This window comes from Pantoea sp. PNA 03-3 (assembly GCF_003201175.1).
GTDB classification, from domain to species: domain Bacteria; phylum Pseudomonadota; class Gammaproteobacteria; order Enterobacterales; family Enterobacteriaceae; genus Pantoea; species Pantoea stewartii.
Genome location: NZ_QICO01000015.1, coordinates 1 through 55,179, shown reverse-complemented (window position 1 = coordinate 55,179; position 55,179 = coordinate 1). Strand labels below are relative to the sequence as shown.

At 52.1% G+C, this 55,179-nt stretch carries 62 protein-coding genes, 1 tRNA gene and 1 pseudogene; 33 read left to right on the top strand and 31 right to left on the bottom strand.

The genetic code is table 11. The annotated features are described in order from the left end of the window. The first annotated feature begins 243 nt into the window (after window positions 1-243). From C7433_RS23995 to C7433_RS22985, 9 genes are all read left to right on the top strand, one after another. Window positions 244-561: a hypothetical protein gene (locus C7433_RS23995; RefSeq protein ID WP_233255836.1), complete on the top strand. Its 318-nt coding sequence runs from the start codon at window positions 244-246 to the stop codon at window positions 559-561. 1 nt (window position 562) lies between these two features. After that, a complete protein-coding gene (locus C7433_RS23025; protein WP_050504995.1) occupies window positions 563-1,054 on the top strand; it encodes a hypothetical protein in 492 nt (163 codons plus the stop codon). Window positions 1,055-1,238: 184 nt separating this feature from the next. Then, complete coding sequence (locus C7433_RS23020) at window positions 1,239-1,514, top strand: hypothetical protein (protein ID WP_233255835.1); 276 nt, start codon at window positions 1,239-1,241, stop codon at window positions 1,512-1,514. A 164-nt stretch (window positions 1,515-1,678) separates the two neighbouring features. Further along, window positions 1,679-1,981, top strand: a complete 303-nt coding sequence (locus tag C7433_RS23015) for a hypothetical protein (RefSeq protein ID WP_110269041.1) — start codon at window positions 1,679-1,681, stop codon at window positions 1,979-1,981. Between the two features lie 136 nt (window positions 1,982-2,117). Further along, a complete protein-coding gene (locus tag C7433_RS23010) occupies window positions 2,118-2,606 on the top strand; it encodes an Hsp20 family protein (RefSeq protein ID WP_033742122.1) in 489 nt (162 codons plus the stop codon). A gap of 83 nt (window positions 2,607-2,689) precedes the next feature. Next, window positions 2,690-2,986 carry a hypothetical protein gene (locus C7433_RS23005; RefSeq protein ID WP_033742120.1) on the top strand — a complete coding sequence of 99 codons (297 nt, stop codon included), beginning with the start codon at window positions 2,690-2,692 and terminating at the stop codon, window positions 2,984-2,986. 248 nt (window positions 2,987-3,234) lie between these two features. Further along, complete coding sequence (locus C7433_RS23000) at window positions 3,235-4,038, top strand: ABC transporter ATP-binding protein (protein WP_110269040.1); 804 nt, start codon at window positions 3,235-3,237, stop codon at window positions 4,036-4,038. 49 nt (window positions 4,039-4,087) lie between these two features. Further along, window positions 4,088-5,002, top strand: a complete 915-nt coding sequence (locus tag C7433_RS22990; protein WP_110269039.1) for an ABC transporter substrate-binding protein — start codon at window positions 4,088-4,090, stop codon at window positions 5,000-5,002. Then, on the top strand, window positions 4,999-6,006 hold the full coding sequence (locus C7433_RS22985) for an iron ABC transporter permease (protein WP_110269038.1): 1,008 nt from the start codon (window positions 4,999-5,001) through the stop codon (window positions 6,004-6,006). Before C7433_RS22990 ends, C7433_RS22985 begins: the two co-directional genes overlap by 4 nt. A 237-nt stretch (window positions 6,007-6,243) precedes the next feature. On the opposite strand, the gene C7433_RS22980 is transcribed toward C7433_RS22985, so the two are convergent. Next, entirely contained in the window at window positions 6,244-7,482 is a 1,239-nt protein-coding gene (locus C7433_RS22980; protein WP_039338257.1) for an MFS transporter, read from the bottom strand. 671 nt (window positions 7,483-8,153) lie between these two features. Here C7433_RS22980 and hemH point away from each other — a divergent pair. From hemH to C7433_RS22930, 9 genes are all read left to right on the top strand, one after another. Next, entirely contained in the window at window positions 8,154-9,116 is a 963-nt protein-coding gene (gene hemH, locus C7433_RS22970; RefSeq protein WP_006119604.1) for a ferrochelatase, read from the top strand. 392 nt (window positions 9,117-9,508) lie between these two features. Then, the gene (locus tag C7433_RS22965) at window positions 9,509-9,889 is read left to right on the top strand and encodes a Tn7-like element transposition protein TnsE (RefSeq protein ID WP_199227881.1); all 381 of its coding nucleotides are present in this window, start codon (window positions 9,509-9,511) and stop codon (window positions 9,887-9,889) included. 204 nt (window positions 9,890-10,093) lie between these two features. Next, window positions 10,094-10,300 (top strand): helix-turn-helix domain-containing protein, encoded by a 207-nt coding sequence (locus C7433_RS22960; protein WP_050084567.1) that lies wholly within the window; start codon window positions 10,094-10,096, stop codon window positions 10,298-10,300. Next, window positions 10,266-10,928, top strand: a complete 663-nt coding sequence (locus C7433_RS22955) for a helix-turn-helix domain-containing protein (RefSeq protein WP_199227879.1) — start codon at window positions 10,266-10,268, stop codon at window positions 10,926-10,928. The genes C7433_RS22960 and C7433_RS22955 overlap by 35 nt, the downstream gene beginning before the upstream one ends. After that, window positions 10,925-13,051 carry a class I SAM-dependent DNA methyltransferase gene (locus C7433_RS22950; RefSeq protein WP_110269036.1) on the top strand — a complete coding sequence of 709 codons (2,127 nt, stop codon included), beginning with the start codon at window positions 10,925-10,927 and terminating at the stop codon, window positions 13,049-13,051. Before C7433_RS22955 ends, C7433_RS22950 begins: the two co-directional genes overlap by 4 nt. Next, a complete protein-coding gene (locus C7433_RS22945; protein WP_110269035.1) occupies window positions 13,048-14,331 on the top strand; it encodes a restriction endonuclease subunit S in 1,284 nt (427 codons plus the stop codon). The genes C7433_RS22950 and C7433_RS22945 overlap by 4 nt, the downstream gene beginning before the upstream one ends. Next, a complete protein-coding gene (locus tag C7433_RS22940) occupies window positions 14,328-15,746 on the top strand; it encodes an AAA family ATPase (RefSeq protein ID WP_110269034.1) in 1,419 nt (472 codons plus the stop codon). The genes C7433_RS22945 and C7433_RS22940 overlap by 4 nt, the downstream gene beginning before the upstream one ends. Further along, window positions 15,747-16,415: a retron system putative HNH endonuclease gene (locus tag C7433_RS22935; RefSeq protein ID WP_110269033.1), complete on the top strand. Its 669-nt coding sequence runs from the start codon at window positions 15,747-15,749 to the stop codon at window positions 16,413-16,415. Then, window positions 16,412-19,438: a type I restriction endonuclease subunit R gene (locus tag C7433_RS22930; RefSeq protein WP_110269032.1), complete on the top strand. Its 3,027-nt coding sequence runs from the start codon at window positions 16,412-16,414 to the stop codon at window positions 19,436-19,438. Before C7433_RS22935 ends, C7433_RS22930 begins: the two co-directional genes overlap by 4 nt. 379 nt (window positions 19,439-19,817) lie before the next feature. Here the strand turns inward: C7433_RS22930 and C7433_RS22925 are convergent. From C7433_RS22925 to C7433_RS22915, 3 genes are all read right to left on the bottom strand, one after another. Then, window positions 19,818-19,893: transfer RNA gene (locus C7433_RS22925), tRNA-Asn, on the bottom strand. Between the two features lie 112 nt (window positions 19,894-20,005). Continuing rightward, window positions 20,006-20,773: a DgsA anti-repressor MtfA gene (mtfA, locus tag C7433_RS22920; RefSeq protein WP_199227878.1), complete on the bottom strand. Its 768-nt coding sequence runs from the start codon at window positions 20,771-20,773 to the stop codon at window positions 20,006-20,008. A 165-nt stretch (window positions 20,774-20,938) separates the two neighbouring features. Further along, window positions 20,939-21,622, bottom strand: coding sequence for a hypothetical protein (locus C7433_RS22915; RefSeq protein WP_033742103.1), 684 nt, complete (start codon window positions 21,620-21,622; stop codon window positions 20,939-20,941). Window positions 21,623-22,232: 610 nt separating this feature from the next. Between C7433_RS22915 and C7433_RS22910 the strand changes: the two genes are divergently transcribed. Both C7433_RS22910 and C7433_RS22905 read left to right on the top strand, forming a co-directional pair. Next, the gene (locus tag C7433_RS22910; RefSeq protein WP_110269030.1) at window positions 22,233-22,937 is read left to right on the top strand and encodes a phosphohydrolase; all 705 of its coding nucleotides are present in this window, start codon (window positions 22,233-22,235) and stop codon (window positions 22,935-22,937) included. Between the two features lie 73 nt (window positions 22,938-23,010). Next, window positions 23,011-23,262, top strand: coding sequence for an Arc family DNA-binding protein (locus tag C7433_RS22905; RefSeq protein WP_006119599.1), 252 nt, complete (start codon window positions 23,011-23,013; stop codon window positions 23,260-23,262). Between the two features lie 69 nt (window positions 23,263-23,331). On the opposite strand, the gene C7433_RS22900 is transcribed toward C7433_RS22905, so the two are convergent. Both C7433_RS22900 and dcm read right to left on the bottom strand, forming a co-directional pair. Then, window positions 23,332-24,948, bottom strand: coding sequence for a methyl-accepting chemotaxis protein (locus C7433_RS22900; protein ID WP_033742097.1), 1,617 nt, complete (start codon window positions 24,946-24,948; stop codon window positions 23,332-23,334). 101 nt (window positions 24,949-25,049) lie between these two features. Beyond that, a complete protein-coding gene (gene dcm / locus C7433_RS22895) occupies window positions 25,050-26,438 on the bottom strand; it encodes a DNA (cytosine-5-)-methyltransferase (protein ID WP_110269029.1) in 1,389 nt (462 codons plus the stop codon). 233 nt (window positions 26,439-26,671) lie between these two features. Between dcm and C7433_RS22890 the strand changes: the two genes are divergently transcribed. The 5 genes from C7433_RS22890 to C7433_RS22875 all read left to right on the top strand — a co-directional run bounded on the left by C7433_RS22890 (window position 26,672) and on the right by C7433_RS22875 (window position 29,025). Further along, window positions 26,672-27,151, top strand: coding sequence for a very short patch repair endonuclease (locus tag C7433_RS22890; protein ID WP_006119596.1), 480 nt, complete (start codon window positions 26,672-26,674; stop codon window positions 27,149-27,151). A 65-nt stretch (window positions 27,152-27,216) separates the two neighbouring features. Further along, window positions 27,217-27,492: a hypothetical protein gene (locus C7433_RS22885; RefSeq protein ID WP_006119595.1), complete on the top strand. Its 276-nt coding sequence runs from the start codon at window positions 27,217-27,219 to the stop codon at window positions 27,490-27,492. A gap of 99 nt (window positions 27,493-27,591) precedes the next feature. Continuing rightward, window positions 27,592-28,494, top strand: a complete 903-nt coding sequence (locus C7433_RS22880) for a DUF808 domain-containing protein (protein ID WP_039338277.1) — start codon at window positions 27,592-27,594, stop codon at window positions 28,492-28,494. 44 nt (window positions 28,495-28,538) lie between these two features. Continuing rightward, window positions 28,539-28,670 (top strand): hypothetical protein, encoded by a 132-nt coding sequence (locus tag C7433_RS24055; protein WP_006119592.1) that lies wholly within the window; start codon window positions 28,539-28,541, stop codon window positions 28,668-28,670. A 172-nt stretch (window positions 28,671-28,842) separates the two neighbouring features. Then, window positions 28,843-29,025 (top strand): YodC family protein, encoded by a 183-nt coding sequence (locus C7433_RS22875; RefSeq protein ID WP_033742091.1) that lies wholly within the window; start codon window positions 28,843-28,845, stop codon window positions 29,023-29,025. 94 nt (window positions 29,026-29,119) lie between these two features. On the opposite strand, the gene C7433_RS22870 is transcribed toward C7433_RS22875, so the two are convergent. The 3 genes from C7433_RS22870 to C7433_RS22860 all read right to left on the bottom strand — a co-directional run bounded on the left by C7433_RS22870 (window position 29,120) and on the right by C7433_RS22860 (window position 31,762). Beyond that, on the bottom strand, window positions 29,120-30,340 hold the full coding sequence (locus C7433_RS22870) for a glycosyl transferase (protein ID WP_033742089.1): 1,221 nt from the start codon (window positions 30,338-30,340) through the stop codon (window positions 29,120-29,122). Window positions 30,341-30,380: 40 nt separating this feature from the next. Then, window positions 30,381-31,166 carry a mannosyl-3-phosphoglycerate phosphatase-related protein gene (locus tag C7433_RS22865; RefSeq protein ID WP_110269028.1) on the bottom strand — a complete coding sequence of 262 codons (786 nt, stop codon included), beginning with the start codon at window positions 31,164-31,166 and terminating at the stop codon, window positions 30,381-30,383. A gap of 365 nt (window positions 31,167-31,531) precedes the next feature. After that, the gene (locus C7433_RS22860; protein ID WP_033742085.1) at window positions 31,532-31,762 is read right to left on the bottom strand and encodes a DUF2525 domain-containing protein; all 231 of its coding nucleotides are present in this window, start codon (window positions 31,760-31,762) and stop codon (window positions 31,532-31,534) included. 304 nt (window positions 31,763-32,066) lie between these two features. Between C7433_RS22860 and C7433_RS22855 the strand changes: the two genes are divergently transcribed. Both C7433_RS22855 and dsrB read left to right on the top strand, forming a co-directional pair. Further along, window positions 32,067-32,225 carry a YqaE/Pmp3 family membrane protein gene (locus C7433_RS22855; protein ID WP_006119587.1) on the top strand — a complete coding sequence of 53 codons (159 nt, stop codon included), beginning with the start codon at window positions 32,067-32,069 and terminating at the stop codon, window positions 32,223-32,225. A 62-nt stretch (window positions 32,226-32,287) separates the two neighbouring features. Next, a complete protein-coding gene (dsrB, locus tag C7433_RS22850) occupies window positions 32,288-32,482 on the top strand; it encodes a protein DsrB (RefSeq protein WP_006119586.1) in 195 nt (64 codons plus the stop codon). Between the two features lie 106 nt (window positions 32,483-32,588). Here the strand turns inward: dsrB and C7433_RS22845 are convergent, their stop codons facing one another. The 15 genes from C7433_RS22845 to fliF form a co-directional block, all read right to left on the bottom strand. Then, window positions 32,589-34,295: a methyl-accepting chemotaxis protein gene (locus C7433_RS22845; RefSeq protein WP_110269027.1), complete on the bottom strand. Its 1,707-nt coding sequence runs from the start codon at window positions 34,293-34,295 to the stop codon at window positions 32,589-32,591. A gap of 136 nt (window positions 34,296-34,431) precedes the next feature. Beyond that, the gene (rcsA, locus tag C7433_RS22840) at window positions 34,432-35,067 is read right to left on the bottom strand and encodes a transcriptional regulator RcsA (RefSeq protein WP_006119584.1); all 636 of its coding nucleotides are present in this window, start codon (window positions 35,065-35,067) and stop codon (window positions 34,432-34,434) included. Between the two features lie 627 nt (window positions 35,068-35,694). Beyond that, window positions 35,695-36,480: a flagellar biosynthetic protein FliR gene (gene fliR / locus C7433_RS22835; RefSeq protein ID WP_110269026.1), complete on the bottom strand. Its 786-nt coding sequence runs from the start codon at window positions 36,478-36,480 to the stop codon at window positions 35,695-35,697. Next, window positions 36,480-36,749 (bottom strand): flagellar biosynthesis protein FliQ, encoded by a 270-nt coding sequence (gene fliQ / locus C7433_RS22830; RefSeq protein WP_033742083.1) that lies wholly within the window; start codon window positions 36,747-36,749, stop codon window positions 36,480-36,482. The genes fliR and fliQ overlap by 1 nt, the downstream gene beginning before the upstream one ends. Window positions 36,750-36,775: 26 nt before the next feature. Beyond that, window positions 36,776-37,507, bottom strand: a complete 732-nt coding sequence (gene fliP, locus C7433_RS22825) for a flagellar type III secretion system pore protein FliP (protein WP_033742230.1) — start codon at window positions 37,505-37,507, stop codon at window positions 36,776-36,778. Next, window positions 37,507-37,905, bottom strand: a complete 399-nt coding sequence (gene fliO / locus C7433_RS22820; protein ID WP_110269025.1) for a flagellar biosynthetic protein FliO — start codon at window positions 37,903-37,905, stop codon at window positions 37,507-37,509. The genes fliP and fliO overlap by 1 nt, the downstream gene beginning before the upstream one ends. Window position 37,906: 1 nt before the next feature. Next, complete coding sequence (fliN, locus tag C7433_RS22815; protein ID WP_006119577.1) at window positions 37,907-38,320, bottom strand: flagellar motor switch protein FliN; 414 nt, start codon at window positions 38,318-38,320, stop codon at window positions 37,907-37,909. After that, a complete protein-coding gene (fliM, locus tag C7433_RS22810; protein WP_006119575.1) occupies window positions 38,313-39,320 on the bottom strand; it encodes a flagellar motor switch protein FliM in 1,008 nt (335 codons plus the stop codon). The genes fliN and fliM overlap by 8 nt, the downstream gene beginning before the upstream one ends. 4 nt (window positions 39,321-39,324) lie before the next feature. After that, entirely contained in the window at window positions 39,325-39,810 is a 486-nt protein-coding gene (fliL, locus tag C7433_RS22805) for a flagellar basal body-associated protein FliL (protein ID WP_006119574.1), read from the bottom strand. A 129-nt stretch (window positions 39,811-39,939) separates the two neighbouring features. Continuing rightward, a complete protein-coding gene (locus C7433_RS22800; protein WP_110269024.1) occupies window positions 39,940-41,208 on the bottom strand; it encodes a flagellar hook-length control protein FliK in 1,269 nt (422 codons plus the stop codon). Then, window positions 41,205-41,648, bottom strand: a complete 444-nt coding sequence (gene fliJ, locus C7433_RS22795) for a flagellar export protein FliJ (RefSeq protein WP_033742078.1) — start codon at window positions 41,646-41,648, stop codon at window positions 41,205-41,207. Before fliJ ends, C7433_RS22800 begins: the two co-directional genes overlap by 4 nt. Window positions 41,649-41,676: 28 nt before the next feature. Continuing rightward, the gene (gene fliI, locus C7433_RS22790; RefSeq protein ID WP_033742076.1) at window positions 41,677-43,038 is read right to left on the bottom strand and encodes a flagellar protein export ATPase FliI; all 1,362 of its coding nucleotides are present in this window, start codon (window positions 43,036-43,038) and stop codon (window positions 41,677-41,679) included. Beyond that, the gene (fliH, locus tag C7433_RS22785; RefSeq protein WP_033742075.1) at window positions 43,038-43,733 is read right to left on the bottom strand and encodes a flagellar assembly protein FliH; all 696 of its coding nucleotides are present in this window, start codon (window positions 43,731-43,733) and stop codon (window positions 43,038-43,040) included. Before fliH ends, fliI begins: the two co-directional genes overlap by 1 nt. After that, the gene (gene fliG / locus C7433_RS22780) at window positions 43,726-44,718 is read right to left on the bottom strand and encodes a flagellar motor switch protein FliG (protein ID WP_006119564.1); all 993 of its coding nucleotides are present in this window, start codon (window positions 44,716-44,718) and stop codon (window positions 43,726-43,728) included. The genes fliH and fliG overlap by 8 nt, the downstream gene beginning before the upstream one ends. Then, window positions 44,715-46,433, bottom strand: coding sequence for a flagellar basal-body MS-ring/collar protein FliF (fliF, locus tag C7433_RS22775; protein ID WP_033742074.1), 1,719 nt, complete (start codon window positions 46,431-46,433; stop codon window positions 44,715-44,717). The genes fliG and fliF overlap by 4 nt, the downstream gene beginning before the upstream one ends. A gap of 233 nt (window positions 46,434-46,666) precedes the next feature. On the opposite strand from fliF, the gene fliE reads away from it, so the two are divergent. Next, on the top strand, window positions 46,667-46,978 hold the full coding sequence (fliE, locus tag C7433_RS22770) for a flagellar hook-basal body complex protein FliE (RefSeq protein WP_006119561.1): 312 nt from the start codon (window positions 46,667-46,669) through the stop codon (window positions 46,976-46,978). 758 nt (window positions 46,979-47,736) lie between these two features. Continuing rightward, window positions 47,737-48,027: a hypothetical protein gene (locus C7433_RS23795; RefSeq protein WP_172912775.1), complete on the top strand. Its 291-nt coding sequence runs from the start codon at window positions 47,737-47,739 to the stop codon at window positions 48,025-48,027. A gap of 254 nt (window positions 48,028-48,281) precedes the next feature. Here the strand turns inward: C7433_RS23795 and C7433_RS22760 are convergent, their stop codons facing one another. After that, entirely contained in the window at window positions 48,282-48,479 is a 198-nt protein-coding gene (locus tag C7433_RS22760; protein ID WP_006119494.1) for a hypothetical protein, read from the bottom strand. 249 nt (window positions 48,480-48,728) lie between these two features. On the opposite strand from C7433_RS22760, the gene C7433_RS22755 reads away from it, so the two are divergent. Then, on the top strand, window positions 48,729-48,995 hold the full coding sequence (locus C7433_RS22755) for a hypothetical protein (RefSeq protein WP_006119493.1): 267 nt from the start codon (window positions 48,729-48,731) through the stop codon (window positions 48,993-48,995). A 37-nt stretch (window positions 48,996-49,032) separates the two neighbouring features. On the opposite strand, the gene C7433_RS22750 is transcribed toward C7433_RS22755, so the two are convergent. Continuing rightward, window positions 49,033-49,272 (bottom strand): DinI-like family protein, encoded by a 240-nt coding sequence (locus tag C7433_RS22750; protein WP_033742070.1) that lies wholly within the window; start codon window positions 49,270-49,272, stop codon window positions 49,033-49,035. 175 nt (window positions 49,273-49,447) lie between these two features. Between C7433_RS22750 and iraP the strand changes: the two genes are divergently transcribed. Continuing rightward, window positions 49,448-49,744, top strand: coding sequence for an anti-adapter protein IraP (gene iraP, locus C7433_RS22745; protein WP_006119490.1), 297 nt, complete (start codon window positions 49,448-49,450; stop codon window positions 49,742-49,744). 130 nt (window positions 49,745-49,874) lie between these two features. Here iraP and C7433_RS22740 read toward each other — a convergent pair whose 3' ends face one another. Continuing rightward, the gene (locus tag C7433_RS22740; RefSeq protein ID WP_006119488.1) at window positions 49,875-50,198 is read right to left on the bottom strand and encodes a DUF6388 family protein; all 324 of its coding nucleotides are present in this window, start codon (window positions 50,196-50,198) and stop codon (window positions 49,875-49,877) included. A gap of 241 nt (window positions 50,199-50,439) precedes the next feature. Here C7433_RS22740 and yedD point away from each other — a divergent pair, with 241 nt between their 5' ends. Then, entirely contained in the window at window positions 50,440-50,898 is a 459-nt protein-coding gene (yedD, locus tag C7433_RS22735) for a lipoprotein YedD (protein WP_006119487.1), read from the top strand. An 82-nt stretch (window positions 50,899-50,980) separates the two neighbouring features. Here yedD and amyA read toward each other — a convergent pair whose 3' ends face one another. The 4 genes from amyA to fliD form a co-directional block, all read right to left on the bottom strand. After that, on the bottom strand, window positions 50,981-52,462 hold the full coding sequence (gene amyA / locus C7433_RS22730; protein ID WP_033742066.1) for an alpha-amylase: 1,482 nt from the start codon (window positions 52,460-52,462) through the stop codon (window positions 50,981-50,983). A 104-nt stretch (window positions 52,463-52,566) separates the two neighbouring features. Next, the gene (gene fliT / locus C7433_RS22725) at window positions 52,567-52,926 is read right to left on the bottom strand and encodes a flagellar protein FliT (protein ID WP_033742064.1); all 360 of its coding nucleotides are present in this window, start codon (window positions 52,924-52,926) and stop codon (window positions 52,567-52,569) included. Beyond that, window positions 52,926-53,336, bottom strand: coding sequence for a flagellar export chaperone FliS (gene fliS / locus C7433_RS22720; RefSeq protein WP_033742062.1), 411 nt, complete (start codon window positions 53,334-53,336; stop codon window positions 52,926-52,928). Before fliS ends, fliT begins: the two co-directional genes overlap by 1 nt. Before the next feature lie 14 nt (window positions 53,337-53,350). Next, on the bottom strand, window positions 53,351-54,748 hold the full coding sequence (gene fliD / locus C7433_RS22715) for a flagellar filament capping protein FliD (protein WP_033742060.1): 1,398 nt from the start codon (window positions 54,746-54,748) through the stop codon (window positions 53,351-53,353). Between the two features lie 252 nt (window positions 54,749-55,000). Here fliD and C7433_RS22710 point away from each other — a divergent pair. Further along, window positions 55,001-55,179 (top strand): annotated as a pseudogene (locus tag C7433_RS22710) (flagellin FliC); the annotation flags it as partial.

The following is a 55,179-nucleotide window of genomic DNA, read 5'->3' as shown; positions in this document are numbered from 1 at the left end:
GGTATGCCACTTCTCACGTCATGCATAACCGCGTAACCGAACTGAACGAGGGCCGCTGGCAGTAGGATATTCATACTTTACCAGTATGCGCCGAATGCGCTGGGATGGGTGGATCCGTGGGGGTTGAGGCGTACATGTAAGCCTAATAAACCAACTAAACATAATGCTCACAACCAAGGCGCGTTTGCAAGACAGTGGCAGGGGAGAGACGTATATAAAGGGCGTGATACTTGGACAAATACTATGTTGAAGGAAGGTGATATTGTCTATGGTGGTGTGCCCGGACAATCTGGCTTTTATTTCGACAAAACAACTCTGGATGCCGCAGGCGGGAGCAGAGAGTCACTTTGGAAAAGTTTACAGGTGTTACCACATCCAAAATTTGGCTATCGTGGTCAGATACAGGCTTACAGGGTAAAACGCGAAATAATTGTTGGAACTGGCAAGGCATTATCACAAGATCCAGCAAAATTCGGAAATGGTGGTGGAACACAATTTTTCCTTTCTAATTATAAGGCTGTTTTAGAGCCTGTTGGAAATCCATTTAGTATGGGGATATGAAATGAAAATTAATAAAGAAGACGGAAGTTTGAATTTTGAGAATGGATTGATTATTTCCTCTACTTCGACTAAGAAAAATTTGTTTGCAATGGGTGGTTTATTTTGGGAGGGATGGCCTGACAATGGTGATGATACCGTAAATTATCGAGCCGTTTTTAATACGAAAAACAATAGGCAAGGTGATATTTACCTGATCGTATTTTTATCTCATAAAGGTGATGAGAATGCCACAGTAGTAAGTTGGTGCTTTGCACCTGATAATCTATTGATGGGAGAGCAAAATAAACCAGAGGGTAAAGTTACACGAAAATTAAGAGAGTGGTTTAAAGTGCAATCTGGTTGTAATCTTCCAGTCTATGGCGCGTGGGGACACATTGATGCAGCTTATGACCCACATAACAGAACAGGTATGATTACTTGTAACTATCGTTCAGGCTTTGAAGATGCAAAGTCATGGAGTAATTATTGTGAATGGAATAAGTTAAAATTTTAATGTTGATAGTGAAGTATCTTTATATGGATTTTTTATGGTTTTTCAATAAATACCATTTGTAGTTATTTTCTATTAGCTAATCTTTTTATCCTGCTATATATAATAACTATTTGCGGTATGGTGGGTTTTATCATTAATTTTAAAGTTGGTTTTTTTTGGCAATTCAATCATTGACGGTATTTTAATGAGATTTTTACCATGGCTTGTCGGGCGTGATATCACTGAATTACTGCAACATGGTTTCGAAATAGATGAGGTAATCGCACTACAGGAAAACTCCATACTTGCCTGTTCCACTACAGAGCTTGAGCTTTATTTTAAACAGCCTGCTGAGTCTCTTCCCTGGCAAAATGCCTTTCCGATTGCAATAGTGCTGGAGCTGGAGTTGGCCGCCTTTGCATTTAATTTGCTGATATTTCTGCGTGCTTTACTCTGCTCAATCCACAAGTACATGCGTTGATTTTTTTATTCCCTCAATCGTCATTATTGGCGCGGTACTCACGGCCAGTTACCTGCTTGCCCGAGGCAAAACAACCGGTGTGGCGGGGCTAGCATACGTCTGTGGGACATTGCTTATATTGACCGTTTTCTATTGAGCTTTGCTCAAAGTCGCTGGCTGAATAAATGGCTACACTTACGCAGGATATCGGTTTCAAAATCATTGGGTTAATGAATTACCTGTCAGGTGCGTACGTCGCCTGTTCAAGCTCTGGAAAGCGATCTGGTGCCTGGTTTCGGCTGGGTACTTCAGTATTACGCAAGATTCGTATTATCGCTTCTGCCGCCTCGTCTGCACCGCCCATCATTATGCCGTTTATTACCGCTGAGTTGCATGCCATGGTGATGCTATTGATACACGTGTCCGGTACAAACACCACTTCAGATCGGCGCTCAGAAAATATCAACGAAAAAGGCAAAACCATGTAGCCACTCACGCCCAAAAAAATTTCATTTTCCTCGCTTGAAATCCCACTAAATGATCCTATAAATGTCTGTGAGCAGCGGGGGAGATCCCCACGCCGATGAGCTTTTGAATGAACCATTAATTCAGGAGGTTATCACTATGGCATTACGTAATTTTCCCGTATTTCCTTCTATCGCAGATTCTGCCTTTTCAGACCGGTTTAACCGTATCGACAGGCTGTTCAGCCAGTTGACCGGTGATGCGCCCGTGTCGGTTTCTCCCTCTTACGACCTGAAACAGGTTGATAACGAACACTACGAACTGACCGTCAGCGTGCCGGGCTGGAAAGAAAGCGAGCTTGAAATCGAAGTGGCAGGCGGTCGTCTGACCGTGACCGGACAGAAAGAGGAGGTCAGCGATAACGATACGGAAAAAGAAGGGCAGAACAGCGGTTGGCTGCACCGTGGTATCAGTCGTTCAGACTTCCGTCTGAGCTACAGCGTGCCGGAACATATGAAAGTGACCACCGCACGCCTGCAGGACGGTTTGCTGCGCGTCGGCCTGCACCATGAGATACCGGAAAGCGAGAAGCCTCGTCGCATTCCGATCGAACACCGTACGGCGGAAGCCATTGAACATCAGGCCTAATGGCAGGTTAACGAAAAAGCGGAGGGCGCTGACGGCGTTCTCCGCGCTTTGTCATCAAGGTGCCAGAGAATCAGGAGGCGGTAATGAAAGTCATCAGCGTGCCCGAAGATCGTGCTCTTTATCCCAAACTGGTTGGCGAAACCGTAATGGCGGCAAAGTTACAGTTAGGCCGCACCCGGTTGTCGGTGAATTACAACAAAGTGCCTGGCGGTATCATGCCGGTGCTGGTGGTGGATTTCTACAACGAAAAAGGCAAGCTTTACTCCCTGCGTTACAACCTGCCGCCCGATACACCAGAGCGCACTGAACGTCGATTGTCGCTGTTAATGCGGCTGATTGAGAAAGAGGCCAGTGAGGAAAAGCTGGCTGAGGCGGTATAAAACCGATAAGTGCAACCAAAACGAAGAGGAGGTGACGATGCTCAACACACTCATGCTACATACCTCGTTGGGTGCTGGCATGCTAGCGATGACGGCCAGCCTGTTTCACAATCGTTTTAAATAAGCCGTTTTCGTTTTCTCTCTTCAGGGTGCCGACATCGCGGCACCCTGTTTCATTAGTGCCCGCCGCTTGTCTTTCTGCGCCTCAATTGTTATGTTATAACATATCTATTTGTGGGGTGAAAAACATGCCGTCGTCCAGAGCGTTACCTCAATCCGATCCTGTTTTGCAGGTCAACATTGCGCAGTTGAACCGAACGGACGGCGAACCGCTCTTGCATCACATTCACTTCAGCGTCAGAGAGGGGGAGCGGCTGGTCATCATCGGGCCAAACGGCAGTGGCAAGACGTCATTACTGCGGGCAATGTGCCGTGAGTTATCGTCACTGCCACAGGCGATTCAGCTTAACGGCGCATGTCTGGCAACGTTTTCACGGCAACAGCTTGCCAACTGCATAGCCGTGATGGCGCAGAATGATATGCCCGATCTCAGGCTGTCGGTTGAAGAGTACGTTGCGTTGGGCCGTATTCCGCATCTACGCGCCTGCCCGGCAGGAGTAAATCAACGGATCGTCCAGGAGTCCATTGATGAAACCGGTCTTTCAGCACTAAAAACACGCCCGCTGGCTGCGCTGTCCGGGGGAGAACGACAACGTGCTGCACTGGCGCGCGTGCTGGCGCAAAAGCCGTTATTGATCTTACTGGATGAACCGACGAACCATCTTGATCCGCTGGCCCGCCAGCAGCTACTGGCACTCATTAAAAACAAAGGGATTACGGCAATAGCGGTACTGCATGACCTGTCCCTGATTGATACGTTTGCCGATCGTGTGCTTATCCTGTCGCAGGGCGAGCAAATTGTGTGTGATCACCCGTCGCGCGCGCTGACGTCGCGCTATCTCCAGCCCGTGTTCGGCTTAAACAGCTTTACCGTAAAACATCCTGCCAGCGGTAAGCGCTTACGTATTTTTGAGGTGCCCGACTGTGCATGATGCATTGAGTAAAATCGGTTTTGCCGCGTTTCTGGCCGTGACGCCAGCCATGTGGGCCAGCGCAAGTGATTTTCCTGTCACCATCGACAGTTGCGGCCAGCCCGTGACGTTCACCTCGCCGCCTGCGCGAGCCGTGATTAACGACCTCAATATGGCAGAAATGGCTTTTGCGCTGCATCTGCAGAACCGCATTGTCGGTCTCACCGGCATCAGTGGCTGGTACAAGATGACGCCGGCCTTTAAGCAGGCCATGGGATCCATCCCTGAGCTGGCACCGAAATATCCCTCACTGGAAACGTTGCTGGCCGCGAGCCCTGATTTCTTTTTTGCTGGCTGGAATTACGGGATGAAAGTGGGCGGTGACGTTACGCCTGCTTCACTGCGTCAGTACGGCATTAAAACCCTGGTGCTGAGTGAAAGCTGCGTCTTTACACATAAGGACAAGCAGAAAGCGACGATGGATCTGCTCTATAACGACGAGATTAAACTGGGCAAAATTTTTGGCAAGCGGGCCGAAGCCGAGGCGCTGGTGACGGACTGGAAGCAGCAACTGCAGGCCTTACCTCAGCGTCCGGCTGACACGCCGCCTCGAAAAGTCTTCGTTTACGACTCAGGCGAAGACAAACCGTTCACCAGCGGACAATATGCCATGCCGACCGCCATCATTGAGGCCGCCGGAGGTAAAAACGCGATGGAAGCGCTGGAGATGAGCTGGGGCACCACCTCCTGGGAGAGCGTGGCGGCCACGCAGCCGGATTTTATTATCTTGCTGGACTATCAGACCGGCAGTGGGGCAGAGGCACTGCGCCACTTCCTGGAAAATCATCCGCTTATGAAGCTGACGCCTGCGGTAAAACACCATCGCTACCTGAAGTTACAGTACGCTGAACTCACACCGGGGCCGGCCAATATTCAGGCCGTAGAGAAGCTGGCTCATGCGCTCTATTCGCCGGATGCGCCGTGAATCGATCGCCGTATCGTTATCCAGCAATAATGAGTGCGTCCTGCCTGCTGCTGGCGATCCTGATGCTGATCAGCACGGCGGAAGGCACCGTGTCATTGTCTTTAACGCAGGTGCTGTCCGCACTCGACATGGCAGACGCGCCCGTCTCTGAAATGGTAACCCGAATCGTGATCGACCTACGGTTACCGCGCACGCTGCTGGCCGTGATGACGGGGGCTGGCCTGGCCATGGTCGGGGCTTTATTGCAAACCACCACGCGTAACGCGCTGGCCGATCCCTTTTTGTTTGGTCTGTCCTCAGGGGCGTCCGCGGGTGCGGTGCTGGTCATTACCCGCTTTGGCGATCGGCTGGCGGCGTTGACCTTGCCCGTTGCCGCGTTCGCAGGCGGTCTGTTTTCAGCCGCCGCCGTCATGTTGCTTTTTCATTTCAAAAAGCAGCGCTCAGCAGAGCACTTGATTCTCTGCGGGCTGGCCGTGTCATTTCTGTTTGGTGCGGTGACCAGCTATTTGATTTTTTCAGGCGACCAGCGCGCGGCCAGCTCGGTGATGTTCTGGTCACTGGGCGGGCTGGGATTAGCCAGCTGGCTTAACCTGCCTTATGCACTGGTAAGTCTGGCACTACTGACAGGGTTTGTGGCGCTGCGCGGGCGGCAGTTGGATGGATTGCTGGCGGGCGAGCAAACCGCACTCTCGCTTGGTATTCACGTCAACCGGTTACGCATCGAGGTGTTTCTGTGCTGTGCGCTGGCAACCGCGTTGCTGGTGGCCCTGACCGGCGTCATTGGCTTTGTCGGACTAATGGTGCCGCACCTGTGTCGGCACGTAACGGGTGTGAAACACCGGTTGCTGATCCCACTGTGCGCGCTCTGGGGCGCCATTTTGTTGTGTGCTGGCGATATTGCCAGTCGGACGCTGCTGGCCCCGCAGGAGCTGCCCATTGGCATCATCACGGCCGGTATCGGCGGAGGATTTGTGATTGTGCAACTGATGCGAAACAGGACGTGAAGGTCAAACCGGCCACCTTATAGGGTAAATATAAAGTGGCCTTGTCCCGGAAGGGGCCTTATCACCCGCTGCATCACTGGCTACAGACAGGCAACGCATAACAGATCATGACGCGTTTATACCTTATGCGGTATCAACGTACTGTGCAGGTATGGCTTGTCATTCCTGGCCCGCTGCGCCTGACCTGGCGAAATTCGCCGTAGGTTCCCCGAGCCCATGCCACCTTCCCGCTCAACGTTATGCCACCGTCTCATTCTCAAGCTTCTGCCTTTTCCGCAGATTCGGAAAGAGCATCATCCAGAGCCCAACTACCACCAGTGTCCCGACGCCGCCAATGACGGCGGCAGGCACCGCGCCCATCCATGCCGCGAGCAGCCCGGATTCAAACTCACCCAACTGATTTGAGGTATTGATAAAGATAGCGTTAACCGCATTGACGCGGCCGCGCATCGTATCCGGTGTATCCAGCTGAACCAGTGCGCCACGGATCACCATGCTCACCATATCGAAACCACCCAGCGCGGCCAGCGCCAGCAGAGAAAGCCACAGTTTTGTTGAGAGCGCAAACAGCAGCGTCGCCAGGCCAAAACCGGCCACGGAACCAAACATAATCATGCCAACATGTTTTTCCAGCTTATGGCGGCTGAGCCAGACACCGACCAACAGGGCACCCACTGACGGCGCACCGCGTAACAGGCCAAGTCCCCATGGCCCGGTATGCAGAATATCCTGGGCGAAGACAGGGAGCAGGGCGGTTGCACCGCCCAGTAACACGGCGAACAGGTCGAGCGATATCACGCCCAGAACATCCTTGCGTTCGCGAATAAAGCGTACGCCCATAAACATGTTCGACAGCGTCATCGGCACACGTTCCTGAGGAGGACGCTCATAACGTAAGCAACTCACCAGTATCAGCGAGAATAAATAAAACAGGGCTGAAACCCCGTAAACCACCTCGGGGCCGGCTATATACAGCAGGCCACCCAGCGTTGGCCCGACAATCACCGCCGCCTGACCGCCAACAGAGCTTGCCGCCATGGCGCGCGCCAGAATCGGTGGCGGGACCAGCGCCGGCAACATAGAGGTAATGGCTGGCCATTCCAGTGCTTTCGCCAGCGAAATCAGAAAGACCAGCCCCCAGATTTCAAGTTTGTCTGCCCAGTGCAATAGCGTCAGCGCCACCAGGCCGAGCAGCGCGGCCCACTCAATCAGTTGGCCGATAACCACGATACGGCGGCGGTCGAACTGATCGGCCAGATGTCCCGCAGGCAACGCCAGAAGCACTGAGGGCAGGAACTGCATCAGGCCAATCATGCCTAACGCCATTGCGCTGTGGGTTATTGCATAGATTTGCCAGCTGACGGCCACGGAAAACATCTGAAAACCAAATGAAGAACAGGTTCGGGCGAGCCAAAACGCCACAAATGACCTGTGTTGCAGCAGCGAGTCTTCGCCTGTTGAAACGCCTGTACGCATCCTGATTCCTGTCCCGAAAAGCCTCGCGGCAAAAGTGATTGCCTCAGTCTGATTGATGACCGTGATGCGGTCTGGTTTTTTCTGACTAAAGCATGGCGATGTTACTGCCTGGCGGTCCGCGCGATATTCACGCCATGGACAGCGTCAGTCAGCACAGATAGAGCCCTAAATATTAGCATGCTCAATATTCAGTTTGATAAATCAAAATATCGACAAGATGTGATTTTAACCCGCTGAATAATGGGGAATTGCCGGATTACTTTTTATCATTCACCACAGAAAATGTACGAGCGGATCGGAAGGGACGCGACTTATCAGAGCTATTGGTCTTTCGTCGACGCAGCGATGATAATATATGACCCAATGTTTTTTGACCGTCAGGCAAAGCCGTGTCAAAAAGCAAATAAAGGCGGGCTTGCAGGGCATAACGCTTTTTACGGCGTAAAAGACGTTACCCGCCCGACTGTTTCATCCATGGTCCGGGCTCATAAGGCGGCGTAAGACGTCAGCAAAGACGTTGGCAGGCTGACTCGACGTCGTCGCAGAAGTCCCCGCCTTGCCTTCGTTTCGCCGTCACTGACGCAAAAGGCGCAGACGGAGGAGATGATGTCCTTGAGTGTGCTACAGTGTTCAGGCACTTTTTTTCCTTGGGTTTTCAGAGGTCCCAGCTAATGACGAATAAACAGGGTGTTTTAATTGTTAACCTTGGAACACCAAAAGAACCCACGACTGCTGCGGTTAAAACATTTTTATCGAAATTTTTGCACGACTACAGAGTGGTCGATTTACCCCGGATCCTGTGGTGCCCGATCCTGCATGGCGTAATTATCCCGCTACGCGCCAAACGCGTGGCTAAATTGTACTCCTCTATCTGGATGGACGAAGGTTCACCGCTGATGGTCTACAGCGTCCGTCAGGCGCGCGCACTGGAAGCGTTGACGGGCATGCCTGTTGAGCTGGGCATGAGTTATGGCGAGCCGAGCATCGGGGGCGCTATCGACAGGCTGCTGGCGAAAGGTGTCGATAAAATTATCGTTATTCCTTTGTATCCGCAGTTTTCCTCGTCCACCGTGTCATCCGTTTTCGACAGCGTGAGTCGTCACCTGCAGACGATGAAGAACCGCTACACACCGGCGATCAACTTCATCAACGACTATGCCGATCATCCTGCTTATATCGATGCGTTAAAAACGTCCGTGCTTGAATCGTTTGAGGCCAATGGCGTGCCGGATGCCTTACTGGTCTCCTATCACGGTATACCGGTCAGGTTTTCAAACGAAGGCGACAAATATCAGGAGCGTTGTGCGTTAACGACGAAATTACTCACCGACGCCCTGAACATGCCTTCGCTAAAAGTAGTGATGACCTTCCAGTCACGTTTCGGCAGGGAACCCTGGTTAACGCCTTATACCGATGAAACCATTAAAAATCTGCCTGCGGAAGGCGTGAAAAGCCTGCAGGTAATCAGTCCGGGCTTTGCGGCAGACTGTCTGGAAACGCTGGAAGAACTGGATGAGCAGAACAGGGAAATCTTTATGCATGCGGGCGGGACGTCCTTTACCTATATTCCTGCGCTCAATGATAAACCTGTTCATATTGAGATGCTGCGCCAGCTGGCGGAGGGCGCGAAATAGCGTGCTGCGGTCCGTCACTTGTTAAAGACCGGTAGCGACAAAGCCAGAATGCGTTCATTCTGGCTTTTTTTTTATTAACCTGCAGCATTTTATGATGGCAGATTGCTAAATTTGGCCGTAAAGCACGCGCGGAGAGAAGGCAGAGAAAGGCGATCGGCTGAAAAGCAAAAAGCCTGCTCGTAAGCAGGCTTTTTTAATTCTGGCTCCTCTGACTGGGATCGCCTTTGCCAGTAACTGGCTAATAAATAAGCTAAATCAGGATCGCTTTCCTGTCAAGACCACCAGAATGACCACCAACAGTTGCTGGTTACTAAAAGCCGGTTTAAATACTTCGCTTCATGGGTTGATCGTTCTACGACGTTCTCTGCAAAGGAAGGGTCGCTTGAACGAGCATAAAAAAGTCTGATCTATGCGAGATTGTTTCCAAAGATAGATGTGAATCGCCTCGGGCTATTAAAGCCGTCAGGACCCGTTATAAAGCAACGGAGGCTGTACTACTGGAAGTCGATACTTCTGATGGAATTAAGATGCTTTCAACCAAAGTGCTATTTGGCTCTGAACTGCAGGATTGGATTGACCAGTTCCTGCAGATCCGCAAGGGCGTTGTCGCAAAATCAATTAGCTGGCCAAATGAGTTATTAGATTGCCTGTTTGGTGAGCTTAACCACATTGGCATCAACCATCCGAAGCATCAGGGGGCTGAGGCTGGGAATATTCCATTAGAGTCTATTGAAAGCTGGGCGTTGAGGTTTGTCCAATGCATAGTGAGCTAATTTGGCTTTTTAAAACTACAAATTGCCCCCAGTTGAATCGAACAGACTTTTTAGGTGCGATTTGACCTTTCCCCAAATTAAAGACTATTACCTTGAATAGCCATTCCGCTAACCTTGGCCATTTCAGGATGGCCGCTACTCCGACTGTCTGGTAGACTGATGGCGATTTAAAACGACTTTAATCCCTCTGTGAGCGCTAATGCCATGAACTCTGAACCGTGGGTCACTGCAATTGATGTCGCTCGGCATCTGGGCGTGGTGAAAGACACCGTGTATCGCTGGCGAGAGCGCAAAGGTTTGCCTGCGCACAAGATTGGGCGGTTGTGGAAATTCCAGCTCTCCGAGGTGGACGAGTGGGTGCGTGCTGGCGGCGCCGATGAAAACACAGAATACAGGAGCGAACAAAAATGAATTCAGCATGGGAAGCTCTCGCGTGAGCCTACAAGGACAGCTCCTAGACCAGAAGCACTTGCGGGCACTGACCAGCATGACGACAGACTGGAATGAAATAGCTAAGGATTGCATTGCTTTTACGAATGCAACCGGCGGTCTTCTGCTTCTTGGCATGGAGAATGGTCAAAGCACACCACCGACCGACCAACATATCTCGTCAGGCTGGCTAGATACAGTGCGACGAAAATTGGCCGAGCGTACCGTTAACGTATCCGTTTTGCCTGATGTTGTTACCGCCCCGAATGGCGGCCGGTACATCGAATTACGCATTCCGAGCGCCATGGCAGTAGCGTCCACCACCGATGTCCGGTGCTTCCCTCGCGTTGCAGACCAAAGCAAGCCAGTCACCGGTGATGACGTGATGCGGCTGGCCAGTGAGCGTGGCACATTGCCTTGGGAAACACAGACTATTTTGCATATCCCGCGCAGTGACGTGGATGTCATCATCGGTGATAGCCGAGCGATAGTATCTGTGCGATACGCCTACGCAGGCCAAATAAATCAAAGACTTATATCGACCACCTCCAGTACTGGTCGGTCGATAGAGGCAAAACAGAATCCATCGAACTCCAGGACGCATCCATGAGTGCCAACTTCCAACAACTTGCCAACTTCATTTGGTCTGTCGCCGATCTGCTGCGCGGCCCTTACCGCCCACCACAATACGAGCGCGTGATGCTACCGCTCACCGTATTGCGCCGCTTTGATGCTGTTCTGGCTCCTAGCAAGGATGCCGTGCTCAAGCGCTATACCGAACTGAGCAGCAAGGGCATTGCCAACATTGACGCCATCCTCAACAACTTGGCCAAAGATGAAGATGGCACGCCGCTGGGCTTCCACAACCACAGTCAGCTCGACTTCTACAAGCTCAAGGGCGACCCGGACAACATCGGTCGGCACCTGGCCGACTACATCGCGGGCTTTTCCGAAAATATCCGAAAGATTTTCGAGCGCTTCGAATTCGACAAAGAAATCGAGAAGCTCGAAGAGTCCAACCGCCTGTATCAGGTGGTCTCTCAGTTCGCGGAGATCGACCTGCACCCGCGTAACGTCGACAATATCACCATGGGTTTGGTGTTTGAGGACCTGATCCGGCGCTTTAACGAAGCCGCCAATGAAACGGCTGGTGATCACTTCACCCCGCGCGAAGTCATCCAACTGATGGTCAACCTGTTGCTGGAGCCCGACACCAGCGTGCTCACCCAGGCAGGTGTCATCGTTACCATCTGCGACCCTGCTTGCGGCACCGGCGGTATGCTGGCCGAGGCGCAGAACTGGATTCGCGCCCACAACGATCAAGCCACGGTTAAGGTCTTTGGACAGGACTACAACCCACGCTCTTACGCAGTGGCCGCTTCCGACCTCTTGATCAAGGGCCACAAGGATGGCCAAGTAGTACTGGGTAACACCCTCATCGACGACCCGTTTCCCGACCATCGCTTCGACTACCTGTTAGCCAACCCGCCCTTCGGCGTGGACTGGAAAGCCGAGAAGAAGATCATCGACCGCTGGCCCAATTTCCGTGGCTACAGCGGCAAGCTGCCTCGCATCAACGACGGCGCCCTGCTGTTCCTGCTCTACATGATGAGCAAGTTCCAGGACTACAAGGCCGGTGACCGCAACAAGCCCGGCTCGCGCGCCGCCGTCGTGTTCAACGGCTCGCCGCTGTTCACCGGCGGCGCTGGCAGCGGCGAGAGCGAGATCCGTCGTTGGATCATTGAGCATGACATGCTCGAAGCCATCGTCGCCCTGCCCGAACAGATGTTCTACAACACCGGCATCGGCACCTTCATTTGGGTGGTCAGCAACCGCAAGGTCGAACACCGCAGAGGCAAGATCCAGCTCATCGACGCCCGCGAGCGCTACACGCCGATGAAGCGCAGCCTGGGCGACAAGCGCCGCTACGTCGACCAAGCGGCGCTTGATGACGTCACGCGCGAACACGGCGCCATGGAGAACAGCAAGACCAGCCGCGTGTTCGACAACACCGACTTCGGCTACCGCCGCATCACCGTGCTGCGTCCACTGCGACTGCGCTTTAAGATCACCGATGAGGCTCGCGAGCGCTTCCTCAATACCTGCCCCGAACTGTACGATGCCCTGCAGGCCGTGCAGGACACACTCGGCAGCGAACCACTATTGGACTGGAACGACACTTGGGACACCGTGCAGCGGGTTTTCAAAGACCTGCCCAACGACGTCGAAGGCTGGGCCAAGGGGGCTAAGGGTTCGGCACAAAAGAAAATCTTTCGCGACTGCTTCACCGTGGCGGATCCCGAAGCCGCGCCGGTGATTGCCAAGCGCCACAAAAAGGGCGATGTTACCATCGGTACGGATTTGTTCCCGCGCCAGTCGCTTCCGACGATGAGTTCCGGCGAGCTGTATGCGCTGCTCGGGCTGCACACCGAGGGCAAAGCCCTGGTGGAATACGAACCCGACCCGGCACTCAAGGATACGGAGAACATTCCACTGAAGGAGGACATCATCAGCTACGTGCTGCGCGAGGTGCGCCCCTACGTGGCCGATGCTTGGATCGACCGCGAGGCGCTGGATGAGCAGGACGGTGGCATTGGCAAAGTCGGCTACGAGATCAATTTCAACCGTGTATTCTTTCAGTATCTGCGGCCACGCCCCCTGCGCGATATTGATGCCGAGCTGGCGGAGGTGGAAAAGCGGATCTTGGGTTTACTGGGTGAGGTGACGGAGTGAATCCAATCAGCATTGCAACCTCTCTGCCAAGCCACTGGCGTGAAGTAAGATTTAGATACATTGCAGCTACATCCAAGGGGCGATTACCTGCAAAGGAAGAGGAGGATGTTACTGTCGATGTTCTCCCTTATCTGTCAATGGAGTATTTACGTGGTGATACGGAAGCTTCCCAATATGTGCCTGCACAGGGAATGCTTACTGCAGAGGATAACGATGTTTTATTACTATGGGATGGTTCAAATGCGGGAGAGTTTCTGAAAGCTAAACATGGTGCTGTTTCCTCCACTACCTCACTCGTCACACCTCTGCAGTTTGATCGGCAGTTTCTTTTTTGGATTTGTAAAGCCGTTGAGCCTGTTCTGAAGACATTTACAAATGGCATGGGAATACCACATGTTGATGGCGAATTCCTAAAAAACTTGAAATTGCCATGTCCAACTAATCCTGATGAGCAAAGTCGAATCGCTATCTACCTAGACCGAGAAATAGTCCGCATCGACGGGCTGATCGCTGAAAAAGAACGCATGCTGGCGCTGCTAGAAGAAAAGCGCGCCGCCCTCATCAGCCGTGTTGTCACTCGTGGCCTCGAGCCCAATGTCCCGCTCAATCCATCCGGTCAGGAATGGCTGGGCGAGATTCCGGCGCATTGGGGACTACAGCGCATTAAATATGTCATTATCTCAATAGATCAAGGCAGTTCGCCAATTGCAGCCAACACGCCGGCAGGGCCAGACGAGTTGGGAGTGTTGAAGCTAAGCGCCGTTTCAAAAGGTCGATTCAAGCGGGAGGAGAACAAGGCGCTGCGCGGAACCGATGAAGAAGAGCAACTACTTTCGCTACGCAAAGGAGATGTACTCATAACACGGGGCAACACACCGGAGCTCGTGGCTGACGTCGCATGCGTCCCCTATGCCGAGCCAAACCTGTTGCTCCCAGACCTTATCTACAGGCTCCGGGTTCACGAGAAGAAAATTCTTCCTGAGTACCTGACATCGTTCCTAACGACAGCAGCAGCGCGCGTTCAGATTCGTCGCGACGCAAGAGGTTCAAGTGGAACAATGGTCAAGGTATCGCAAGGCCACGTTTTGGATTGGCTTACACCTCTTCCTCCACTCAACGAACAAGTTGAGATCGTGGAGTGCCTTGAGCGCGCCGAAGAGCGATTTCAGTCAATCACGAGGGAGGTCTCTTCTTCTTTATCTTTACTCTTGGAGCGTCGCACCGCGCTGATTACTGCCGCCGTTACTGGGCAGATTCCGCCGGAGGAAATAACATCATGAAACTACATAGCTTAGGGTTGACCAGCTTCCGAGGTTTTGATCGGCTTGACATTGATTTTGACGAGCGGTTGACCGTAATTGCCGGTGTCAATGGTGTTGGCAAATCAACTATTTTACAGGCCATTGCGATAGCATATTCCCACTCCTTACCAGATTTTACAGTTTCGCGAGAGAAAGCACTTCCGGTACTTGATGCCGATATCCAGCAAGGAAAGTCCACCTGCATCATTGAAATAGGAAGCAGTGACTTAGGAGCTGCATACTTGATCACCTTCCTGTCCAAGGAAAGCCTTGATAAGAGTGAAAAGCTGACTCTTGAGCATAAGCAAGCCCAGATGAAGAAGGATCTGGCTCTTCTGGAAAAGGGGACGCCTGATTACAAAAACCTAAAAAACGAGATCACTTGGATAGACAAGCGACTAGAAGGAAATTTTGAGAAGCGTCTGAACTGGTTGTTTACCGACACTCATGAAACAGAAGCAAGGCTGAAACGCTACTTAAAAAGCAGCCCGACACAACCACTGGTTGTCTATTACTCAACACACCGCTTGCTTTCAAGGCTTCCGCCAAAACTTCAAGGCACATTGCCTTTTAAGCAGGGGGCGGCATTCTCAAAATCGCTGACGCAACTTGAGATATCGCTGAACGAATTTGCCAAGTGGCAACGTGCCATATTCTCGACCCGCGTGCTTCGAAAAGAAGCTGTGCAGTATGGGGAACGGATTTTGAAGCTGCTTCAGGAAGCTATTTCTAGCCTCATGCCCCAGATCAAGGAATTCTGGTTTCATGAAGAAAACCCACCTCGTTACTCCGTCGTGAAAGATGCGACGATAGATGAACAGGCCCGCGGTAAAAAAGCGAGAAAGCAGTTATTTTTGGAGCAATTATCCGACGGCGAACGTGGATTGATTGCTTTGGTTTTTGACCTAACCCGCCGTCTTGCTGTCGCCAATCCTAATCTCTCAAACCCAATAGCAGAAGGTGAGGCGTTGGTGCTGATCGACGAGATCGAGCTGCACCTGCATCCGAGGTGGCAACGCGAGGTGCTGCAACGTCTTCGCGACACCTTCAAGGCTTGCCAGTTTGTTGTGACCACTCATTCGCCACTAGTGTTGGGGGAGGTGCCTGCAGGCTGCGTACGCTTCCTCGAAATTGTGGATGGCAAAGTGAGTGTTACCGTTCCCACTGAGGCCTATGGCATGGATGCCAATCGTATCCTGCAAGAGCTCATGGGCGCACCGGTGCGCAACCGTGAGGTGGAGGGGAAGTTGAATGCCCTCTTCGAGCTGATCGACCAGGAGCGTTTCGACGAAGCCCGTGCCGCTATTGCGGCTCTTGAACAAAAGCTCGGCGAGGATGAACCCGAGTTAACCCGGGCCAGTTCGCTGATCCACTTTCTGGAAGGTTCAGATTAGATGCGGACCATTTACAAAGGATCAGAGCCGCCCTGTTTGACAAGACATCGGCAACAACCACACGCGAACTATGACAATTACACCAACAGTGTAGATGCCAATACGGGCGCGAAAGTACTGAATACAGGCAAAGACGCATTGCGACAGGCGTTGGTGACGGAACAGCGGGGGCTGTGTTGTTACTGCCAGTCCAGAATCCGCGCTAACGAAGATGAGATGAAAATTGAGCACTGGCAGAGTCAGACTGGCTTTCCCGCACGTCAATTAGACTACAGCAACCTGCTAGGCGCTTGTCTCGGCGGGCAGGGCCGCCCTGCGCGCGAGCAACATTGTGACACGCGAAAGGGCAATAACGGGCTGTGCTTCAGCGTATGCGACCCGGCGCATCCCATTGAGCGAAAGATCAAGTTCTTGGGGGATGGGCGAATCGAGTCTGACGACGTAGCAATGAACGATGCCTTGAATGACGTGCTAAACCTAAACTGGTACCGTCTCGTAAATAACCGTAAAGCTGTACTTGATGCGTTTAAGCTGCGGCTAGGAAAAGGGACTCTTAACGCTGTACAAGAACTCAAGAAATGGGATGGCACTCAAGCTGGGGATCTTCCTGAATTCGCGCAGGTGATGGTGTTCTGGTTGCAAAAGAGAATCTCTAGGGGGGGCGCATGAAATCCACGAGTGAAGCCGCATTTGAAACCGCCATAGAGGCGGTCTTGCTGGGCGAGGGTTACTCCCGGCTCGACACCAAAGGCTTTAACCGCGAGCGCGCGATCTTCCCCGATGAGGCGCTGGCCTTCATCCGTGTTACCCAAACCAAGGTGTGGGAAAAGCTGGAAGTCCTGCACGGTGAGCAAACCGGTACGCGCGTTCTGGAGTCTCTGTGCAAATGGCTCGATACTCATGGTGCGCTGGCCACGTTGCGCCACGGCTTCAAGTGTTTCGGCAAGACGCTGCGAATTGCCTTTTTCCGCCCGGCCCACGGCCTGAATCCTGAGCTGGAGGCGCGCTACCAGGCCAATCGGCTGGGGCTGACCCGCCAATTGCATTTCAGCCCGAAGTCGGGAAAGTCGCTGGATGTGGTGTTGTCGGTCAACGGTATTCCGGTGGTTACGCTGGAGCTCAAGAACCCTTTGACCGGCCAGACGGTGGCGAACGCCCTCCACCAGTACCGCCACGACCGCGATCCGCGTGAACCCATCTTCGAGTTCACCAAGCGTACCTTGGTGCATTTTGCAGTGGATACGGAAGAAGCGCACATGACCACTCGCTTGGCCGGGACCTCCACCTATTTCCTGCCGTTCAATCGGGGTTTTAATGGCGGTGTGGGCAACCCGCCCGACCGGGACGATCGCAACTACAAAACAGCGTATTTGTGGGAAGAGGTTCTACAGCGCGACAGTTTGCTTGATCTACTTGCCCGCTTTTTGCACCTGAACATTGAAGAAAAAACTACAAACGATGGAAAAAAGGTACGTAAGGAAAACCTGATCTTTCCACGCTATCACCAGTTGCAAGCGGTGCGTGAGATGGTTTCGGCTGCAGCTACCGAGGGGATTGGACATAACTACCTAGTCGAGCACTCGGCCGGCAGCGGTAAGAGCAACACCATTGCCTGGCTGGCGCATCGCCTTTCCAGCTTGCACAATGCACGCGACGAGCGGCTGTTCGACACTGTGGTCGTCATCACCGACCGCGTGGTGCTGGATCGACAATTGCAGAACACCATCTACCAGTTTGACCACCGCCAAGGTGTGGTGCAGAAAATCGACGAAGATTCGCGCCAGCTCGCAGAGGCGCTTGAAGATGGCGTGCCGATCATTATCACCACGCTGCAGAAGTTCCCGTTTGTGTCGGCCCAACTTGCGAAGTTGAGCGAGGAGCGCGGTGAAGGCGGCAATAGTCATCTACCAACGCGCAAGTACGCGGTGATTATCGACGAGGCGCACAGCTCACAGTCAGGCGAGACAGCAACCGAACTTAAGGGCGTGCTGGGCGGTGCCGAGCTGCGCTGCAAGGCGCAAGAGATGGCCGAGGAGGAAGGCGAAGTCGAACTGGAGCGACTGTTTCGCTCCATGGCCAAGAGGGGCCATCAACCGAACATGAGTTTCTTCGCCTTCACCGCCACGCCCAAGCACAAGACGCTGGCGATCTTCGGCCGCAACGGAGAGCCCTTCCACTGTTACACCATGCGCCAAGCAATTGAGGAGGGTTTCATCGAGGACGTGCTCAAGAGCTACGTTACCTACAAGACCTACTACAAGCTGATCAAGAAGGCTGAGGAAGACCCCAACGTCGAACGCAAGAAAGCCGCCAAGGCGCTAGCGCGCTTTATGCGCCTGCATCCGCACAACATCGGCCAGAAAACTGAGGTGATGGTTGAACACTTTCAGCATTTCACTCGACACAAGATAGGCGGGCATGCCAAGGCGATGGTGGTGACTGGGTCAAGGCTGGAGGCCGTGCGCTATAAGCAGGAGTTCGACCGCTACATCCGGGAGAAGGGCTATCCGATCAAAAGCCTGGTAGCATTCTCAGGCGCAGTGGAGGACGACAAGACTCCGGAGAAGTCTTACACAGAGGTCGAGATGAATGGCGGCCTAAAAGAGAAAGAGCTGCCCGACACCTTCGCCAAGCCGGATTTCCGCGTTCTGCTGGTGGCCGAGAAATACCAGACCGGCTTCGATCAGCCGTTGCTGCACACTATGTATGTGGACAAGCGCTTGGCAGGCATTCAGGCGGTGCAGACTTTGTCACGCTTGAACCGTACTCATCCGCTTAAGGACGACACATTCGTGCTCGACTTCGTCAATGAGCCCGGCGAGATCCAGGAGGCTTTCCGCCAGTACTACGATGGCTCAGTGATGGGTGAGCAAGTCGATCCCGACAAGCTCTACGAGGTGAAAGCCGAGCTAGATGCGTCAGGCGTGTATCTGCAGACCGAGGTGGCCGAGTTCACGCGCGTGTTCTTCGCGCCAAAGCGCCGCCAAAGCCCCGGCGACCACAAGGCGATGAACGCGATTCTCGATCAGGCAGTCGCGCGCTTCGTGCAGTTTCAGAACACAGAGGAGGCGGAAGCTGAGCTGTGGCGCGGCAAACTACAAGCCTTTCGTAATCTCTACAGTTTTTTGAGTCAGGTGATCCCCTATCAAGACAGCGATTTGGAAAAGCTCTTTACGTACCTACGGCACCTCGCGTTGAAGCTGCCTAAGCGCAAGAGTGGACCGGGATATCAATTTGATGAGGAGATCGAGCTCGACTATTATCGATTGCAGAAGATCAGCGAAGGCTCGATCAGCCTCAATGAGGGTTATGCTAAACCGCTGGATGGCCCGCGTGAGGTTGGGTCTGGAATGGTGCGCGAGGAACATGTTTCGCTGTCGCGCCTCATTGATATCATCAATCATCGTTTTGGGGGCGAACTAAACGAAGCAGATCAACTGTTCTTCGAGCAGATCGCCGAGGCGGCCAGCCGAAGCGAAGCTCTGCAGAAGGCGGCCGAGGTTAACTCCCTCGACAAGTTCCAACTGGTTTTCAGGCAGGTGCTAGAGTCCCTCTTCATCGAGCGCATTGAATTGAACGAGGAGTTGTTCACCGACTACATGGGCAAGCCGGAGATGCAGGAGTTGGTATCGAAATGGCTTGGTAATCAAGTCTACGAGCGGCTTTCTGCTGCGAAGAAGGCGGGGCCGTAATGGGCATGGTTTCGTTCCGCTGGTGGTCAGCATTCAGGAATTTCCGGACAGTTGGTCGCTTGCCCGCGACAGTGCTCATAATCTCGGGCATCGAGCCTTGCTTCGAATGTGGGATAAAAGGCTGCGCGGATGCAGAGTCATGGGTTATCGAATAGCACAAACACAAGAAATAGGAAAAGTTTAGAATTATTTTGTTTCTTTTCCCGTATTAGTAAACTCCTGACCCCGAATATGACCACCAAATTCTCCCGATGTGGAGGGTAAACTGAAAATGCATCGGGAAGACTTTTCACGCTAATCTTTTGAATCTAAATAACATAAAGATTCGCAAAAAAACAAAAAGCCCGCTTAAGTTTCCTTAAGCGGGCTTCTCTAAATATGGCTCCTCTGACTGGACTCGAACCAGTGACATACGGATTAACAGTCCGCCGTTCTACCGACTGAACTACAGAGGAATCGTGTGAACGAGGCGAATAGTAACGAGGTCGGCTCAGGGTGTCAACAGTATAAAAGCGTTTAGCATTCAACTGGCTAGCTTTAAAGCAATGCGTCTGCAAAGCAGGCGATTTAGTCGTGAGCGGCTCCTGTTCTGCTTAACGGGTCCTGCTGATAAAACTGCTGAAGATGACGGTACATAGCCGGGAAACGGTCCGCCAGCAGGGCCGGGGCCGTAAAAAAATACTCGGATAATACCGCGAAGCACTCTGCCGGATCGCTGGCGGCATAAGGATCGATGCTGGCGGCCTGCTCACCGACACTTTCCACTTCATGTTCAATCCCGGCCATCGCGCTACGCAAATCTTTTTCCCATTGGGCAACCTCACGTAGCGGCATCATTGGCACGCCGCTGGTATAACCGCTACCGCGCGCATCCAGTTTGTGCGCCACTTCATGAATGATCAGGTTGTAGCCGGAAAGATCGAAGGAGTCCTGAATATCCAGCCAGTTGAGCACGATTGGCCCTTGCGTCCAGCTTTGCCCGGCATGGACGGCAGGGGCGTGATGGACCAGGCCATGCTCATCCTGCCACAGGTCATCCACATTGAAAGGCTCGGGATAAATGAGCACTTCGTGAAAGCCGTCCAGCCAGTCGAGCCCCAGCTTCAGCACCGGCAGGCAGAACAGCAAAGCAATGCGCACGGTACGCAGCGTATCAAGCTGACAGCCTTCAAGCGGAACCAGTTTTTTTTGCTGCAGAAAATGCTGAGCCATGGCCTGCAGCGACTGACGTTCATCGTGGTTGAGGAGGGTAAAAATCGGCTGTGTCAGCCCGGCCTGCCAGGGCAGGTCAGTCAGATCCGTATTGCTGTGTGTTTTCCATGGCCATTTAAACATCGTTGGTTCCGCACTGAATGCTGCAATTGCAGAACCCTGAGCGACCAGACAGTAAAATGCCAGCATCAAAACGGCATGCTGGCATCGTCAGGCTTCAGGGATGAAGGAGCAATATTCAACCTGTTAGCAAGGAAATTGTCTGTGATTCAGCCCACAAAGCGCAGGCTAAGTTGATTCGCGCGTGGCACGCTCGAACTCAATAACCCAAACCCACGGGTTAACCTGCCAGCTGGTTGCCCCGTACTGTTTTTGCCAGGCTTTGCGATAGGCTTCTTTAGGCAGTTCAGAATTGACGTTCATGGTAAAGAAGTTGTTCAGGAAGTGCGAGTCGGTCTGCACACCTTCCGCCATAATGTCGTCTTCACTAATATCCTGAATCTGCTCTGCGCGCACATCCGTAATAATCAGGTCGATGCGGCTTGCCCAGCGCGGCATATGAATGGCTGTTTGCCAGCCAAACTGCTCGGCGTCCGGTCCGCCTGACGTATGTTGGCCCAGTTCATTGCTGTCCGCCCGGTACTGGCAAAAGTCCGGCGAGCGAAACGGGGTGGGATCGCGTTCATAATCCGCCAGCGCATGTTCAGGCACGATGGGGCCACGCCAGGTTTCGCGGACCCAGAGCTTGTCGCCAGGCATGCCGTAAGGACAATGATAACGAATGTCGTTCATGGCCATCATTTTGTCACCGTGCAGGTGATTAGCCTGCACATCAAAGGCATGTACCCCTTCATGATGATCCTGGCCTGGACCAAAAGCCTGCGTTTTCATTATGCGCCGGGTTTGGGTTTGTTGGCCAACCAGCAGGGCTCGGACCCGCTGTTCGGAAAAAAGAATCGGCCGCTCTTTCATGGATTACCTCTTTTTATTAGTCGATCCCGGTTACTGCTGAAACAAAAAGGGCACCTAAATGGTGGCAATATCATAAAAAATATAAATCATTATTCCTGATAATTGGCCACCGTGTGGTTCGCTCAGTTGTGATGATTTTTAATCCACCGGACAGGTGTGGATAAAAAATCATCAGCACTGCTGTTAACGCGTATTACCGGACATCTGATAGTGAGAATACAGTACGTTATATCGGCAAAAATAGGAACCTTTTCAGATTTATCCATCTATAATTTTCGCCGCTTTTATTGTTTTTTACATTTTTATTATGACATTAATTCCCTCACTCTGAGATAAAATAGCGCTGATTAATCATTATTAATATTAAACTATTCATCCTGCCTAAAACTGAATCAGTCAAGGCTGAAAAAGCAGCAAATGGCTGTTTTCCTGGTAGCAAATTGCCATAAAAATGATCAGCGTCTCATTTTTAAGAGGAATTTAAAGGTCCCGACCGGCTTTTTCCTTAGCGATGTAAAGAAAATGTCATTAGCCATTCGTTATGATGACAAAGCCTATACGCGTAACAGGTCGTCAATTGAGACGAAAATAACCCTTACAGGAAAAGATTATGTCACTTGCACTTTGGCAGGCTCGCTATGAAACCTGGTTTGAAAAAAACTGGGTTCATGATGATGGCGCACACGATATTGCGCATTTACGTCGGGTCTGGATGAGCGCGCAGCGCATTATGGCAGGTACATCTGCCGACCCCCTGATCGTCCTGACTGCCTGCTACTTTCATGACGTGGTGAACTTACCGAAAAACCATCCTGAACGTCATAAGGCTTCCACTTATGCCGCCAGCGAAGCGCAGCGTATCCTGCAGCAGGACTTTACGGATTTTCCTGCCGAATTAATCGCTGGAGTGATGCACGCGGTTCAGGCACACAGTTTTAGCGCGGCCATCACGCCTGAAACCCCTGAAGCGAAAATCGTTCAGGATGCCGATCGGCTGGAATCGCTGGGTGCAATCGGGCTGGCCCGGGTGTTTTACACAGCCGGTACGATGAACCGTCCTCTGTTCAACAGTGAAGACCCGCTGGGGAAAGCGCGTGAACTTAATGATGTGAAATGGACACTGGATCACTTTCAAACCAAGCTGTTACGGTTGCCTGAAACGATGCAAACCGAAGCAGGGCGGAGACTCGCAGAACACAACGCGGACTTCCTGGTACGCTATATGGCCAAGTTGTGTGCTGAGCTGCAGGGTAATCTGGTTAGTCTGGATGAAGCAGTACTTCGTGATTTTAGTCCCTTACACGCTGAATATTAAATTTTTATGACAGTATAGGAATCGATACAGTCATCCGGTAGCGTGGAAGCAATAACAAAAAAGGAGTGAGGAAATGACCGAAACTGTTAATTTGACGATTAAAATTGATCCTGCATTGAAAGAACACATTAAACAGCTGGCGCTTGAAAACCAGGTATCAATGAGTCAGGAGATCGTGCAACGTCTGCAGGCCAGCCTCGAAGCACCTTCTCAGCCCGCCATCGACAGTCAGAACACGGAAGAAGGCGCGTCGGATGCTTTAAGTTCCAGCGAAATCAAACAACTGCGTACGCTGCTTAAGAAGCAGAGTAAGAAAAAGAAATAATGGTTATCGGTTGTTCTCGCGATGAAAGCCGCCTTTGATAAAGGCGGCTTTTTTATTCAGAGCGCGTATTCAGACGGCAATGCGAAATTGTTGCACGCTTTCGGCCAGGCGTGAGGCCTGATGTTGTAAGGTATCGGCGGTGCGTACCTGCCGCGCCGTAAGCCCCTCGTTAGTATGCAGTTCCTTGTCCAGCGCCACCACTTCGGCGGCAATGCCAGACACGCGGCGACTTTGTGCTGTGGCGTTTTCCTCCAGTTCTTTTAACTGGGTGACCACGGCGCTGACCGACTGACTGATTTGGTAAAACAAGGCTTCCAGTGACTTCACCTTGTTGAATCCCTCAGAAATATGCAGCTGTGTATTGTTCACCAGCCCGTTAATTTGCTGTGCCGACTCGCCGCTTTTATTCGACAGGGTACCCATCTCTTTTGCCACGACGCTAAAGCTGCGTCCATAAACCCCTGCATGCGCTGATTCAATCGCCGCATTCAACGCCAGCAGACGCGTTTGCAGTGAAAGACCGTCCAGCAGCTCGACAATACCGGCGATTTCCCCTGAGGAATCGACGATGTGGCGCATCTGCACCTCCATTTCATCGACCTGACTGGCGCACTGCTGCATCAGTTCATCCGCGACATGTGCCTGCTGTGCGGCCTGTTGCGAAAACAGCGTACTGTTTTCAACCTCTTCCGAGACACGATGCAGGCGCTGCGAAATATGACTAAAGCTGCTGTTTTGCACCTTATAGTGCTCGCTTACCTGGTCATTGGTATGCTGCATTTCCCGCGCGCCCTCCGCCACGCTGGCGGCTATGGTATTAATTTCTGCCACAATGGTGCGCAGCCCTTGCCGCATATCCGCCACCGCGTTAAACAATCCGGCGGTTTCTAACGATTGCAGACGAGGCGGTTGCGGGCAACTGACTAAGTCGCCAGTGGCAATAGCCTGCAGCTGGCGGCTGGCCAGTCTTAAAGGAATAATCACGCCGCGCAGCAGCAAAACCCCACCCGTCAGCAACAGCGTAAACAGCAGCCCTGTGACCAGCAGCGACAGGTTACGGCTGGTGGTCAGCGTCTCCAGTGTCAGGTTGTTGACGGCAGAAAGCTGTTTGTTGGCCTGGGTGATTTCGTTAAACCAGGCGCTGTTAAACTGCTGTTGATAAGCCTGCATCGGCACCATAAAGAACGCATCGATATTATTGGCTTCCAGGCCTTTAAGCTGCTCTTCAAGGCCCTGGGTTAACATCATGAAACCCTGCTCAAGCTCCCCCTTGGGAACGGCATGGTACTGAGCAAACAGCTGTTCTGCATGCACGAGTGAGGATTTTGCGGTTTCCGCCAGGCTCTTCCAACTGTCCACCGATCCACTTTTCTGATCTTCCATCAGATAAATGCCTGCCCGGTGACTGTTATCGCTGGCCGTCAGCAGCTCTATGCGAGCGTGATCGAGCAGCGCCAGCCGGTCGCGCATGGCACTCGCCTGCGTCAGGTTCACTTTGGTATGGCTGACCTGCGCGGTCAGCAGAACAATCCCGATGGATTGCAGCAAACAAAACAGCACAACGAACAGCATAAAATTGCCGCGCAGGCTGGTAAGCCAGGTGGGCACTGGGGGCAGTTTGACGCGATAGCGACGCTTCAGACTGCGCAGGGATAACAACGTGAGAGGTGACATCATTCTACCCATCAAGTGAAAAAGCAGCAGTATTCTGGGCTTGTATGACGAGGTTGTGACAATATCGCCTGGCAGCGGGAAAAGAGGAGAAAGGTTGCGCCTAAGCGCAACTTTTAGCGTGTTTTATGCTGTAAATCGCGGATGTAGGGCAGGAGAAGCTGCGCCACGGCGGCAAAAACGGGGACGACAACGGAATTACCAAACTGTTTATACGCTTGCGTGTCGGAGACCGGAATGCGAAAAGGCTCACTGCCGGCATCATCGAAGCCCATGATGCGTGCGCATTCACGGGGCGTAAGACGACGGGGACGATGCGCCATATTGGTGGCATCAAGGAAATCACGCTCGCCTTTATCCGCGTCCCAGCCGCGATCGATCAAAATCTCAGAGCCATCTTTATAGTAGCGGGCAGACAGGGTGCGCACGCAGCACTGCAGATTGCGCGGATCGTTCAGACCAAAGCCAAAGCCATTTCCCAGCGCTTTATGCTTTTTGGCATACTGATACAGATAACGCCACAGCACCGGCGACAGGATGTACTTATCATCAGGTTCGGCTTCCAGCAAACTTTGCAGGCTGGGCACCTGGGCAGGGAAAAAGCGTTTGATGTCGCGCAGGGTAAAATTCTCGCAGCCGGCAATGTCCCGTCGAATGCCCACCAGCACAATACGCTCGCGGTGTTGAGGCAAGAAATGGCGGGCATCAATCACTTTCGGATCCGGTGCACTGGCATTGGCATCCGCGACGGCATAGCCCAGCTCATCCAGCGTGTCCATGATGATGGCAAAGGTCCGGCCTTTGTCATGGCTTTTTAGGTTCTTCACGTTCTCCAGCACGAAGAAGGGCGGTTTTTTGGCGGCAAGAATGCGTGCTACATCAAAAAACAGCGTACCCTGCGCCTGGCATTCGAACCCATGCGCCCGACCCAATGCATTCTTCTTACTGACGCCAGCCAGCGAAAAGGGCTGACAAGGAAAGCCTGCCAGCAGCACCTGATGATCGGGGATGGCTGCATCAATGGAGGAGTAGATCGCTGCTTCATCGTATAGCCCGGCAGGCTGCGTGACCTGGCGGATATCGGTATTGAAGCGGTGCTCAAGCGGATCGCTGTAATGGTTGGCCCGGTACGTGCGAATCGCCTCTTTATTCCACTCACTGGTAAAGACACATTTTCCACCAATGCGCTCAAATCCGCGACGAATCCCCCCGATGCCGGCGAACAGATCAACAAAACGAAACGCAGGTGCATCATAATGCGCAGGACGAGACGGCAATAAGCGCTCGAACAGATCCCGCTCCGCAGTGCTCAGTGCGGGCAGCGTGCTTTTACCCTGACGAATACGGTTGATGAGCGTCGCTGACCAGTGCGCAAAGCCGGCCTGATGCAGTCGGGCAACGATATCCCTGACGGAATAGATCGACAGGACCTGGTGTAACAGATTCAGTTCATCGGAATGCAGAGCTGCAGAAAGAAGAGGTTCAGCGGTTGCGACGGCGTGCATGCAAATATCCTTAACAGTGAAGCGCCTATGCTATCACTCCTTGCCCGATGAGGAAATCCGCCTGACGCGGCGGCGGTGTGCTGCAAAACACGCGAGTGTAAAAGTCAGGACAGGTAGCACCGGACGCGTGATTACCGTCCGGAAGCGCCAAAAAAATGGCTGCTTTTGTACAGGTGGCTTTCGCTTTTCAGGACGGCGACTAAAGTTGAAAGAGTAGCCTTTAAGGAGATGCTATGGCCGACGTTCACTCCAGCGAAACGCGCAGCAAAAACATGCGCGCTATTCGCCAGCAGGACACTGCGATTGAGCAACGCATCGCACTGTTGCTTAAAGATCGCGGATTCACTTACCGGGTTCAGGACAAAAACCTGCCAGGGCGGCCTGATTTTGTCCTGACCGCTCATCAGGCCATTATCTTTGTGCACGGCTGCTTCTGGCATCGTCATCACTGCTATTTGTTTAAGATACCCGCCACGCGCACCGAGTTCTGGACAGGCAAGATTAACAGCAACGTCGAACGAGACCATCGCTATGTCCGGCAGTTACGTGAGAGCGGCTGGAAGGTTCTCATCATCTGGGAATGTGCACTGCGTGGCAAACTCCGTCTCGACGACGACGCGTTGCTTGAACGACTGGAAGAGTGGTTACTGGTGATGAATGACAGTGCTGAAATCGATCATCAGGGCATTCATCATTATCGTGAGCAGGAATGATCGGGCCTTGCTCATCAGTAACATAACATGTTAGATAGACGCTTTTCCGTGACCGGGAGACCGAGATGAGCAGCATAAAACTGACGGTTAAACGTCTCTACCAGATTCGTGATGAGCGCATGGTGAATACCAAAGCCACCGCCAGAATTTATGTGGGCGAAACGCTGGTGGCCACGGAAGAAATTACCGGCATGACGGAAAGCCCGGTCAGTAAATACCTGCATAGCGAAGGACTGGCTGGGCAAGCGGTGCGCGTCGAATGGGATTGTGAGGGCATCGCAGAGATGACGGTAACGGAAATCGAACGATGCCCATGTTGTCAACATAACGAACCGGAATAGTCACAACGCACGCATCGTGTGCCGTTGGGCTTCGTCGAGGATGAGGCTTCCACTGTTTGCGATGTAAGTCGTTGTCGATGACCGTATAAGGGACATATTTTGGCAGGAACCAGTTTATTAACGTTGCTGGATGATATCGCCACGCTGCTGGATGATATCTCTGTAATGGGCAAAGTCGCGGCAAAGAAGACGGCGGGCGTTCTGGGTGACGATCTGTCACTGAATGCGCAACAGGTCAGTGGCGTAAAAGCCAATCGCGAACTGCCGGTCGTGTGGGGCGTGGCCAAAGGCTCGTTTCTGAACAAGCTGATTTTGGTGCCGCTGGCGCTGATTATCTCGGCATTTGCGCCGTGGTTAATCACGCCGCTGTTGATGATTGGCGGCGCTTACCTTTGTTATGAAGGTGTCGAGAAAGTGCTGCACAGCCTGCAACACGATAAGCAGCAAAATTCACCGGAGGCCCGTCAGCAGCGTCTGGATAACCTGGCAAAGCAGGACCCGCGTGAATTTGAAAAGAAAAAGGTTAAAGGGGCTGTGCGCACCGATTTCATTTTGTCCGCCGAAATCGTCGCGATTACGCTGGGCATCGTTTCGGAAGCACCGCTGCTGAATCAGGTTCTGATCCTGGCGGGCATTGCCATTCTGGTCACGATTGGCGTTTACGGTATTGTGGCGGGCATCGTGAAAATCGATGATCTGGGATTCTGGTTAAAGCAAAAACCGTCACGGGTGGCCCAGTCAGTTGGTGCCGTGCTGCTGGCTGCGGCCCCCTGGCTGATGAAAATATTAACCGTGGTGGGTACGCTGGCCATGTTCCTGGTGGGAGGGGGCATCATTGTTCACGGGATAACGCCTTTGCACCACTTTATTGAAAATGCTATCGCTCCGTTTAGCGGTCTGGTGTCAGGGCTGCTGAGTAACGGCGCTAACCTGGTGATTGGTTTTATCATTGGGTCGATCGTGCTTTTAGTGGTTAACCTTATTGCCAAACTGCGTGGGTAATCGGTATAACAGCGCCTTCTTTTACGCGTTCTGGGGAGAAAACAATGAGCGACGATATGTTTGAATTCGATATAGATGCTCAGTTAGAGCAGGCCGAAGCCAAGGCAGAAAAAAAGGCGGCCGAAGTGCCTGACGACCTGAGTGACGAAGCGGATTGCGAAGGCTGCAAAATCTGATTCATCCTCCCTCTGAAGCGGATAGCCTCTTATCCGCTTTATTCCTTTCCAGGATAACCTTCTACTTTATTCTGAATTTGCCCTTTTTCTGCGCGCCTTAACAGCAGCAACTTTTTTACCATGCTATAAATAAATATTAAGAATTAATGTCAATGGATAAAGAGGGCGCAACATGGTTTTTGCAATCAGTGATGAAGTGCAGCATAAGGACGGCGGGCAAACGATGGTGGTGACCGGTCATGCCAGTGGCATGGTAGAGTGTCGCTGGTATGATGGTTATGCGGTCAGAAGCGAGGCGTTTCGGACAGACGAGCTCAGCCACACCCGTGAGTCACAACCGCAGTTAACGTCCTGATTGCAAATGACCGGGCCGGTGTTGTACACTTGGCCCGTCTGTCTTCCTTCCAGGCATCACGTCACGTAATAGCCTGTCTTCCACCTATGGCACACTAGACGTTACCGTCATTATCCTCTTCTACCGCCTTGTAAATTCGTTGCAGAATATCCGGGAAGGCAGACTGAACCCGACTCCAGCTTGGGATAAACGGCTTGTCATTTGGGCGTTCTATAAAGGACTGACCCGCATCCAGGATAGCCTGGGTAAACATCTCGACCGCAGCCTCTTCCACGTGCTGATCGAATTTCAGTCCGTTCATGGCGGCCTCATGATTGTAGATTTCCATCATATCTAACGCGTTGCGATAGTAGGTGGCTTTCAGCACGCGGAAGGAGTCGCTGGTGAGCGGCACGCCCATGGTGGCAAGTTTACGTAAAAGCGACTGAACAATATCGTTGCTCATGCGCTTCAGGCCGCCTGTTCCGTCATCCTCTGCCAGCGGCTGATGCTTGTGGTCATAATTATCCGCAATCTCAACCTGGCACGACTGGCGTGTGGTGTAATTGCGATAGATCTCGGAGAGCACGCCAATCTCCAGGCCCCAGTCACCCGGAATTTTAATCCCGTTAAGGACATGAGTACGCATGGCGAACTCGCCGGAGAGCGGGTAACGGAAACTGGAGAGGTAATCAAGGTACTCCGAGTGACCATACACTTTTTGCAGGGAACGCAGCAGCGGCCCGACTAATAAACGGCCCACGCGACCATTGAGTTTGCCGTCGGCGACGCGCGCATAAAACCCTTTACAAAACTCATACTGAAACGCGGGATTCGCCAGCGGATAAAGCAGACGTGCCAGCATACCGCGCTCATAGGTAACAATATCGCAATCGTGTAGCGCGACACAGCTGGTGCGGTCGGAGGCCAGCGTATAGCCGGTGCAGAACCAGACGTTACGCCCTTTGCCCGGATTCGTCGGCGACAAACCTTCTTTGTCCAGTTCCGCGTCGATCGCCTTCAGGCGGGGACCATCATTCCATAAGATCCGATGGCGCTGCGGCAGGCGAGAAAAGAACTCGCGGGCATGGAGGAACTGATCGCGATCGGCCCGGTCAAGGCCGATGACAATTTCATTCAGATACGGCACTTTCGCCAGTTCATCGACGATTTTGCTCAGTGCCGGTCCTTCCAGCTCAGAAAACAGGGAGGGCAGAATTAACCCCATTTTGCGTTTACGCGCAAAACGCACCATCTCTTTTTCCAGCGATTCGACGCTGCGGTGCGTGAGATTATGAAAGTTAGTAATTACGCCATTCTGAAAGAAATCACTCATTGCATCATCCTTATGGGGTTGCCCGAGGAACCACAGCCGTTCATGGCTGCGTTAAAAAATGGTCCAGACCTTCGCGCCAGCCTTCAGGGCCGTGATGCGTTGTATGATAAACCTGCCCATCATTACGCGTTAACGTGACAGGGTTTTTGCTGAAGCCTTTAATCACGATGGCATAATCGACCGCATCGAGCATAGGTGCATCGTTAGGGCCATCACCCAGTCCAATCGTGATCAGATCCTGATGGCTGTAATGCGACAGTAATTTATGCAGGGCATGGCCTTTTCCGCTTCGGGCCGGCATCACGTGCCAGAAGCGGCCGCCCTGGGTAAGCGTCAAATGGTAGTCAGCCAGCGCATGGCGAAAACGGTCTAACGCCTCGTCGGTATCGCGCCAGACGATAACTTCGGAGGCATCGCGCTGGCGGGCGAGCGCGGCCTCGGCGTCCGGTAAACCTGTCATTGCCGACACGTCGCTGTCGCTAAAATCCTGAAAGCCGCTAAAGCGGAACTGCTGTTTCATCGCGCTAAGAATCCGACAGATGGCGACGTAGTTCAGCTTATCGTCAGGGATACGAACGGGTTTGTCCTCGCGGAAGTACAGAACCGCGCCGTTTTCGGCGATAAACGGCGTACCGCTAATCCCGATTTTTCGTTGCAGCGGCAGAATTTCCGCCGCCGTCTTGCTGGAGCAAATCACCACAGGAACCTGATGCTGGCTGAAGGTCTCCAGCCATGCTGTGGCGGCATCCCAGTTGTAGTCGTGGTGGTCAAGCAGCGATCCATCGAGGTCGGTCACGATCATCAGCGATTCATTCAGGTTGGGCATCCAGGTCTCCTCCACACGGCTCAGGTTAGCCACGGCATCTGTTTAGTGTAGTTGAGTCCTGAAAAGGCCCGAGGTTCCGTACTCATGCAGACAGAACCAGGAGGATTCTTAAAACCCGATAGGACAAAAAGCGGGAGCGGTCAGAATGTGCACGACGCATGGCGCGCACGCTGCGGCTTGCGTAGGCAGGAGGAGAGCAGGAGCAGAATAAGATGAGCGAAACGTGCATCGCAGAAGCTTGTTTTCATTACCGGAACAGCTACTCTGAGAAAGCAGTATGTCTTCCCTGGTGTAACGATTTGAATACTTGCCTGGCCTGTGCCGGGTATTTTTTTGCCTGCTATTCCGCCCGGCGAGCGATCCCGCTAGCGATTGATCTCACTGTAGCGGCAATCGTGAATGTCCATCTCACACTGCTCCGCAGGTTCACGGCACGGCGCTGTCGGCCCGCCAGCATTTTTTTCAGCCTGCGCAACCTGAGGCGAAAAATAGTCCTGTACCTGTCCTGCCGTGTCACGCTGGATGGCATGAAGAAGCGCATCCATTTCACTGTCCCGATCACTTTGGTTTTCATCTGAAGCGAGAAAATGCGTCATAGTCTGCCTCCAAAGAGCAACGTGAATACTGAGTATAGAACGGCGGGCTGACAGCAGGGAAGGGTAAAAAAAAGCCCGCGCTGCGCGGGCAAAATAATCCTTGTTACTTTGGGTGTGTTGTTTTCCTGGGGTAGGAAAGCAACGCAATGAAGTGTAACGATTCTCGTGTTAAACGTCCGGCTGTGAAGTGTCAGGAAAACGAAAAAAACCCTGACTCAGATTTACCTGACTTTTCCTGTAACCCTTCAGAAAACGGCTATATTGGTAAGCAAAACGGTTTTTCTCAGTACCTAAAGGAATGGTTATGGACTTACTTCGAATTCTTATCGCTATTTTACTTCCACCACTGGGCGTTTTCCTGCAGGTCGGTTTTGGCGGCGCGTTCTGGCTGAACATTTTACTGACCTTGTGCGGCTACATTCCCGGCATCGTCCATGCCGTGTGGGTGATTGCCCGACGTTAATGCCTGCATTCGTCCTACGCTTCCATTACACTGTTATCAGGAACGTTTCTGGAGAGTAACAGATGAAGGTAGACGATCGCGTAAGCGTTAAAACCGACGGTGGACCCCGGCGAATCGGTACGATCCTGGCGGTAGAACCTTTTAACGAAGGGACGATGTTTTTGGTGGCGCTGGACGATTACCCGCAGGGGATCTGGTTTTTTAACGAGAATAATCACCGGGACGGCGTTTTTGTCGAGCCCTGGGTTCCCGCCTGATTATCGGTCAGTCTGATGAAAACGCCCGCGATGTCTGAGGATGTCGCGGGCGTTTACTTTTATCTGTCCTGTCACGCATGTCACAGGACAGGGGCGTCCGCTTGGGTCAGAACGTTTCCCAGTTTTCATGACCAGAGGTAGTGGCTACCGGACGTAGCACGGGTGAGCTCGCTTTCGGTGCCACGTCTTTAACATCGGGAGTTTTCGCGACCGGTGTGTCGACTAAGCGAAATGCGGAAACCGCTTTCGTCAGTTTACCCGCCTGATCTTCCAGTGATGCCGCCGCCGCTGAGGCTTCTTCAACCAGCGAGGCGTTCTGCTGGGTCACGTTATCCATTTCCGTTACCGCCTGGCTCACCTGCTGAATACCGCGGCTTTGTTCATCCGAGGCGGCAGCAATCTCAGACATGATATCGGTCACGCGACGCACCGCTTCGACAATTTCACCCATCGTACTGCCGGCCTCGCCAACCTGATGCGAGCCACTGCTGACTAACTTCACAGACTCGGCAATCAGGGATTCAATTTCCTTCGCGGCCTGGGCGCTGCGTTGTGCCAGACTACGGACTTCACTCGCAACAACCGCAAAGCCACGCCCTTGCTCTCCTGCGCGCGCGGCTTCGACGGCGGCGTTCAGCGCCAGAATATTGGTCTGGAAAGCGATGCTGTTAATCACATTGGTGATCTCAGCAATTTTCTTCGAGCTGCCAGAAATATCGTTCATGGTTTTCACTACACCACTGACCATGTCGCCACCGTTGCGTGCTTTATCTGATGCATCGGCTGCCAGTTGGCTGGCATGGTGCGCATTATCGGCGTTCTGTTTCACCGTCGCCGTTAACTGCTCCATGCTGGCTGCGGTCTGCTCAAGGGCGGCGGCTTGCTGCTCCGTCCGCGAGGAGAGGTCGGTGTTACCGGCTGAAATTTCACTGGAGCCTTGATAAATGGCGATAGCGCCTTCACGCACCGAACCGACCGTTCTGACTAACGATTCCTGCATGCGCTGCAGATTATCCAGTAGTAAGCCGATTTCGTTACGACCGTGCGGTACTGAAGGGGCGGTTAAGTCACCCTGAGCGATACGCTCAATATGGGCAACCGATTTGCGTAAAGGCGTGATCACGACCCGACGGAGAAAAACAAAGGTCAGCAGCACCAGCACCAGCGCAGCCACAAACGCACCACCCATGGAAATAAAACCAATACGTGACTGTTCGGCAGCCTTGGCGTTAATGAAATCAGAACGGATATCCCGAAGTTTGATCGCCTTGACCAGCACAGCGTTATAAGCGTTATCCAGTTTACGCGTGGTGTCGGTTTCCTGGGCAATGATGCTTTCGAAACTGCCCTGTTTACCGGCATCAATCATCGGCTTCAGGCCTTTTTGAACATACTCTTTGAAGCGAGTAGTGAGCTCTTCGTCCAGCCTGACGTCTTCGGGGGTTTTATTCTTGCGGTTCAGGTAGACGTTGAGGCCATTTTCAGCCTGCTTAATACGCTCATCCGTTGCGGCAAGGTTGGCATTGAAATCATCCATCTCACCAATACGCGCGGCCGCACCGGCCTGGATGATATTCAGTCGGGCAGAGCGGAGGTTTGAGGAGCTGTCGATCAGACCGTTGCGGACCTGAATTTCCTCAGTTGCATCTTTCAACGACTGATTACTCAGGATGAGGAAGTAGCTGGAAATGCCTATACAGAGTGCGAACAAAAATAATATCCCGCCGAAAATCAAACTAAACAGCGGGACCAGTCTGAGATTCTGCCAAAAACTGACGTTGTGATGTCCTTCATTAATCAGCGTTGTGTTCATTTCCTTGCTCTCTTAAGGGGGCCTGATGAAAAAAACATCGGCAGGAGCAGGAAAAGGTTTATGCTGAAAATTGAGATCTTGATCGCTAATCACTAAAAAAAACCGGCCTTTTGGGCCAGTTCTGTGAGGCGGCAAACTATCTTACGTTGACGTAAATACCAGAGGTCACGTTATCGGTTAAGCGCACGACATGGTAAATAACCTGCTTGTTGTGCGTTTTAATTTTCCGCTTAATGTTTCCTTTATGGGAAGAGACCGTCTTAGCTTTAATTTGCATTTTGTCGGATATTTGGATGGTATCATGACCCGACATCCACATTTTCAGCATATTTGACTCAGTCTGGCTCAACGTCAGAGGGTGAACGTCCAGCCCTGAGGAAATACGCGGAGACATGTTAAGTTTCTTTTGCAAATACGTGCTAAGGAGAGAATCCAGCGTTGAAGGTTTAATGGCTTTCGATGTAATAATTAAATTTTTTCGGACATACAGATATTCTTCAAAATGAATATTACTGATGGCCATAAAAATAAAAAAGAGTGTTTCGGGATGCTGATTAATAATGCTGCGAATGCGCTCGCTTGAGTCGGTTTCGTGAATGAAACAGTCTTCATTAATAAACACAACACCTGGTTTCAACTGCTCACATCTTTGCTGTAATTGCTCAATATCGGAGACAGAAGTAATATTTTTCTTCTTCACTCCTTTAGAAGACATATAGTCCGATAATCCCAGGCGTGTGTAGTTGCAGGAATCCATAATAATCGTTGGCATGTTAGCGACCCTCACCAATTTGTTATCCGTTTAAATCAACGATGAATTACGCGTTGCGGTACGAGAAGATTTCCAAAGCGCTTTTTTTTATTCTGCTGATGCAGCGTGGCAACGGGCAAACGCCCGTAAAAGTCTTCTTCCTTGACCCGTTCTGCAAAATTTTTTCTTACTCTGGCCCCACACCTGGCGTCGAATCCACATCGGGTATTGATGTAAAGTCGTACCGGAGCGAAACACCGTTTTTGGGAGCAATGTCACTATCGCTGAAAACCCAGAGTTTTCTGATAGGACAAGTCTTAAAAACATTTGTTTCACGAAAGTGTAAGGCTGAAGAGTGAGTTGACAATGCCGGAAAAAACATTTTCTGACAAGAAAAATCACACAATATTTTTTCTTTTTTAATTTCAATGCATTGCCGATTTTATCACCAAAACAACCCTGTCGATGACTCTGTGTACCGCCCGACTAAAATACGCGATGCGCGGTTTAATAAGAATTATTTTAAGACTTATCGCACATTTATCAGAATATCCTTAGTTGATTTCTGGAAAATATGGTTTGAAAAATGCCCGGATAGTTGTGAATTTCTTAAGTATGGAAAAGGAAAAATAGTTAGATACTTAATGTTCAGGAGGGGGACAGTTCGGTGAGGAACTGGGCCAGAAGATCAAATATTTCGCCGAACAGGTGCTCACAGAACGGGGCGAGAAGGGGCATCAGCAGGCTGATCGTCAAAATGCCGACTGATAAGGTAATCGGGAAGCCGATCGCGAAGATTGATAACTGTGGTGAAAGACGGTTTAACAAACCCAGGACCATGTTTAGCGTGAGTAGCAGAACGATCAAGGGTAACGCTAACATCATGCCATTAAGGAAAATCATGCCGCCTGATTTTGCCAGCGCCATAAAAGCATTAGCTTCAAGTGGTGTTCCACCTACAGGAAGTGTATGAAAACTGTCCGCCAACAGTGAGATAAGCCACAAATGCCCGTTGAAGGATAAAAACAGTAACATGGCCAGCATGTCGAGAAAACGCGCAAGGACCGGCATATTAAGCCGACTGGCGGGATCAAAAAACGTCGCAAATGACAGACCCATCTGCAAACCAATCAGTTCACCGGCCGCCCGGACAGCTGCAAAGGCAAACTGCATCGTAAAACCAATGGCGATACCAATCAGCATTTGCTGAATCAGCAGCATGAAACCGGCCGGCGAAAACAGGGTGACGTTCACCGGCGGTAACAGCGGGACCAGCAGCCAGGTGATCATGGCCGCCAGGCCGATTTTCACCCGTTTGCTGATGGCGCGCTCACTCAATACCGGCGCTGTCGCAATCAGCGCCAGAATGCGCACCAACGGCCAGAAAAACTGGCTTATCCAGTGAACAAGCTGGCTGCTGTCGAGCGTAATCATCAGCCGATGATATAGGGCAGGTTAGAAAAAACGGTGCGGATATAATCCAGCAAGACGTTTAACATCCAGGGACCGGCAACGACGCCCGTGGCCGCCACCGCAATAATCTTAGGAATGAAAGACAGCGTTTGTTCATTAATCTGGGTCGCTGCCTGTAGCAAGCTCACCAGTAAACCGCTGACCAGGGCGGCCAGCAGCATCGGAGCGGCCAGCAGCAACGCGACGCGCATCGCCTCCTGGCCCATTACCATTACCGATTCAGGTGTCATGAATATCTCCTGTGCAATTCACAAGATCAGGAATAGAAACTTTGTGCCAGCGATCCAACCAGCAACTGCCAGCCATCCACCAGAACAAATAACATTAATTTAAAGGGCAGGGCGATGGTTGCCGGCGGCACCATCATCATACCCAGCGCCATTAATACGCTGGCCACGACAAGGTCAATAATTAAAAAAGGAATAAAGACGGTAAATCCAATCTGGAAGGCGGTCTTTAATTCACTGGTCACATAAGCAGGTAATAAAATACGCATCGGCACGGCTTCCGGCCCGACAATGGGAGGCGTATTTGCCAGACGGGCAAATAACGCTAAGTCAGCTTCACGCGTTTGACGCAGCATAAATTCACGCAGGGGTTGTGCGCCTTTATCAATGGCCACATCCATACTGATTTTATCCTGACTGAAAGGCAGATAGGCATCCTGATAAATTTTATCAAAGGTAGGTGCCATAATAAAAAAAGTTAAAAAGAGCGTCAGGCCAAGTAATACCTGATTGGGCGGCGCAGAGGGCGTGCCCAGCGCATTACGCAGCAGACCAAAAACAATAATGATGCGGGTGAAGCTGGTCATCATTAACAGAATGGCCGGCAGAAACGTCAACGAGGTAATAAATACCAGCGTTTGTACCGGAAGTGACCAGCTCTGGCCACCATTGGCTAATGGCTGGCTTACAAGGCCTGGTAACTGGGCGTGAGCAACCGGTGCCAGCAACAGCAGCGGCAGAAGAGGGAGCAGTCGACGCATCATGGGTTTTTTCCGGGACGTTTAACCAGATTCTGTAATAACTGACGAAAATCCTGCGGTGCTGCCTTTTCCGCGGTGTCTACATCGGGTGAAGCCGGTGGCAACGTATGCAGGTGGGTAATTTGCTGTGCCGTTACGCCCAGTACCAGACGGGCATCTGGCGTATCAACGATGACGACGCGCTCGCGCTGACCGACCTGGACACTGGCCGTGAGCGTCAGCTCACGGCTGCCGACTTTTTTCGGCGCAAAGCCCATACGACGGGCCAGCCAGGCGCATGCCAGAATCAACAGGATAATAACAACCAGAACACCACTTACCTGAGTCAGTACAGAGCCCGCTGAGATGGCGGGCGTCTGCGGTGTAGCCGGTTGGACAGTATGATTCTGGTTATTCATATTAACGGCTCAGACGGCGCATACGTTCTGAAGGCGTAATGATGTCGGTGATACGCACACCATATTTGTCGTTAACGACCACGACTTCACCCTGCGCAATCAGGTAACCGTTAATCAGGATATCCAGCGGCTCGCCTGCGAGACCATCCAGTGAGACCACAGAACCCTGTGTCAGACGCAGCAGTTCTTTGATGGTCATCTTGGTGCGGCCCAGTTCCACAGTCAGTTTTACCGGGATATCCATAATCAGGTCAATATCCTGCAATGAGCCTGAAGTGTTGCTGCTTTCAAACGATTTGAAAACGTCATCACTCTGTGAGGTGCTGGCACCAGAGCCCACCTGCTCATTCATTGCTTCAGCCCACAGATCGTCCGCAGAGATGGTGTCATCGGACGGTTTCTTGCTGTCAGTCATGGGGCTGTTCCTCGTTAAGCGAATTCAAAATCGGGTTAATCAAATGTTCTACACGCAGCGCATACTGACCGTTAAGTGTACCGTACTGGCTGGTTAAAACAGGCACACCGTCCACGTGGGCAATAATGCGCTCGGGTTTTTCAATCGGCAGGACATCGCCGGGTTTCAGCTGCAACACGCGTGACAGACGCAACGACGTTTCAGCAAAATGGGCAATCAGTTCCAGTTCAGAATGCTGAACCTGCTTCACCAGATTGTCCCGCCAGTGTGTATCTTCTGACCGCGAGTTTTCCAGCGGCGGATTCACCAGCATTTCACGCAAAGGTTCAATCATCGAAAACGGAATACAGATGTTGAACTCACCGACAAGGTTGCCAATCTCGACCTGGAACGGCGTGTTGACGACGATATCGTTAGGCGATGTGGTGATGTTGGTGAACTTCACCTGCATTTCCGAACGGACGTACTCGACATCCAGAGGATAAATCGCTTTCCACGCATCGCTGTAGCCATCAAGCGCCAGTTTCAGCATACGACGAATGACGCGTTGCTCGGTATGCGTGAACTCACGTCCTTCTACTTTAGTCGGAAAACGCCCATCTCCGCCAAAAAGGTTATCAACGGCAATAAACACAAGGCTCGGTGAAAACACGACCAGAGCCGTGCCGCGCAGCGGCTTCAGGTGGATCAGGTTCAGGTTCGTTGGCACCGGCAGGTTGCGGGCAAACTCATGGTATGGCTGAATCTTGATCGCGCCCACGCTGATATCCGGGCTACGGCGCAGCAGGTTAAACAGCGCCATACGGAAATGACGGGCAAAACGCTCGTTAATAATTTCCAGCGCCTGTAAACGCTCGCGCACCACGCGGCGCTGGGTATTGGGATCATAAGGGCGAATATCGCCCTCTGGACCGTTTTGTTTCTTTTCTTCTTCCGCGCTGCCACTGTCGCCGTTTAATAGCGCGTCAATTTCAGCCTGGGAGAGAATGCTGTCGCCCATTGATTCACCTCAAAATGAAGGCGGTAAACAGTACGTCGTCTACGACCTGCGGAGGTTGACCTTTCACCAGCGGTGGTGCCAGCGCCTGTTTGATTTGCTCAACAAGCGCTTGCTTTCCTTGCTCTGTCGCCAGCGCAGCAGCGCTCTGGCGAGAAAGCAGCAGTAACAGACGACTGCGAACCTCAGGCAGATAGTCACTCATCCGACGACGCGTTTCTTCATCCGGCAGACGCAGAGTAAACCCTACGTACAGTACACGGTCTGGATCGTTGTCGGGATTGACCAGGTTAACCGTAAATGTATCAAGTGCAAAAAAGACCGGGGCGGGAGGCGGTTCAACTTTCGCGACCTCCGGCTTATCGCCCTCATGTTTATTCATTATTCGCCAGACTGCATAGCCTGCCACGCTGCAAGCGGCCAGTGTTACGATCAGCAACACTGGAATCAGGATTTTACGTTTGCGACCTTTAGCTTTCGCGTTATCAGACATTTTAGCAGTTACTTCCTGTGAATTATGGGCGAGCCTCTCGGCTCACCTGAACAGATTATCGCGTGTCTTAAGTCAAACAATGGCAAGAAAAGACACGGGTTTTACGCTTACCTTCAGCGTTTGTCGCTGTCAGGCAAAGGTGTCTACGGCGCCCTTACCGTTTAACCGGGCCTGAAGAGCCTGCGGTACGGCAATCGGCGTGATGTCGTTATCACTGTCCTGGGTCAGAGAGAAGCTGCCGTGCTGTCCGTCGCGACGCGCCTCCTGTTGATGCTGGAAGCTTTGCCCTTGCGCGAAACTGTCACTGCTGACCTGACTCTCACCCAGGTTAATACCATTTTCAGCCAGCGCAGTGCGCAGCTGAGGAAGCGCGGCTTCCAGTGCAGCCCTGACATGGCTGTGACCTGAAACCATATTTAACTGTGCCTGATCGTTATTCAGTTTCAGGCTGATCTGGATCGCACCGAGATCTTCTGGATGCAGGCGTAACTCCGCATTCTGCTGGCCGTTACGACTGAACATCACAATTTGTTGACTCAGGGCCTGCTGCCATTCATTGCTACCCAGGTGGGCATTCAGCATCGGCGTAGACGGCGTGTTCATCGACGCAGAGGCCGTGAAGGGTTGCATAACGCTGCTGGCGCTGGCTATCGGCGCGGCAATCATCGTCTGATTATCGCTGGCTGCAGCGTTTATCGGACGCTCATCCTGCTTGTTGACGCTGCTCAGTATCTGCTGAAAACTGGCGTCTGTCGTCAACTGTGCCGGTGTCGATGCGGTTTGCGTCGTGGCTGCGGGCGTTACCCCACGGCTGGCCTGGTCAACGTTACTGGCCAGGCGACCGCCATCCTGCAGCTTGCTGTTTTTCGCCTCTTTGTCATCACCGCTCAGTGCCGTGGTCACCGCCTGCGTCAGTGCCGATAAGGCCGAACGCGGTCCGGCATCGCGTTGCATATCCACGTCACGCGTCGTCGTGCTGTCTTTCACGGCCTGTTGCAAGCCGGTTGCCGGTAACATGGCAAACAGCGCCTGAATATTTTGCATATCGCTGCTGTTCAGCGCGGCCTCTTTCGCGTCACCCTTATCATCGGCTGATTTTGTACCGGCTTTAATATTTTCCGGTTTAAACAGCGCACTGAGTGCAGTCGGGTTTTCCAGCGAAGAGATCAATGCATTCAACGACGTGGCAACCTTGCTGTCGTCATCAGCGACGCTATTTTTTTCTGCTGCAACTGTGGTTTTACTGTGCAGTTTCGCCAGGGAAAGCAACTGATTTCCCAGCGTAGTGATAAAGTCCTTCGGTAGCGCCTCGCCACCGCCCAGCAGATCGGTTGTCCCCGATGTTTCAGCGGTGCCGGTTGTTTTCGTTGTCAACGCAATGTTTGGCAGCGTAATCATTCGCCTTTCCTCAGTGCAGCCCGTTGGGCAAATTCATCCATCCGTTTCTGGTCGAGACGGTTTTCTTGTCGTAATGCATTTTCTTCTGCCCGGGTAATCAGCGTCTGATAGGCATTGAGGCGTTGTTGTTTTTCACGCCAGTTAACCAGTGCCTGTTCAAGCCGTTGATTCCATTGCTGCAACTGACTGCGGTGTTGCTCAATGGCTTTTTCCAGCGTCTGAATGAACTGGTGATAGTTCGTCCAGCGGTTGCTGGCAATACCGCTGGACATGTCGCTGTTCAGCTTGTTGCGGTATTCATCCTGATAGTCAAGCAACATACTGAGCTGCTCGTTTGCAGCCTGCTGGCCACGCCGCATATCGCCTAACAGCACGGCGGCGCGTTCAAGATCCTGTTCCGCCAGGTCACGCAAAGTGTCAATGGCATTGACTGTTTTCATTACGATGTCCTCATATCAAACGCGCGAATTAACCGAACAATGCATGTAAATGCAGGCAGGCATCGTCGTACTCACTGCGCTCAAAAATGCCTTGTTGCAGGAAGGCTTCCATCTGCGGATAAAGCTGAATGGCTTTGTCCAGCATCGGATCGCTACCGGCGGCATAGGCACCGACGCTGACCAGATCCCGGTTGCGCTGGAAACTCGAGAGCAACTGTTTGAACTGGCGCACGCGTGCATAATGGTTTTCATCAATCAGTGACGTCATGGCACGACTGATTGAGGCTTCAATATCAATCGCCGGATAATGGCCGGCTTCGGCCAGACGACGTGACAGCACAATGTGGCCGTCAAGGATGGCACGCGCAGAGTCAGCAATCGGGTCCTGCTGATCGTCGCCTTCGGTCAGTACGGTATAAAACGCCGTGATCGAGCCGCCGCCATCAATGCCGTTACCCGCGCGTTCAACCAGGGCGGGCAGTTTGGCAAATACGGAAGGTGGATAACCTTTGGTGGCCGGCGGCTCACCAATCGCCAGCGCGATTTCACGTTGCGCCATGGCATAACGTGTCAGCGAATCCATGATTAATAAAACATGTTTACCGCGATCGCGGAAATCTTCCGCAATGCGCGTGGCGTAAGCGGCACCCTGCAGACGCAGTAGCGGTGAGACATCTGCCGGCGCGGCGATGACGACCGAACGGGCGCGGCCTTCAGCACCTAAGATGTTTTCAATAAAGTCTTTAACTTCACGGCCACGTTCACCGATTAAGCCCACCACGATCACATCGGCCTGGGTATAGCGCGCCATCATGCCGAGCAGCACACTTTTACCCACGCCTGATCCGGCGAACAAGCCCATACGTTGTCCCCGGCCAACGGTGAGCAGGGCGTTAATCGCCCGAACGCCGGTGTCCAGCACATCGGTAATAGGGGTGCGCTGTAAAGGGTTAAACGGCGGTGTGTTCAATGGAGCACGGTAGCCCGTTTCCGGGGAAGGTAAGCCATCCAGTGGGCGGCCGCTGCCATCAAGCACCCGGCCTAACAGCTGTGGCCCCAGCAGCAGCTGTTTACCTGAATGAGGGTTATCGCCGGTGGTACGGGCATAAACGCGCGCGCCGGGCAGAATGCCGTCCACTTCTTCCAGCGGCATCATCAACAGTTTCTGACCGTTGAAGCCCACGACTTCGCTTTCAATTTCGCTAATCGTTTTACCGTCATTACGTTCAATCACACAGGTCGAACCGAGCGGCAACTGCAGGCCGGTAGCTTCGAGAACCAGGCCGGTGGCACGCGTCAGCCGTCCATAGCGACGAACAGGTTGCACCTGCGCAATACGACTTTCGAAGGCATCAAGCGAGCCCAGCCAGCGGTTCAGACGAGTGGTCATTAAAACTCTCCAGGTGCGGCAAGACGGCACAGTTCCTGCCAGCGGGTTGCCACGCTCGCGTCAAGATCGCCGTCTTCGGCACTGAGCTTGCAGCCGCCGGGGTGCAGCGTATTGTCAGCCAGTAAACGCCAGCCGTGCAGATCAAGCGTTGGCCCCAGTGTTTGTTCAATCCTCAGCAGGTCATCAGGATGCACCCGAAGCTGCGGCTTACCGCTAAACATGGGCTCCTGCTGCAGTAAGCCCTGAATCTGGCGCAGCAACGCACTGCCATCCACCGTGGTGGCCTGACCAATCACCGAACGCGCGGCTTCCAGAGCCAGCTGCATCAGGCGGGCAGCAATGACGCTGTCCAGCGATTCCAGCGTATTTTGAAATTCCGTCACCAGCTGCTGCATTCGCGCCTGTAAGGGAGCCTGCTGTTGCTGCGCATCAGCAAGGCCTTGCTGAAAGCCCGCGTCATAGCCGGCTTTCTGACCTTCATTAAACCCCTGCTGATGGCCTTCGCTGTAGCCTTGACCGTGGGCTTCTTTACGCAACTGCTGCTGCATCTGCTCAAACTGCTGTTGCTGTTCGTCTTCTTCTGATTCGAAGAATTCGATTTCGGGTTCAGCCTGAATCGTCGCGGGCTCTTCAGGACGCCCCAGTTCTACAGGCTGCCACAGTTGCCAGGGGCGGGCGGAAAATGCATCAGACATAGGTTTCCTCGCCGCCACCGATTACCATCTCGCCGGACTCTGCCAGACGACGCACCACCAGCAGGATCGCTTTCTGTTCGTTCTCTACTGCAGACATACGTACCGGACCACGGTTGGCCAGATCGTCGCGCAGGATATCGGCCGCACGGGCTGACATGTTTTTGAGGAACTTCTCGCGCAGCGGCTGCTCGGCACCTTTCAGGGCGATCAGCAACTGCTCGGATTCCACTTCCTGCAACAGACGCTGGATACTGCGGTCGTCCACTTCCACCAGGTTTTCGAACAGGAACATCTCGTCGATAATTTTCTGTGCCAGTTCGCCATCGAAGTCGCGTACCGCTTCGATAACCGCTTCTTCCTGCTGCGTTTTCATCAGGTTGATAATTTCGGCCGCCGTTCTCACGCCGCCCATCTTCGCACGCTTGAGGTTGGTACCGTCGAGCAGGCTGTTCAGGACTTCGGTCAGTTCTGCCAGCGCTGCCGGCTGCACACCACCGAAGGTAGCAATACGCAGCATGACGTCATGACGCAGGCGCTCATCAAACAAGGCCAGAATATCGGCAGCCTGACCCCGTTTCAGGTGGACCAGGATAGTCGCGATGATCTGTGGATGCTCGTCGCGAATCAGATCGGCTGCGGCCTGCGGTTCCATGAAGTTGAGCGTTTCCATACCACTGGTGGTATCGCGGGTTTCAAGGATATCTTCCAGCAGGCTTGACGCACGCTCTTCACCCAACGCCCGGGTCAGCACGGAGCGCAGGTAATCGTTCGAGTTGAGGCTCAGTGCCGCGAACTGCTCGGCATCGCCTTCAAACTCACGCAGCACTTCGGTCAGTTGCTTATGCGAGACCTGACGCATGCTGGCCATCGCGGCACTCAGATGCTGAACCTCACGCTGGTTCAGGTGCTTAAAGACTTCCGCCGCGCGTTCTTCACCAATGGTCATCATCAGAATGGCGCTTTTTTCAGTACCGGTCAGACTCATAGTTCGTTACTCATCCATTCGCGAATCACCAGCGCAACAACGCGCGGATCGTTTTCAGACATGTCGCGGATACGCTGGCTCATGACTTCAGCGCTCATGCGGTTATTAGATTTACGTTCCTGCTCAAGTTCATCTTTGCTGAGCTGGACGCTGTAAGCTTCCTGATCGTTCTGCTGAGCAGCACGGGCAGCCTGAGCTTCTGCAGCGGCCTGCTCTGCGGCTTTCTTACGCAGAACATGCGGACGCACCATTTTGCGATACAGGATGAACGCCACCAGCGCAACCAACAGCCATTTACCTGCATTAATCAGCTGATCAAAGAACGACTGCTGTTGCCAGAAGGGCAGTTCAGTCGATACAGGCTCGGTGGTATTAAACTGCGAGTTCACCACGTTGACAGTGTCGCCACGTGTCTGTGAATAGCCCATGGCTTCGCGCGTCAGGTCTTCAATCTGCTTCAGCTGCTGCTCATTCAGCGCAATCGCTTTGCCTTTATCGTCTTCGCGATAGTTCACCACCACGGCAACAGACAGGCGCTGCACGTCACCCACATTCATCTTGGTATGACGAATGGTACGATCCAGCTCATAGTTCACCGTATCATCACGGCGCGAGTTGGTCGGTACACTGCTGGTAGAGGCTGTGCTGGTCCGTTGACCATTGGCTGCATTGTTCTGACCATTGGCATTCTGGCCATTGGCCGCATTGTTATTGGCCGTATTGATCGGGGCCGTATTGGCTGGCGCAGGCTGGTTAGACAGTGCGCCCGGTACGCCGCCCGGATAAGGGCTGCCCGTCTGCTCGCTGGTGCTGGTCTGCTGAGAGCGAATAGACGCGTTTTTCGGATCGCCGTTCGGCTGGTACTTCTCATCCGTCTGTTCACTGGTATCGAAGTTAATCTGTGCCGTTACCTGCGCATGGACATTGCCCTGGCCCAGAATCGGGTTAAGGATCGCTTCGATACGTTGCTGGTAACGCGCTTCGACTTCGGCGGCATATTTCAGCTGTGCATCGTTCAGATCACGGCCTACTGCGTCAGAACGGGTTAACAGATGACCGCTCTGATCGACCACGGTCACGTTCCCCGGCGGTAAACCGGCCACGCTGCTGGAAACCATGTGCGTGATGGCCTGAATCTGACCTTCATCCAGCGCACGGCCCGGCTGCAGAGTTAACGTCACAGACGCGGATGGCGCTTTTTGCTCACGTACGAACAGGGTTGGTTTAGGCATCGCCAGATGGACGCGCGCCGTTTTCACCGGCCCCAGAGATTCGATAGTACGTGCCAGCTCGCCTTCCAGTGCGCGCTGGTAGTTCACCTGCTCGCTGAACTGGCTGATACCGAACTTTTCTTTATCCAGCAGTTCAAAACCGACGTTGCCACCTTTAGGCAGGCCCTGTTCAGCCAGACGCAGGCGCAGCTCATGCACCTTATCTTCCGGCACCATTAATGCACCGCCGTTATCCGCGAAACGATAAGGGACATTCATTTGCGTCAACTGCGTGACAATGGCACCCCCGTCCTCATTGGACAGGTTGCTGAACAATACGCTGTAGTTCGGTGTTTTGGCCCAGAGCACCAACGCAAAAACCACAGCGATAGCGGCTGCGGCTGCGACGATTAACGGAATACGTGGATTGGCACGCAGGCGAGCGAGAAGGTCACCAAAGCCTTTCGTTTCTTCATTTTGTGTGGCGGCTGCACTCGCATTCATGACCGATTCCTGCCTGACGTAATTGACCGGGTTAGTTGTGATGGCAAAACAGACTCCCTGACCTGCTTAAATAAAATTTCTACTTCAATGCCTGGCATTATTTGATGAAACGCAAAATTCGATGGGTGAATAAGCCACGGTTTTTAGCGTCATTTAGCGGCTTTGTCTTATTGACAATGTGTTAACTTCTCCCCACGTCAAAAATCTTCATCTTTTTTAATGAGGTAGCAACTATGTCAATTCAGGCAATCGACGGTGTTTTACAGCAGTTACAGATGACCTCGCTTCAGGCCAATAACAAAAGCGATGAGGTCAACAGCCATATCGATTTTGGCGCGACCATGAAGGCCGCTCTGGACAAAATCAGCGAAACCCAGACCACCGCCCGTAGCCAGGCGCAGGCGTTCGAAATGGGGAAACCCGGTGTCGCTTTAAACGATGTGATGGTCGATCTGCAAAAATCGTCTATCTCCATGCAGATGGGGATTCAGGTCAGGAACAAGCTGGTTTCGGCCTATACCGACATCATGAACATGCAGGTGTAGTCGGGAAAACGGGTCTTTATTATCAGGTATATGCCTGGCGGCGTTGAGTTGGGACAAGAGCGACACAGAATGTGGCTTTACCAAAAGCGCCTTCTTGTTGCTTTATACGTGTTCAACGATGCAATCGTACACCTGATAACCTTTCCTGATGCGTTCAGGCCATGCCAGCCGCGCGCGGTAGCTGAGTTGGGCTTGTCAGGGCCGCGTCTGAGACGCGATTATCGCATCACGACCTGCCTCATCATCCCTTTACTTCAGACATCTACCTGTCGGTGTTTATTCTCCTTTCCTTGCCGAAAGAAAATATATCCTGCATCTTTATCCTTCGCTTCCGTGCAGGCGTTCACTATGACATTTTCGCTGTGCCGGTTACGGCTGCATGACGCCATCCGCTAAAGTATTTTCAGCACGGTTCCTGCGTCAAAAAATATCATTTCTAATGTTGTAATTTTTCTACGACTTTTAAAAGCAAAATTAGTTAGCTTAATAACTAAAAATATCCCTGAAGGTGGGAAGTAAAAAATGAAATACTGAAAGCAAAAGATGTAATCTGGTATGTATTCGTAAGCCAGCAAAACCTGTTTACCTTAACGGCGACGCGGGTTGCGACAGCAGCGTAACAGGCACCACGCGGCTTCCATCCCCGTTTACACATCAAACGGAAATATTCCTCTTCTAATCTAATTAAAATATTTAACTGTTTAAATCTGTCGCCTGATATTAATGTCAGCATTCATTCTGCTCACGGATATATCAACATGAGATACTTAATTCAAACACTTCTCACGAACTCAAAAAGTGGTGAGCAGATTAAATATGAAGTCTATTCGGAAAACCGGAAGTCAGATTTTATAGATAAAATCCCGGAAGGTTCCTGCACAGTAATTTCTTACAAACTGACTGAGAGGACGATTCAGTTGCTGGATCGGGATGTGAATCTGCAACCGTTATTCGATGCCCATCGACCGGCGCAGGATGTTTTTTATCCAGACGGCCCTCACCGGATTAATCTTGAGATGCTGGTCGATTATTTAAATCAGCAAGCCTGATCACGTGCAGAGGGGGCCCGTTCCCGTAGCCGGCGGTTTTCTGCGCCTGCGAACCGTTGAATAAAGGGCCAAAGCCTGTTGCCCGCCCGTCCCTGACCGTTGCCAGGCGAGCAGCCCACATGCCAGGCCAGCTGGGTTAACGAGCAGGGAGGCATGGCTTCTCATCCTGCTGGCCTTAAAATAATGACTGCACCGGCTTCAAAGCATGGGGCAGATCACCGTCTGCCCCGGTTCAGTGGGCAGACGGTGACATGTCATGATGCTTTGAAAGGATCCTTTTTATCATCCTGACTGTCATCATTTTTTCTGGGCACTTCACCGTGATCTTTCGGTGCATCGTTTGCGGGATGATCATCTTCCTCGTAGGCATTTCCCGCATTAGGTGCGGCTTCGGGTAATCCTTTGCTGACATCGCCTTCATGTTTACGTTTATCGTTACTTTGGTTGTGCATCGTGTGCTCCTCTTTGTCGTCCTCTAAGTCTAGACCAGCACAACAAAGCTGTGGGCGGAGACCCGTCAGCATATTTATCATCACGTAAGGACGGGGTATGACACCGCCGTTTTCCGCCTGACCACGGCGAGAAGCCATGTCCTGTAAAAGTGACTTCCGATTATTCCTAATGCAAAACCGCTATATTGTCCTACCTTTAAATCTCCAGACGATATTTTCATTGGAAAAACAACCAAAAGGAAACACAGCATGAGTGATTCAATCGAAACTAAAAGCAAAACCGATTATCTGCGTGACGTGGCATCCCAGTTGAAAGAAATGCGCCACTATGCGCAAACGAATACTGAGACGCTTTCCGCCCATTGGTTAGCCTTTGATGCCGGTGAATACAAGGATGAAGGGAATGCGGCCCGTATTGACGCATTACTGAATAAGCAGGGAACGTTGCTGGAAGATCTGGAGAAAGCCATTCAGGATATTGAAATTGAAATCAACCACAGTGAGCAGGAGAGTTAAGGTATCTCCCGCTAACTGAGGGGTGGCGATTAACGGATTAATCCGCCACCAGCCAAAACTCGGCTTCATCAAACATTTCTTCCACCAGACGCGCGACAGTGGCTTTATCATTCTTGCTGAGGTCGGTTTCTATCGCGTTACGTTCCATCGGTTTCACCTTGACCTCGATGTCAGGAAAAACACGATGCACACGCTTTTCAAGCTCTGCCAATATCATGTCGCGCGCCCCTGGCAGGCCCGCGACATTACGCTTATCGTAAATTAACTCTACAAACATAATAACCATCCCTTCAGGGCAAAATCGCGTTGCCATTTTACTGTAAATAAAAACAGTATCAAGCTGATGTTTGCATGAATCCGTTTTTTAGGTCCCGCGTAGAAAAGCATTTTTATCTGGTTTACTCTGAGGGCGCTCTTAACGATATATGCGCTCACTCACCGGGAGAAGTGCAATGCGACAATTGGTTATTGATATTCTGCTTAAACTGGCAAAAATGGATGTCGATGCAAAGGAACTGACTGCTCAGGTCGAAGCGCAGTCATTGCTGGTTGCCGCTTTATTAGTCCAGGCGAAACAAGATAATGCGTTAACGATTTCTGAGACGGTGCAGGATGCCATTGTCACGGCATCGCGTTCCTCATCAGAGTTCATGCAGTCTGATATTGATCTGTTGCTCACGCACCTCAACCGATTACTGGCCGTGGCTAAGTATGTTGAGGTGAGGGGAAAGCTCGAACAAGAAGAGTGATGGTTAACGCTGGCGGCAGAGGGGTTTTCTGCCGCCAGCGAGGCCGTATCAAAGGCATTAACCGTTTGTTGTCACGACGCTGCGCAACGCCATCGCCGTTATTCTTCCTGTCCGCACAGCTGAGGTATAGCTAGAGCTCGTTCTTTATACAAAATTCTTCCCAACTCATTCCCAGAGATTCGGCATGCGATCGGAGATAGGCTTCGATGGCTTCGGCGGCGACGGCTTTATCCGGCTCTGCCAGTTGAATCGAAAAAATCATACCATCAAGATTTTTCTGGCGTAAAAAGGCGGCATAAATGCGTTCGGCGTGCCACTCGCGCAATTCACGCAGGGACATATTGGCGGCACGGGCATCCTGTTCGGTCAGTTCATCGAGTGCGGCCTGAAAATCGGCGTGGGCAGTGAAGAACATTTGGCGTGCCTGGGCATAATAAGCTTCTGGAGTTTTCATGACAAATCTCTGAGATGTAATGCAGGGCGACAGTGTAGCCTGTTGTGCCTCCCTTGTCAGGCCGGAGAGGACAGGTTCATTCACAGCGATAAAAGCCGGCAGGGAAGGGAATAAACATCACCCGGTGCGTGATGAATCCAGGAAAAGCGCGCTTTACGTTGATTTCATCCCTCAGATATCTTGCACATCTGGCGGTAAAAATTATAACGTAGCCGCCATTAACCGGATTTAGGGATCAAAGATGAAAAACTGGATGCTGATTGCCACACTGGCGCTGAGTGGCTGCGCACAAATAAACAGTTATCAAAGTGCGGTGCAAACGCCGGCCCCGGCAAATTTACAAGGCAACTGGCAGACGGTTGGGCCGCAGAGTAACCTGATTAGCGACAAGGCGATTGGGAGTCTGATTATCAACGCGGACGGCAGTACGCTGGATTGCCGGCAGTGGCAACGGGTCATTGCGAAGCCAGGCAAATTGACGCAGCTGAATGGCGATTATGTCAATGTCACGCGTCAGTTACGCATTATGACACTGGATCTGGATGGCGGTGAGCTGGATTACGACGGGCTTACGTTGCGTAAGGTCGATCGACCCACGGTGGAATGCCAGAAAGCTTTACAGGAAGCGGCCCAACATCCCGGTGTGGATGTGATTCAGAATATCGAACCCGAGATTATGCGTCCGGTTCTGAACAAATAAATGACGCAAAGCGGTCTTAAGGACCGCTTTGCGCTGATGCGCAGGCTGTTACCGCGCCAGAAAAAGCAGCGGACCTGTGGTTTTACGCCTCAACAACCCAGACACTCACGCTGCCTGCATTACAGCGAAACACGGCGCTGCCGGCGTCGTCCGTCGTAACGGTATCGGATTGATGTCCCAGATAGTCATACCATACTTTCCCGGCATATCCTTCTCCCATTGAAATCTGTTTTTCCCCCGCTTCGCCATTCGACATGATCACAATACAGCCCGGCTTTTCAGCGGTTCCGCTGCGGCTGAACGCGACGCAGTTAGGATGGTCGAAGTAATCGGTTTGCGCGCCCCAGCCAAATTGCTGACGGGCACGAATCAGCCCTTCGAGTTCAGGAATGACCGGCATATCGACCTGATGCATTTCACCGTCTCCGCCTTCATCCTCATAGTGGGCACCGAAAAGGTCCGGATAAAAAATGGTCGGAACGCCTTGCTCGCGCAACAGAATCAGCGCATAAGCCAGCGGCTTAAACCAGGCTTCAACGGGCGCTTCCAGAGACTGCAGCGGCTGTGTGTCGTGGTTGGCCACGATAGTCACGGCATGCCACGGGTCGGCTAATACCAACGAGTTATCAAAAATTTTGCTCAGGTCATAATCGCTGCCGGCTTTAGACGCCTGATGAAAATTCATGTGCAGCGGGGCGTCAAACAGCAGCGTTTTGCCTTCCACCTGATTGATATATTCCTGCAACTTTTCGGTTTCAAAGGACCAGTATTCCGCCACAATAAACAGCGGTTCGTTAGCGACGTCCTGAATATGTTCGATCCAGTCTTTGTAAAACCAGGCCGGGATATGTTTTACCGCGTCCAGACGAAAGCCGGTGCAGGGGACCTGCTCCATGACCCAGCGCGCCCAGTATTTGAGTTCTTCGCTCACCGCCTTATTGCGGAAATCAACATTGGCGCCCATCAGATAATCAAAGTTACCTAACTCGTTATCCACCTGGTCGTTCCAGCCTTCAGCGGTGTAATCGTTGATAATTTTGAACACGCCGTTTTCATCGGGATTTTCAATATGGTCGACCCCGCTAAAACACTTATGATCCCAGATGAATGTCGAGTATTCGCCTGCCCGCGCCGGAAACGTAAACTTTGTCCAGGCTTCGCATTCCACGACCTCGGGATAAATTTCATCACGATTATCCGGGTTAACGCGATTTACGCTCACCTGTTCTTTCTCGTCCGCGCCCATTTTATGGTTGAGAACCACATCCAGCAGCACGCCAATGTTGTGGCTGCGCAGCGCATTGACGGCAGCCAGCAACTGCTGCTTATCACCATATTTGGTGGCGACGCTGCCTTTTTGCTCAAACTCGCCTAAATCGAAGAGATCGTAGCTGTCATAACCCACCGAATAACCACCGGACTCGCCTTTATAGCAAGGGGGCAGCCAGACCATGTTGATGCCGATGTCATTAAGCAGGGCCGCTTTTTCTGCGACTTCCGGCCACAGCGTGCTGCCATCGGGATAATACCAGTGGAAAAACTGCAAAAGGGTTGGGTTGTGCATGACAAACGTCCAGTCAGAGGAGAGGGAACTGGAAGTATGGGATAAGAGTGAAGAAATTACGCGGGTAAACTAAAAAAAGAGTGTTTACCCGCATAAGTCGGCCTTTACTGGTCTTTTGGGTAAAGAATATTACCCGCCATCTTGCCGTAAGAAGAGACAATGTTGTGTTGCTGCGTTGAGGTCGTGACCAGCGAGCGCAGTTCGCTCATACGTTCACCCAGCAACGTCTTCAGCGTGGTTTCATTCTTCAGAATTTGCTCAAGTACCGGGCGAATTTGTGCCCGCTGTAATGCGGACAGCGCACTGGCATCGTTATCACGCGCAACACGCTCGACGCTACTAACGTAAGTTGATTCGCAACTAAGCAACTCATCCCATTGTCCCTGCCGGGCATTTTCCAGCATGGCATTACTGAGCGTGAGTAAGTGTTGATATCCTTTTAGCAGCTCGAGTGGATGACTCATTAAAAGGTATCCTGCTGTGGCTGGTAATTAGGGCCAATCTGTTTCCACGCATCCGCAATATTATTGAGCAAGCCTTCGACTTCCGTAATGGCCTCAAGGTCGTTGTTCAGGTTAGCCTGTAACAGACGACGGGTCATATATTCATACAGATCGTCGAGATTAGCTGAAATTTCACCGCCAACCTCATGGTTCAGGCCTGCGCGCAGCCCGTTAGTAATGATATTAATGGCCTTAGATAAGGCGTTACCTTTACCGGGAATATCGCCTTGCTCAATTAAAATGGCAGCTTTTTTCATGGCGCTCAGGGCGCCATCAAAAAGCAGCACGACCAGCTGATGTGGGCTGGCGCTTAATACGGCGCTTTCCACACCTACCTGCGCATAGGCCTGAATACCGGACTTAGCGTACATGCTTACCACTCCTGTTATAGTTTGGCGAACTGCTGGGTCAAATAGTTACCGGTCTGGGTCATGGAGCTGACCAGGGTAGACAGACTGGTAAACTGTGTTTTGTAACGCGCCATGGTCGCCGCAATCTGGCTGTTTACTTCGTCGTACTGATCGGACAGTTTTTTCAGTGAGGTATTAATGCCGTTAGTGGCATTTTGTACCTGTCCGTCACTGGCCAGTATCTGCGTCAGTTTGTTATTTGCCTGTGTGGCAAACCCGGTTGTTTTACCGTCACCCGTCAGAAAGTTCAGGACATCTGTCGGTTGATTGGTCAGGGCTTTGTCCAGTTTGGTGCTGTCCACAGTCAGCTTGCCGTTAACGTCCTGCGTGATCCCCAGTTGTGACAGACTGGTCAGGTTTCCGCTGGCTTGTGCGCTGGACAGTTGACTGCGCAGGCTGGTCTGGATGTTACGTAAGGTATTATCACCCAACAGATCGCCGTTACCGGAACTTTGCGACTCACCCGCTTTCACCGCCGTGTATTTCGTCTGGTTACCGATAGTGGTTTGCAGGGAGTTGTAGGCATCCACGTAAGCCTGGATTGCCGCCGTCATTGGCTGATTGTCTGTGGCGACGGTCAGCGTTTCCGGTGTATTTGCAGCGGTGGTTTTCGTCAGGTTGAGCGTGACACCTTCAGGCGCGTCCGTGACGGTATTGCTGCTGCGGGTGATGGACACGCCGTTAATTTTTAACTGCGCATCTTTAGCGGCAACCTGTTCGGTCATCGCGTTGCTGCTGCCACCCGAACTGTAATTAATATACTGGGACAGCGTGCCGTCGTCCGTACTGACCGTCATCGCATTCGCTGTGCCACTGTCGCGTGCAGTCAGAGACAGATAATAGGTATTATCGTCTGCTTTAATAATACTGGCGTTTACGCTGCCTTGCTGTTTATTAATCGCATCGCGAATATCAGACAGGCTGGTTTGATCTTTGCTCAGTGTTACCGTGAGCGGCGATTTCTGCCCAGACTGGGAAATCGTAATCGTGCGAGATGCCAGGCTCTGATCACCTAAATCGGTATCTTTACTGCTGGCTGATTTTGACAGCAGCGATTGCGAAGAGGCGAGTTGAGTAACCTCAATAGAATAGTTACCGGCGGAGGCTTTGCTCGCCAGCGTGGCAGTGAAAGCGGTATTCGTGCTGGTGACTTTCGTAGCCGCAATTGTCGAGGCATTTTGCAATGCCGCCGCCGCGGTCTGCAATTTTGACAGGCCGGTTTTCACCACGCCCCAGGCGGTAAGCTGAGCGTTATAGGACGCCTGCTGCTTAGTAATAGGCGTCAGTTTAGTCTGCTCAGCGGATTCCAGGCTGCTGTAGAGAGTATTCAGGTCGAGGTTCGTACCAGCACCGAGTGAACTTACACTTGCCATGCTTTAATCCTTTACGAGTTTACGTTAAGTGAAATGGGTATCGGCAGCGAGTGGCAAAAGATTAGCCTGTTTCTGAAAAAATTGATGGCTGAATAAAACCCCTTTCTTTAATTGTCTTCCCGGATTTGGCTGGCGAAAAATTACTGAATTTTTTTTCTAAAGGTTGAACGAGGGCTGACGATAATCAGGTTGTCGGTAAGCTAGCCGAATTCAGACGCCTAATATGGCTCAATTTTTTAAAGGAAAAACATCATGGCAGTGATTAACACTAACACCCTGTCGCTGGTTACCCAGAACAACCTGAGCAAGTCACAGTCTTCTCTGGGTACTGCAATTGAGCGCCTGTCTTCTGGCCTGCGTATCAACAGCGCAAAAGACGATGCAGCCGGCGAAGCTATCGCTAACCGCTTCAGCTCTAACATCAACGGCCT

What these genes read in the sequence shown, in the direction of transcription:
- fliD (WP_033742060.1), bottom strand. Translation starts at nt 54,748, where the DNA reads ATGGCAAGTGTAAGTTCACTCGGTGCTGGTACGAACCTCGACCTGAAT.
- iraP (WP_006119490.1), top strand. Translation starts at nt 49,448, where the DNA reads ATGCGACAATTGGTTATTGATATTCTGCTTAAACTGGCAAAAATGGAT.
- C7433_RS22935 (WP_110269033.1), top strand. Translation starts at nt 15,747, where the DNA reads ATGCGGACCATTTACAAAGGATCAGAGCCGCCCTGTTTGACAAGACAT.
- C7433_RS22860 (WP_033742085.1), bottom strand. Translation starts at nt 31,762, where the DNA reads ATGACGCATTTTCTCGCTTCAGATGAAAACCAAAGTGATCGGGACAGT.
- C7433_RS22855 (WP_006119587.1), top strand. Translation starts at nt 32,067, where the DNA reads ATGGACTTACTTCGAATTCTTATCGCTATTTTACTTCCACCACTGGGC.
- fliJ (WP_033742078.1), bottom strand. Translation starts at nt 41,648, where the DNA reads ATGAAAACAGTCAATGCCATTGACACTTTGCGTGACCTGGCGGAACAG.
- fliM (WP_006119575.1), bottom strand. Translation starts at nt 39,320, where the DNA reads ATGGGCGACAGCATTCTCTCCCAGGCTGAAATTGACGCGCTATTAAAC.
- fliH (WP_033742075.1), bottom strand. Translation starts at nt 43,733, where the DNA reads ATGTCTGATGCATTTTCCGCCCGCCCCTGGCAACTGTGGCAGCCTGTA.
- C7433_RS22890 (WP_006119596.1), top strand. Translation starts at nt 26,672, where the DNA reads ATGGCCGACGTTCACTCCAGCGAAACGCGCAGCAAAAACATGCGCGCT.
- C7433_RS22900 (WP_033742097.1), bottom strand. Translation starts at nt 24,948, where the DNA reads ATGGGTAGAATGATGTCACCTCTCACGTTGTTATCCCTGCGCAGTCTG.
- dcm (WP_110269029.1), bottom strand. Translation starts at nt 26,438, where the DNA reads ATGCACGCCGTCGCAACCGCTGAACCTCTTCTTTCTGCAGCTCTGCAT.
- C7433_RS22845 (WP_110269027.1), bottom strand. Translation starts at nt 34,295, where the DNA reads ATGAACACAACGCTGATTAATGAAGGACATCACAACGTCAGTTTTTGG.
- C7433_RS23795 (WP_172912775.1), top strand. Translation starts at nt 47,737, where the DNA reads ATGAGATACTTAATTCAAACACTTCTCACGAACTCAAAAAGTGGTGAG.
- C7433_RS22740 (WP_006119488.1), bottom strand. Translation starts at nt 50,198, where the DNA reads ATGAAAACTCCAGAAGCTTATTATGCCCAGGCACGCCAAATGTTCTTC.
- fliO (WP_110269025.1), bottom strand. Translation starts at nt 37,905, where the DNA reads ATGAATAACCAGAATCATACTGTCCAACCGGCTACACCGCAGACGCCC.
- C7433_RS22755 (WP_006119493.1), top strand. Translation starts at nt 48,729, where the DNA reads ATGAGTGATTCAATCGAAACTAAAAGCAAAACCGATTATCTGCGTGAC.
- fliR (WP_110269026.1), bottom strand. Translation starts at nt 36,480, where the DNA reads ATGATTACGCTCGACAGCAGCCAGCTTGTTCACTGGATAAGCCAGTTT.
- C7433_RS23995 (WP_233255836.1), top strand. Translation starts at nt 244, where the DNA reads ATGTTGAAGGAAGGTGATATTGTCTATGGTGGTGTGCCCGGACAATCT.
- fliL (WP_006119574.1), bottom strand. Translation starts at nt 39,810, where the DNA reads ATGTCTGATAACGCGAAAGCTAAAGGTCGCAAACGTAAAATCCTGATT.
- C7433_RS22870 (WP_033742089.1), bottom strand. Translation starts at nt 30,340, where the DNA reads ATGAGTGATTTCTTTCAGAATGGCGTAATTACTAACTTTCATAATCTC.
- C7433_RS22750 (WP_033742070.1), bottom strand. Translation starts at nt 49,272, where the DNA reads ATGTTTGTAGAGTTAATTTACGATAAGCGTAATGTCGCGGGCCTGCCA.
- C7433_RS23015 (WP_110269041.1), top strand. Translation starts at nt 1,679, where the DNA reads ATGGCTACACTTACGCAGGATATCGGTTTCAAAATCATTGGGTTAATG.
- C7433_RS22875 (WP_033742091.1), top strand. Translation starts at nt 28,843, where the DNA reads ATGGTTTTTGCAATCAGTGATGAAGTGCAGCATAAGGACGGCGGGCAA.
- C7433_RS23000 (WP_110269040.1), top strand. Translation starts at nt 3,235, where the DNA reads ATGCCGTCGTCCAGAGCGTTACCTCAATCCGATCCTGTTTTGCAGGTC.
- C7433_RS22940 (WP_110269034.1), top strand. Translation starts at nt 14,328, where the DNA reads ATGAAACTACATAGCTTAGGGTTGACCAGCTTCCGAGGTTTTGATCGG.
- C7433_RS23010 (WP_033742122.1), top strand. Translation starts at nt 2,118, where the DNA reads ATGGCATTACGTAATTTTCCCGTATTTCCTTCTATCGCAGATTCTGCC.
- C7433_RS24055 (WP_006119592.1), top strand. Translation starts at nt 28,539, where the DNA reads ATGAGCGACGATATGTTTGAATTCGATATAGATGCTCAGTTAGAGCAG.
- C7433_RS22865 (WP_110269028.1), bottom strand. Translation starts at nt 31,166, where the DNA reads ATGCCCAACCTGAATGAATCGCTGATGATCGTGACCGACCTCGATGGA.
- fliS (WP_033742062.1), bottom strand. Translation starts at nt 53,336, where the DNA reads ATGTACGCTAAGTCCGGTATTCAGGCCTATGCGCAGGTAGGTGTGGAA.
- C7433_RS23005 (WP_033742120.1), top strand. Translation starts at nt 2,690, where the DNA reads ATGAAAGTCATCAGCGTGCCCGAAGATCGTGCTCTTTATCCCAAACTG.
- C7433_RS23020 (WP_233255835.1), top strand. Translation starts at nt 1,239, where the DNA reads ATGAGATTTTTACCATGGCTTGTCGGGCGTGATATCACTGAATTACTG.
- fliE (WP_006119561.1), top strand. Translation starts at nt 46,667, where the DNA reads ATGTCAATTCAGGCAATCGACGGTGTTTTACAGCAGTTACAGATGACC.
- C7433_RS22915 (WP_033742103.1), bottom strand. Translation starts at nt 21,622, where the DNA reads ATGAAAGAGCGGCCGATTCTTTTTTCCGAACAGCGGGTCCGAGCCCTG.
- C7433_RS22910 (WP_110269030.1), top strand. Translation starts at nt 22,233, where the DNA reads ATGTCACTTGCACTTTGGCAGGCTCGCTATGAAACCTGGTTTGAAAAA.
- hemH (WP_006119604.1), top strand. Translation starts at nt 8,154, where the DNA reads ATGACGAATAAACAGGGTGTTTTAATTGTTAACCTTGGAACACCAAAA.
- amyA (WP_033742066.1), bottom strand. Translation starts at nt 52,462, where the DNA reads ATGCACAACCCAACCCTTTTGCAGTTTTTCCACTGGTATTATCCCGAT.
- fliQ (WP_033742083.1), bottom strand. Translation starts at nt 36,749, where the DNA reads ATGACACCTGAATCGGTAATGGTAATGGGCCAGGAGGCGATGCGCGTC.
- C7433_RS22760 (WP_006119494.1), bottom strand. Translation starts at nt 48,479, where the DNA reads ATGCACAACCAAAGTAACGATAAACGTAAACATGAAGGCGATGTCAGC.
- C7433_RS22885 (WP_006119595.1), top strand. Translation starts at nt 27,217, where the DNA reads ATGAGCAGCATAAAACTGACGGTTAAACGTCTCTACCAGATTCGTGAT.
- C7433_RS22955 (WP_199227879.1), top strand. Translation starts at nt 10,266, where the DNA reads ATGAAAACACAGAATACAGGAGCGAACAAAAATGAATTCAGCATGGGA.
- rcsA (WP_006119584.1), bottom strand. Translation starts at nt 35,067, where the DNA reads ATGCCAACGATTATTATGGATTCCTGCAACTACACACGCCTGGGATTA.
- fliG (WP_006119564.1), bottom strand. Translation starts at nt 44,718, where the DNA reads ATGAGTCTGACCGGTACTGAAAAAAGCGCCATTCTGATGATGACCATT.
- fliI (WP_033742076.1), bottom strand. Translation starts at nt 43,038, where the DNA reads ATGACCACTCGTCTGAACCGCTGGCTGGGCTCGCTTGATGCCTTCGAA.
- fliT (WP_033742064.1), bottom strand. Translation starts at nt 52,926, where the DNA reads ATGAGTCATCCACTCGAGCTGCTAAAAGGATATCAACACTTACTCACG.
- fliN (WP_006119577.1), bottom strand. Translation starts at nt 38,320, where the DNA reads ATGACTGACAGCAAGAAACCGTCCGATGACACCATCTCTGCGGACGAT.
- dsrB (WP_006119586.1), top strand. Translation starts at nt 32,288, where the DNA reads ATGAAGGTAGACGATCGCGTAAGCGTTAAAACCGACGGTGGACCCCGG.
- C7433_RS22960 (WP_050084567.1), top strand. Translation starts at nt 10,094, where the DNA reads ATGAACTCTGAACCGTGGGTCACTGCAATTGATGTCGCTCGGCATCTG.
- fliP (WP_033742230.1), bottom strand. Translation starts at nt 37,507, where the DNA reads ATGCGTCGACTGCTCCCTCTTCTGCCGCTGCTGTTGCTGGCACCGGTT.
- C7433_RS23025 (WP_050504995.1), top strand. Translation starts at nt 563, where the DNA reads ATGAAAATTAATAAAGAAGACGGAAGTTTGAATTTTGAGAATGGATTG.
- C7433_RS22990 (WP_110269039.1), top strand. Translation starts at nt 4,088, where the DNA reads ATGTGGGCCAGCGCAAGTGATTTTCCTGTCACCATCGACAGTTGCGGC.
- C7433_RS22800 (WP_110269024.1), bottom strand. Translation starts at nt 41,208, where the DNA reads ATGATTACGCTGCCAAACATTGCGTTGACAACGAAAACAACCGGCACC.
- mtfA (WP_199227878.1), bottom strand. Translation starts at nt 20,773, where the DNA reads ATGTTTAAATGGCCATGGAAAACACACAGCAATACGGATCTGACTGAC.
- fliF (WP_033742074.1), bottom strand. Translation starts at nt 46,433, where the DNA reads ATGAATGCGAGTGCAGCCGCCACACAAAATGAAGAAACGAAAGGCTTT.
- C7433_RS22950 (WP_110269036.1), top strand. Translation starts at nt 10,925, where the DNA reads ATGAGTGCCAACTTCCAACAACTTGCCAACTTCATTTGGTCTGTCGCC.
- C7433_RS22980 (WP_039338257.1), bottom strand. Translation starts at nt 7,482, where the DNA reads ATGCGTACAGGCGTTTCAACAGGCGAAGACTCGCTGCTGCAACACAGG.
- yedD (WP_006119487.1), top strand. Translation starts at nt 50,440, where the DNA reads ATGAAAAACTGGATGCTGATTGCCACACTGGCGCTGAGTGGCTGCGCA.
- C7433_RS22905 (WP_006119599.1), top strand. Translation starts at nt 23,011, where the DNA reads ATGACCGAAACTGTTAATTTGACGATTAAAATTGATCCTGCATTGAAA.
- C7433_RS22930 (WP_110269032.1), top strand. Translation starts at nt 16,412, where the DNA reads ATGAAATCCACGAGTGAAGCCGCATTTGAAACCGCCATAGAGGCGGTC.